Annotated in this window: 50 protein-coding genes and 3 pseudogenes (1 of these 53 running past the window's edge); 9 read left to right on the plus strand and 44 right to left on the minus strand. The window is 71.8% G+C overall.

Translation table 11 applies throughout. The annotated features are described in order from the left end of the window. Positions 1-136: 136 nt before the first annotated feature. Complete coding sequence (locus tag GEV10_06735) at positions 137-1,888, minus strand: proline--tRNA ligase (GenBank protein ID MQA78161.1); 1,752 nt, start codon at positions 1,886-1,888, stop codon at positions 137-139. Positions 1,889-1,995: 107 nt separating this feature from the next. After that, positions 1,996-3,174 carry an NAD-dependent epimerase/dehydratase family protein gene (locus tag GEV10_06740; protein MQA78162.1) on the minus strand — a complete coding sequence of 393 codons (1,179 nt, stop codon included), beginning with the start codon at positions 3,172-3,174 and terminating at the stop codon, positions 1,996-1,998. 155 nt (positions 3,175-3,329) lie between these two features. Between GEV10_06740 and GEV10_06745 the strand changes: the two genes are divergently transcribed. Both GEV10_06745 and GEV10_06750 read left to right on the plus strand, forming a co-directional pair. Continuing rightward, positions 3,330-4,070, plus strand: a complete 741-nt coding sequence (locus GEV10_06745; protein ID MQA78163.1) for a methyltransferase — start codon at positions 3,330-3,332, stop codon at positions 4,068-4,070. Continuing rightward, positions 4,018-4,590 (plus strand): GtrA family protein, encoded by a 573-nt coding sequence (locus GEV10_06750; protein ID MQA78164.1) that lies wholly within the window; start codon positions 4,018-4,020, stop codon positions 4,588-4,590. The genes GEV10_06745 and GEV10_06750 overlap by 53 nt, the downstream gene beginning before the upstream one ends. On the opposite strand, the gene GEV10_06755 is transcribed toward GEV10_06750, so the two are convergent. The 10 genes from GEV10_06755 to GEV10_06800 form a co-directional block, all read right to left on the minus strand. Next, a complete protein-coding gene (locus GEV10_06755) occupies positions 4,494-6,731 on the minus strand; it encodes a glycosyltransferase (GenBank protein ID MQA78165.1) in 2,238 nt (745 codons plus the stop codon). The genes GEV10_06750 and GEV10_06755 overlap by 97 nt on opposite strands. Before the next feature lie 32 nt (positions 6,732-6,763). Beyond that, positions 6,764-7,699, minus strand: a complete 936-nt coding sequence (locus GEV10_06760; GenBank protein MQA78166.1) for an NAD-dependent epimerase/dehydratase family protein — start codon at positions 7,697-7,699, stop codon at positions 6,764-6,766. 216 nt (positions 7,700-7,915) lie between these two features. Continuing rightward, positions 7,916-8,536, minus strand: a complete 621-nt coding sequence (locus GEV10_06765; GenBank protein ID MQA78167.1) for a response regulator — start codon at positions 8,534-8,536, stop codon at positions 7,916-7,918. A 109-nt stretch (positions 8,537-8,645) separates the two neighbouring features. Continuing rightward, positions 8,646-9,563: a sensor histidine kinase gene (locus tag GEV10_06770; protein MQA78168.1), complete on the minus strand. Its 918-nt coding sequence runs from the start codon at positions 9,561-9,563 to the stop codon at positions 8,646-8,648. Positions 9,564-9,808: 245 nt separating this feature from the next. Continuing rightward, entirely contained in the window at positions 9,809-10,534 is a 726-nt protein-coding gene (locus tag GEV10_06775) for an ABC transporter permease (GenBank protein MQA78169.1), read from the minus strand. Beyond that, positions 10,531-11,466, minus strand: coding sequence for an ATP-binding cassette domain-containing protein (locus GEV10_06780; GenBank protein MQA78170.1), 936 nt, complete (start codon positions 11,464-11,466; stop codon positions 10,531-10,533). The genes GEV10_06775 and GEV10_06780 overlap by 4 nt, the downstream gene beginning before the upstream one ends. 91 nt (positions 11,467-11,557) lie before the next feature. Continuing rightward, a complete protein-coding gene (locus GEV10_06785; GenBank protein MQA78171.1) occupies positions 11,558-12,397 on the minus strand; it encodes a GNAT family N-acetyltransferase in 840 nt (279 codons plus the stop codon). Positions 12,398-12,442: 45 nt separating this feature from the next. Next, entirely contained in the window at positions 12,443-13,597 is a 1,155-nt protein-coding gene (ispG, locus tag GEV10_06790) for a flavodoxin-dependent (E)-4-hydroxy-3-methylbut-2-enyl-diphosphate synthase (protein MQA78172.1), read from the minus strand. Positions 13,598-13,621: 24 nt separating this feature from the next. After that, on the minus strand, positions 13,622-14,842 hold the full coding sequence (locus GEV10_06795) for a PDZ domain-containing protein (protein ID MQA78173.1): 1,221 nt from the start codon (positions 14,840-14,842) through the stop codon (positions 13,622-13,624). Positions 14,843-14,844: 2 nt separating this feature from the next. Beyond that, the gene (locus GEV10_06800; GenBank protein ID MQA78174.1) at positions 14,845-16,173 is read right to left on the minus strand and encodes a 1-deoxy-D-xylulose-5-phosphate reductoisomerase; all 1,329 of its coding nucleotides are present in this window, start codon (positions 16,171-16,173) and stop codon (positions 14,845-14,847) included. Positions 16,174-16,315: 142 nt separating this feature from the next. Between GEV10_06800 and GEV10_06805 the strand changes: the two genes are divergently transcribed. After that, positions 16,316-17,098, plus strand: a complete 783-nt coding sequence (locus GEV10_06805) for a hypothetical protein (protein ID MQA78175.1) — start codon at positions 16,316-16,318, stop codon at positions 17,096-17,098. A gap of 137 nt (positions 17,099-17,235) precedes the next feature. On the opposite strand, the gene GEV10_06810 is transcribed toward GEV10_06805, so the two are convergent. The 9 genes from GEV10_06810 to hisD form a co-directional block, all read right to left on the minus strand. Beyond that, complete coding sequence (locus tag GEV10_06810; GenBank protein ID MQA78176.1) at positions 17,236-17,928, minus strand: hypothetical protein; 693 nt, start codon at positions 17,926-17,928, stop codon at positions 17,236-17,238. Between the two features lie 24 nt (positions 17,929-17,952). Then, the gene (gene hisF, locus GEV10_06815) at positions 17,953-18,729 is read right to left on the minus strand and encodes an imidazole glycerol phosphate synthase subunit HisF (GenBank protein ID MQA78177.1); all 777 of its coding nucleotides are present in this window, start codon (positions 18,727-18,729) and stop codon (positions 17,953-17,955) included. After that, entirely contained in the window at positions 18,726-19,391 is a 666-nt protein-coding gene (locus GEV10_06820; protein ID MQA78178.1) for an adenylate kinase, read from the minus strand. Before GEV10_06820 ends, hisF begins: the two co-directional genes overlap by 4 nt. A gap of 16 nt (positions 19,392-19,407) precedes the next feature. Further along, the gene (gene priA / locus GEV10_06825; protein ID MQA78179.1) at positions 19,408-20,127 is read right to left on the minus strand and encodes a bifunctional 1-(5-phosphoribosyl)-5-((5-phosphoribosylamino)methylideneamino)imidazole-4-carboxamide isomerase/phosphoribosylanthranilate isomerase PriA; all 720 of its coding nucleotides are present in this window, start codon (positions 20,125-20,127) and stop codon (positions 19,408-19,410) included. Between the two features lie 40 nt (positions 20,128-20,167). Further along, complete coding sequence (gene hisH / locus GEV10_06830) at positions 20,168-20,797, minus strand: imidazole glycerol phosphate synthase subunit HisH (GenBank protein ID MQA78180.1); 630 nt, start codon at positions 20,795-20,797, stop codon at positions 20,168-20,170. Further along, on the minus strand, positions 20,794-21,558 hold the full coding sequence (locus tag GEV10_06835) for a hypothetical protein (protein MQA78181.1): 765 nt from the start codon (positions 21,556-21,558) through the stop codon (positions 20,794-20,796). The genes hisH and GEV10_06835 overlap by 4 nt, the downstream gene beginning before the upstream one ends. Positions 21,559-21,726: 168 nt before the next feature. Next, positions 21,727-22,332 carry an imidazoleglycerol-phosphate dehydratase HisB gene (gene hisB, locus GEV10_06840; GenBank protein ID MQA78182.1) on the minus strand — a complete coding sequence of 202 codons (606 nt, stop codon included), beginning with the start codon at positions 22,330-22,332 and terminating at the stop codon, positions 21,727-21,729. Continuing rightward, positions 22,329-23,402: a histidinol-phosphate transaminase gene (locus GEV10_06845; protein MQA78183.1), complete on the minus strand. Its 1,074-nt coding sequence runs from the start codon at positions 23,400-23,402 to the stop codon at positions 22,329-22,331. Before GEV10_06845 ends, hisB begins: the two co-directional genes overlap by 4 nt. Positions 23,403-23,429: 27 nt before the next feature. Continuing rightward, positions 23,430-24,713, minus strand: a complete 1,284-nt coding sequence (hisD, locus tag GEV10_06850; protein ID MQA78184.1) for a histidinol dehydrogenase — start codon at positions 24,711-24,713, stop codon at positions 23,430-23,432. A gap of 38 nt (positions 24,714-24,751) precedes the next feature. Here hisD and ybaK point away from each other — a divergent pair, with 38 nt between their 5' ends. Further along, on the plus strand, positions 24,752-25,228 hold the full coding sequence (ybaK, locus tag GEV10_06855) for a Cys-tRNA(Pro) deacylase (GenBank protein ID MQA78185.1): 477 nt from the start codon (positions 24,752-24,754) through the stop codon (positions 25,226-25,228). Positions 25,229-25,298: 70 nt separating this feature from the next. Here the strand turns inward: ybaK and GEV10_06860 are convergent. From GEV10_06860 to GEV10_06880, 5 genes and pseudogenes are all read right to left on the minus strand, one after another. Continuing rightward, positions 25,299-25,928, minus strand: a pseudogene (locus GEV10_06860) (sulfotransferase family protein). A 137-nt stretch (positions 25,929-26,065) separates the two neighbouring features. Beyond that, a complete protein-coding gene (locus GEV10_06865) occupies positions 26,066-27,079 on the minus strand; it encodes a universal stress protein (protein MQA78186.1) in 1,014 nt (337 codons plus the stop codon). Further along, entirely contained in the window at positions 27,063-28,502 is a 1,440-nt protein-coding gene (locus GEV10_06870; protein MQA78187.1) for an amino acid permease, read from the minus strand. Before GEV10_06870 ends, GEV10_06865 begins: the two co-directional genes overlap by 17 nt. An 11-nt stretch (positions 28,503-28,513) precedes the next feature. Further along, positions 28,514-29,920 carry an amino acid permease gene (locus GEV10_06875; GenBank protein MQA78188.1) on the minus strand — a complete coding sequence of 469 codons (1,407 nt, stop codon included), beginning with the start codon at positions 29,918-29,920 and terminating at the stop codon, positions 28,514-28,516. A 69-nt stretch (positions 29,921-29,989) separates the two neighbouring features. Further along, a complete protein-coding gene (locus GEV10_06880; protein MQA78189.1) occupies positions 29,990-30,766 on the minus strand; it encodes an inositol monophosphatase family protein in 777 nt (258 codons plus the stop codon). 232 nt (positions 30,767-30,998) lie between these two features. On the opposite strand from GEV10_06880, the pseudogene GEV10_06885 reads away from it, so the two are divergent. Continuing rightward, a pseudogene (locus tag GEV10_06885) lies at positions 30,999-31,184 on the plus strand (hypothetical protein). A 255-nt stretch (positions 31,185-31,439) separates the two neighbouring features. Here GEV10_06885 and GEV10_06890 read toward each other — a convergent pair. After that, complete coding sequence (locus tag GEV10_06890; protein ID MQA78190.1) at positions 31,440-32,537, minus strand: amidohydrolase family protein; 1,098 nt, start codon at positions 32,535-32,537, stop codon at positions 31,440-31,442. A gap of 609 nt (positions 32,538-33,146) precedes the next feature. Then, complete coding sequence (locus GEV10_06895; protein MQA78191.1) at positions 33,147-33,371, minus strand: DUF397 domain-containing protein; 225 nt, start codon at positions 33,369-33,371, stop codon at positions 33,147-33,149. Between the two features lie 653 nt (positions 33,372-34,024). Here GEV10_06895 and GEV10_06900 point away from each other — a divergent pair. Continuing rightward, positions 34,025-35,446: a transcriptional regulator gene (locus GEV10_06900; protein MQA78192.1), complete on the plus strand. Its 1,422-nt coding sequence runs from the start codon at positions 34,025-34,027 to the stop codon at positions 35,444-35,446. A gap of 14 nt (positions 35,447-35,460) precedes the next feature. After that, the gene (locus tag GEV10_06905; GenBank protein MQA78193.1) at positions 35,461-36,426 is read left to right on the plus strand and encodes an FAD-dependent oxidoreductase; all 966 of its coding nucleotides are present in this window, start codon (positions 35,461-35,463) and stop codon (positions 36,424-36,426) included. 94 nt (positions 36,427-36,520) lie between these two features. Here GEV10_06905 and dnaE read toward each other — a convergent pair whose 3' ends face one another. Further along, positions 36,521-39,997, minus strand: coding sequence for a DNA polymerase III subunit alpha (gene dnaE / locus GEV10_06910; GenBank protein MQA78194.1), 3,477 nt, complete (start codon positions 39,995-39,997; stop codon positions 36,521-36,523). Positions 39,998-40,367: 370 nt separating this feature from the next. On the opposite strand from dnaE, the gene GEV10_06915 reads away from it, so the two are divergent. Next, positions 40,368-40,853 carry a hypothetical protein gene (locus tag GEV10_06915; GenBank protein ID MQA78195.1) on the plus strand — a complete coding sequence of 162 codons (486 nt, stop codon included), beginning with the start codon at positions 40,368-40,370 and terminating at the stop codon, positions 40,851-40,853. Positions 40,854-40,907: 54 nt separating this feature from the next. Here GEV10_06915 and GEV10_06920 read toward each other — a convergent pair whose 3' ends face one another. From GEV10_06920 to GEV10_06935, 4 genes are all read right to left on the minus strand, one after another. Then, positions 40,908-41,702: a 3-deoxy-D-arabinoheptulosonate-7-phosphate synthase gene (locus tag GEV10_06920; protein ID MQA78196.1), complete on the minus strand. Its 795-nt coding sequence runs from the start codon at positions 41,700-41,702 to the stop codon at positions 40,908-40,910. Positions 41,703-42,160: 458 nt separating this feature from the next. Then, positions 42,161-43,090, minus strand: coding sequence for an RluA family pseudouridine synthase (locus tag GEV10_06925; GenBank protein ID MQA78197.1), 930 nt, complete (start codon positions 43,088-43,090; stop codon positions 42,161-42,163). Continuing rightward, entirely contained in the window at positions 43,083-43,799 is a 717-nt protein-coding gene (locus tag GEV10_06930; GenBank protein MQA78198.1) for a signal peptidase II, read from the minus strand. The genes GEV10_06925 and GEV10_06930 overlap by 8 nt, the downstream gene beginning before the upstream one ends. Further along, positions 43,700-44,347 carry a DNA-binding protein gene (locus GEV10_06935; protein ID MQA78199.1) on the minus strand — a complete coding sequence of 216 codons (648 nt, stop codon included), beginning with the start codon at positions 44,345-44,347 and terminating at the stop codon, positions 43,700-43,702. The genes GEV10_06930 and GEV10_06935 overlap by 100 nt, the downstream gene beginning before the upstream one ends. Positions 44,348-44,946: 599 nt before the next feature. Between GEV10_06935 and GEV10_06940 the strand changes: the two genes are divergently transcribed. After that, positions 44,947-48,135, plus strand: coding sequence for an isoleucine--tRNA ligase (locus GEV10_06940; protein MQA78200.1), 3,189 nt, complete (start codon positions 44,947-44,949; stop codon positions 48,133-48,135). Positions 48,136-48,261: 126 nt separating this feature from the next. Here the strand turns inward: GEV10_06940 and GEV10_06945 are convergent, their stop codons facing one another. The 11 genes and pseudogenes from GEV10_06945 to ftsW all read right to left on the minus strand — a co-directional run. Next, a complete protein-coding gene (locus GEV10_06945; GenBank protein MQA78201.1) occupies positions 48,262-49,143 on the minus strand; it encodes a hypothetical protein in 882 nt (293 codons plus the stop codon). A 97-nt stretch (positions 49,144-49,240) separates the two neighbouring features. Further along, a complete protein-coding gene (locus GEV10_06950; GenBank protein ID MQA78202.1) occupies positions 49,241-50,155 on the minus strand; it encodes a DivIVA domain-containing protein in 915 nt (304 codons plus the stop codon). A 64-nt stretch (positions 50,156-50,219) separates the two neighbouring features. Further along, a complete protein-coding gene (locus tag GEV10_06955; protein ID MQA78203.1) occupies positions 50,220-50,462 on the minus strand; it encodes a YggT family protein in 243 nt (80 codons plus the stop codon). Between the two features lie 221 nt (positions 50,463-50,683). After that, the gene (locus tag GEV10_06960; protein ID MQA78204.1) at positions 50,684-51,187 is read right to left on the minus strand and encodes a DUF552 domain-containing protein; all 504 of its coding nucleotides are present in this window, start codon (positions 51,185-51,187) and stop codon (positions 50,684-50,686) included. Between the two features lie 93 nt (positions 51,188-51,280). After that, complete coding sequence (locus tag GEV10_06965; GenBank protein MQA78205.1) at positions 51,281-51,955, minus strand: YggS family pyridoxal phosphate-dependent enzyme; 675 nt, start codon at positions 51,953-51,955, stop codon at positions 51,281-51,283. A gap of 26 nt (positions 51,956-51,981) precedes the next feature. Beyond that, the gene (pgeF, locus tag GEV10_06970) at positions 51,982-52,740 is read right to left on the minus strand and encodes a peptidoglycan editing factor PgeF (protein MQA78206.1); all 759 of its coding nucleotides are present in this window, start codon (positions 52,738-52,740) and stop codon (positions 51,982-51,984) included. Between the two features lie 238 nt (positions 52,741-52,978). Next, positions 52,979-54,025, minus strand: a pseudogene (gene ftsZ, locus GEV10_06975) (cell division protein FtsZ). Positions 54,026-54,282: 257 nt separating this feature from the next. Then, the gene (locus tag GEV10_06980; protein MQA78207.1) at positions 54,283-55,032 is read right to left on the minus strand and encodes an FtsQ-type POTRA domain-containing protein; all 750 of its coding nucleotides are present in this window, start codon (positions 55,030-55,032) and stop codon (positions 54,283-54,285) included. A gap of 16 nt (positions 55,033-55,048) precedes the next feature. Beyond that, positions 55,049-56,470, minus strand: a complete 1,422-nt coding sequence (locus tag GEV10_06985; GenBank protein MQA78208.1) for a UDP-N-acetylmuramate--L-alanine ligase — start codon at positions 56,468-56,470, stop codon at positions 55,049-55,051. Between the two features lies 1 nt (position 56,471). Beyond that, positions 56,472-57,566 carry a UDP-N-acetylglucosamine--N-acetylmuramyl-(pentapeptide) pyrophosphoryl-undecaprenol N-acetylglucosamine transferase gene (locus GEV10_06990; GenBank protein MQA78209.1) on the minus strand — a complete coding sequence of 365 codons (1,095 nt, stop codon included), beginning with the start codon at positions 57,564-57,566 and terminating at the stop codon, positions 56,472-56,474. Positions 57,567-57,612: 46 nt separating this feature from the next. After that, a protein-coding gene (gene ftsW / locus GEV10_06995) for a putative lipid II flippase FtsW (GenBank protein MQA78210.1) crosses the window boundary here: on the minus strand, positions 57,613-57,671 show its 3' portion. 1,225 nt of this gene lie beyond the right edge of the window; only the last 59 of its 1,284 coding nucleotides appear in the window; its start codon lies beyond the right edge, outside the window; it ends in the stop codon at positions 57,613-57,615.

Raw genomic sequence — 57,671 nt, forward strand, 5'->3', positions numbered from 1 at the left:
ACCGACCACCCGGATCGGATCTATCGGATCGACATCGAACAAACCGTGACCATCAGCATCTCCAGGCACAACTCATGATCTCGCGAAACCCGCCACGATCAGCGGAACCCAACTGGCGTGTTACTGACCCACGCTCCTAGATCCCGACCGCCGCCCTGATCGCCGCCGTCGCGTCGTCGACGGCCACGTCGTCCCGCTCGCCCGACCGGCGGTCGCGCAGCTCGACCTTGCCTTCGGCGAGCCCGCGCCCGACGACGACGAGGGTCGGGACGCCGAGCAGCTCGGCGTCGTTGAACTTCACGCCCGCCGACACTCCCCTGCGGTCGTCGAACAGCACCCGCACGCCGTGCGACTCCAGCTCCGCGGCGATGCGCTCGGCCGCGTCGAACACCGCGTCGTCCTTGGCTGTCGCGACGAGATGGACGTCGGCCGGGCTCACCTCGCGGGGCCAGATGATGCCCTTCTCGTCGTGGGAGTTCTCGACGATCGCCGCGACGGCGCGGGAGACGCCGATGCCGTACGAGCCCATCGTCACGGTCACCCGCGTGCCGTTCTGGTCGAGCACCTTCAGGTCGAGCACCTCGGCGTAGCGCCGGCCGAGCTGGAAGATGTGGCCCATCTCGATCCCCCGCGCGGACGTCAGCTCCCCGCCGCACTGCGGGCACGGGTCACCGTCACGGATCTCGGCGGCCTCGATGGTGCCGTCGGCGTCGAAGTCACGCCCGGCGACGAGGTCGATGACGTGCCGACCGGTCTCGTCGGCGCCGGTCACCCAGCGCGTGCCGGTGACGACGCGAGGGTCGACGAGGTACCTGATGCCGCTGGCGTTCTTCTCCCCCAGCGCGCCCGGACCGATGTAGCCCTTGGCCAGGGTCGGATGAGCGGCGAAGTCGTCCTCGGTGAACGGTTCGAGCTCGGCGGGCTCGACCTGGGCCTGCAGCCGCTTCTCGTCCACGTCGCGGTCACCGGGGACGCCCACTGCGATCGGCTCCCGCACGCCGTCGGGGTGGCGCAGCACGACGAGCACGTTCTTGAGCGTGTCGCCCGCGTGCCACGGGCGGTCGGCACGGGGGAACCGGGCGTTCAGGTCGTCGACGAGCGTCGCGATGGTCGGGGTGTCCGGGGTGTCCTCGGCGTGCGCCGCCGGCACGTCGTCGTACGCGACGGGCGGCGGAGTCGCGATGCGGACGGCCTCGACGTTGGCGGCGTAGTCACAGGTGGTGCAATGGACGTAGGTGTCCTCGCCGTTCTCGGCGACGGCGAGGAACTCCTCGCTCGCCGAACCGCCCATCGCCCCGGACATCGCCGCGACGATCACGTACTCGAGGCCGAGCCGGTCGAAGATCCGCACGTACGCCTCGCGGTGCGCCTCGTACGAGGCGAGGAACGCGTCGTCGGAGATGTCGAACGAGTAGGAGTCCTTCATCACGAACTCGCGCACGCGCAGGATGCCCGCCCTGGGCCGCTGCTCATCGCGGTACTTGTTCTGGATCTGGTACAGCGCGAGCGGGAGGTCCTTGTACGACGAGTAGAGGTCCTTCACCAGCAGGGTGAACATCTCCTCGTGCGTCGGGCCGAGGAGGTAGTCGCCGCCCCTGCGGTCCTTGAGCCGGAAGATGCTGTCGCCGTACTCGGTCCAGCGGTTCGACGCCTCGTACGGCTCGCGCGGCAGTAGCGCGGGGAAGTGCACCTCCTGCGCGCCGATCGCGTCCATCTCCTCGCGCACGATGCGCTCGACGTTGCGCAGCACCTGCCAGCCGAGCGGCAGCCACGAGTAGAGGCCGGGGCCGGCGCGGCGGACGTAGCCACCACGCACGAGCAGCCGGTGACTCGGCACCTCGGCGTCGGCAGGATCCTCGCGCAGCGTGCGAAGAAACAGCGTCGACATCCTGAGCACGGTCAGCTCCTCGGGTTCGATGGTGGTGCCCGCGAGGATATCGACGTCGTTCGGCGGCCCGCACGCGGATATCCGGCCGCGGGCCCCGGGTGCTCGGCTCAGTCGCGGGACCGGTGCGGTGTCGGTGCACTGCTGGTCTCGCGCCAGCGGATCGAGGGACGCAGCGCGTCGAGGTCGACGCGCTGCTTGTGCTGCTCGATCACCCGGTAGAGCGAGGCGAGCAGGGTGTCGGACAGCAGGTGCGGCTGCAGGCCGAGGTCGACGAGCGCGGTGTGCTGGACGTTGTAGTAGTGGTTCTCCAGCTCGACGCGCGGGTTGTCGACGTAGTCGATCTCGACGGGGTGCGGGTAGGTGTTCTGCACCGTCTTCGCGATCTCCTCCAGGGAGAACGACTCGGTCATCTGGTTGAACACGCGGAACTCCCCCGCGTCCGCGGGGTGCTCGCAGGCGAGGCGGATGCACTCGACGGTGTCGCGGATCTCGATCAACCCGCGCGTCTGGGTGCCCGAGCCGTAGACGGTGAGCGGCCTGCCGAGCACTGCCTGGATCGCGAAGCGGTTGAGCACCGTGCCGAACACGGCGTCGTAGTCGAACCTCGTCGCGAGCCGCGGGTCGAGCCTGGTCTCCTCGGTCTCCTGGCCGTAGACGACGCCCTGGTTGAGGTCGGTCGCCCGCAGGCCCCAGATGCGACAGCCGAACTCGATGTTGTGGCTGTCGTGCACCTTCGACAGGTGGTAGAACGAGCCCGGCCGCTTCGGGAAGAGCATGCGGTCGCTGCGGCCGTTGTGGGTGACGTCGAGCCAGCCCTCCTCGATGTCGATGTTGGGCGTGCCGTACTCACCCATCGTGCCGAGCTTCACCAGGTGGATGTCGCGGTCGATCTCGCCGATCGCGAACATCAGGTTGAGCGTGCCGACGACGTTGTTGACCTGGGTGTAGACGGCGTGCTTGCGGTCGATCATCGAGTACGGCGCCGCGCGCTGCTCGGCGAAGTGCACGATCGCCTCGGGCCGGAAGTCGAGGACGGTCTGGTAGGTGAAGTCGGCGTCCTGCAGGTCGCCGCCGAAGACGGCGATCTCCTTGCCCGTGGCCTCGCGCCACACCTTGACCCGCTCGTGCATCGGTGCGATCGGCACCAGGCTCTCGACGCCGAGCTCATGGTCGTACTGGCGGCGGACGTAGTTGTCGACGACACCGACGTCGTGGCCCCGCCTGGAGAGATACAGCGCGGTCGGCCAGCCGAGATAGCCGTCGCCGCCGAGGACGAGAATGCGCATCGACAAGGACCTTTGCGTTCGACAACTGGGCACCCCGGGGCGAGCCGGCGCCGTTCGGCCGCTGCCGCCACCAGTCATTCGACCCTAGACCATCACCTGGCAAACTCATAACGACCTTGTCACGGACGGAAACGACTTCGAGGGCGGGAACAACGGTGTCGTCAGCGAACTCCCAGGGACCGAGATCCGCTGGCCATGGCGCGTTCCTCGCCGCCACCGGACGCGAGGTCGAGGACTCCGGAAACCAGGTCAGGTACAAGCGGTACCAGCACGAGCTGATCAGGCCCCACTGCGGCGAGTCGGTCCTGGAGGTCGGTGCCGGACTCGGCGAGTTCGCCACCGTGCTCACCGAGCCGCGGCGGTACGTCGTCACCGACCTCGACCCCGACGCGGTCCGGCTGCTGGCCGCGCGGTTCGCCGACCGTCCCGGGGTGGAGGCGAGGCAGATGGACGCCGAGGGCGCCGTCGACCTCGACGAGCCGGTCGACACGGTCCTCGCGATCAACGTGCTCGAGCACATCGAAGACGACGTCGACGCGCTGCGCACGCTCGCCGGCCATGTCCGGCCCGGGGGCACGGTGGTCATGTGGGTCCCCGGCTACCAGGCGCTCTACGGCGACTTCGACCGCGCCGTCGGCCACTTCCGCAGGTACACCCCACGCGGGTTGCGCGGGGTGTTCGAAGCGGCCGGGCTGCGTCCCGGCACCGTCCGGCCGGTCAACATGCTGGGCGGCATCGCCTGGTGGCTCGCGGTGCGCCGGGGCGGGGTCGGCAGGCCCAACCCCCGCCTGGTGCGGATCTACGACCGCGTGGTCGTACCGATCACCCGACTCGCGGAGAGGCATGTCACACCGCCGTTCGGACAGTCCGTGCTCGGCACGGCCTACGTGCCGTGAGCGCCGTCAGGAGTGCGGTACCGTGCAGAGCGAGATCATGCTGACATCACACGCCCCGCGGTTCCTGCGTTCGGGCACCGGACTGCGCCTGAGCAGGTACACGGTCTGCTCGATCATCGCGACCGTATGCTCCGAGGCCGTGTTCCTCTTCGTCTACGGCGTCGTCGGCGGCGGCAGCGTGCTCGCGTCCGTGCTCGGCTGGCTCGCCGGAGCGATCCCCAACTACACCCTCAACAGGTCGTGGACCTGGGGACTGCGGCACCGACCCGACCTGCGCCGAGAGGTGCTCCCGTACGTCGCGATCGTGCTGGCGACCGTCGGCGTCGCGAGCGTCACGACCCACGTCGCCGGCCTGCTCGTCCCGAAGATCACCGACACCCACTGGCTGCAGGTGGGGCTCGTGGGCGCGGTGTTCCTCGGCACCTACGGCGTGCTGTTCGCCGTGCGCTTCGTGCTCTTCGACCGGGTCTTCCGGCGCAGCCGCTCGCGCCGCCAGGTGCCGACGACCACGCGCAGGTAGCGGTACCCGTACACGAGGTTGCCGCCCTTCTTCGACTCCCCCTGGTTACGGCGCAGCATCGTCAGCGGCACCTCGCGGACGCGGTGACCGCGCGCGAGCACGCTGATCAACAGCTCCGCCGACTGGTACTGGGGCTGACGCAGCTTGACGCGGCGGGTGAGCTCGGCCCGCATCGCGCGGAACCCGAACGAGGTGTCGGTGACGCGGGTGCCGGTGAGCGCGCTGACCAGCCACGCGAACACCGTGGTGCCGACGCGGCGGGTCAGGTCGGAGTTCTCCGTACGGCCGAGCGCGCGCGAGCCGGTGACGAAGTCGGCCGTCCCGTCGAGCAGCGGCTCGAGGAGGGCGTCGAGGCCGGCGATGTCGTACTGGCCGTCGGCGTCGGTGGTCACGATGTACTGCGCGCCGCGCTCCCTGGCGAGCTGGTAGCCGAGCCGCAGCGCCGCGCCCTGCCCGCGGTTGCGCGGCGCGCGACACGCGTAGGCGTCGTGCTTGAGCGCGACGTCGTACGTCTCGTCGGCGCTGCCGTCGTCGACGACGAGGGTGTCGACGTCGAGGCCGCGGCACTCGCGCGGGATCTCGTCGACGACGGCACCGAGACCGCCGGCCTCGTTGTACGCCGCGATGACCACCACCACGGGGGCGAACCTGGCGTCGCCGTACCTGTCCGCGAACTCGCGCAACGCCTGCGCGTCCGTGGACTCGTCGGACGGCCCACTCGTCTCGGGCAGCAGGGTCGACTCCGTCAGCACCTTCGTCTCCTCCGTTCTCCTGAACATCGCCGTGATCGCCAGCGCACCGGCGACGGGGAACAGCAGGATCGCGGGCAGCTGGTAACGCCACGAGAACTCGACCGCGGCCGCCACCACCAGGGTGATGCAGGGGATGCCCGCGATCAGCGCGATGAGCGCGCGTGCACCGGAGCGTCGTGCCCGGCCGAGGCCGAGCGCGCCGGCGACGGCCGCGAGCAGGCAGGCGCCCACGATCGTCCCCCTGGTGAACCCGACCTTCTGGTAGTCGACGAGGAAGGCGGCGAGGTCGGGCTGCACCCGGCGCTCACCTCCGCCCCACCGCTCGATGTGCTTCGTGACGTCGTACGAGTGCTGGTACTCGCCCGGCGGGAACCGCCACCGGTCGACCGACGGCTCGCCCGGCAGTGTCTCCTTGCTCCACCAGAAACCGCGCAGGAAGTCGAACGCCACGGCCTGCACCAGGTCGAGCGGCTGGTGCCTGATGATGCGGCGGGTCCACTCGGCGACGGCGGCGTTGTTGGACACGCCGGGCGGCGGCTCCAACCGCGTCACGGGGCGCTGCTTGTTCCAGTGGTACCAGTCGGGGCCGTGCCGCCGGTCCTCCGGCGGCGTGTCCTCGCACAGCACGCGCTGGTAGTCGGGCATCGTCAGCCCGCGGCAGTCGGCGAACGGCGCCACGCGTGAGTACGTCGCCATCACGTCGGACCTGGTGATGCGGAACTGCCCCGGGTACCAGGCGTTGTAGTACGTGGCGTACGCGAGGAGCGGGACGGCGTACGCGACGAGCAGCACGGCCACGGTGGAGAGCCGGCGGCGCCGGTTGTCGCCGGTCAGCAGCAGGTAGCCCACCGCGACGACGACGCAGACGAGGCCGACGAGGCGCGACACCCCGGCTGCGCCGAGCACGCCACCGGCGAGGCCGGCGACCACGGGACCGGGGTTGCGGCGGGCGAGCAGCAGGATCGCGCCGAGCAGCAGCGCCTGGAACAGCGTGTCGGACATGATCAGCTGCTCGATCTGCAGCTGGTACGCGTCGAGCAGCACCGGCGCGGTCGCCAGCGCGGCGAGCCACGGCCAGGCGCCCCACCGGCGCAGCAGCGTGTACGCGCCGACGGCGATCAGCACGCCGAGCACATGGTTGGCGATCGGCGCGGCGACGAGTGTCCGCGCGACGCGCAGGACGGGACCGAGCAGGAGGAACGTGTAGCCGAGCGGGCTGGTGCCGCCGGGGTCGGGATCGTCGATGGCGCCGAGGTAGCGCACCGAGTCGACGAAGAACAGCGACGGCAGGTACGCCAGCGTCGCCACCACCCGCAGCGCGATGCCCGCGGCGAGGAGCGTGAGGAAGAGCCAGTGCCGCCCGACCCACCTACCGACCGCACGTGCCATCCGTCGTGCGTCGGGGCTGGGTCGGGTGTCCCTCATGTGGCGGCGGCCGCCCGGAAGTCGTCCCAGACGGTGGCGAGTCCCGCCTCGAGGTCGTACGCGGGGGCGTAGCCGCGCGCGACCGACCTGCCGATGTCGACGACCACGGCCGGCATCTCGCCCGGCTTGGCCGCGACGTGACGCACCGGGATCTCGGCGCCGGTCACCGCGCGGGCGGCGGCCACGAGCTCGTTGACCGTGACCGACCGGCCTGCGCCGACGACGGCGGTGCCCTCGAGGTCTCCGGCGAGCGCGAGGCGCACGCCCTGGACGGCGTCGTCGACGTGGACGAGATCGCGCCGCTGCTCGCCGTCGCCGTAGACCTCGACGCCGCCGCCGTCGAGCGCGGCGCGCATCAGGCGCGGCACGAAGCTGTCCTTCTCGCCCATGCCCGGGCCGTAGACGTTGGTGAACCGCAGCGCGCAGGTGCGCATGCCGTAGGCGCCGGCGTGGCCCGCGAGCAGCATCTCGCCCGCCGCCTTCGTGGCGCCGTACGGCGAGAGCGGATGCAGCGGGACGTCCTCGGTGATGGGTTCTGCGCCACGGTCGCCGACGACGGCGTTGGTCGACGCGAACACGAACGTGCCGACGTCGCGCTGCCTGGCCAGCTCAAGCAGCGCGCAGGTGAGGTCGACGTTCATCCGGATGCAGACGTCGGGTTCCTCGACCGAGCGCAGGACCGAGGTGAACGCGGCGAGGTGGACGACGGCGTCGATATCGTCGGCGAAGGCCTTCTCCCTGGTGCCGGGGTCGAGCAGGTCGCCGGGCACGTGGCGCACCGCGGCGTCGGCGGGCTCGCGCAGGTCGGCCACGACGACCTCGTCTCCGCGGCGGCGGAGCTCTTCCACGACCCGGCTTCCGATGAAGCCGGCGCCGCCGGTCACCAGCACGCGCCGAGGAGGAGGGGAGGCCGACGTACTGCTCGTGGGCATCTGGAGGGCTCCCGAGGAAGACTACGGTCGGCTGCCGGTCAGTCTAGTGCGTGCCCGCTCTCCGCCGACTTCACATGGCACTACCGGGCGTTGCGCCACCTCACATGGCACTACCTGGTCTAATGCCCCTTGTGCCCCGGTTCGTCGCCGGTAGTGCCATGTGAGGTACGGGACGAGCCGGTAGTGCCATGTGAGGTGGCGGGACGCGCCGGGATGTCAGAGCCAGCCGCGGGTCTCGGCCACCCGGGCGGCCTCGGCCCTGGTGCGCGTGCCGGTCTTGCCGATGGCGCTGGACAGGTAGTTGCGGACGGTGCCCTCGGAGAGGAACAGCAGCCGCGCGATGTCGGCGACGGTGCCGCCGTCGCGTGCGGCGACGAGCACGTCGTGCTCACGGCCGGTGAGCGGCGACTCGCCGGCGGCCAGCGACGCCGCGGCGAGGTCGGGGTCGACGACCCGCAGGCCCGCGTGGACGCGGCGGATGGCGTCGGCGAGGCGTTCGACCGGGGAGTCCTTCACCATGAAGCCGCTCGCGCCCGCCTCCATCGCGCGGCGCAGGTAGCCGGGACGCCCGAACGTCGTGACGACGAGGACGCGGCAGGCGGGGAGGGTCTCCCGCAGCGCGCCCGTGACCGCGATCCCGTCGAGCCCCGGCATCTCGACGTCGAGCAGCGCGACCTGCGGATCGGTCTCGCGCGCGAGCGCCACGACGTCGTCACCGCGTGCGGCCTGGGCGACGACGTCGATGTCGTCCTCCAGGGACAGCAGTGCCGCCATCGCGCCGCGGACGAGGTTCTGGTCGTCCGCGAGCAGCACTCTGATGACGTCGCTCACGTGTATCCCCCCGCGCCCGCCTCGTCGCTCCCCTCCGGCAGGCGCCGCGGGACGTCGCGAGTGGCGCGGCCGGCGTCGCGACCCCTACCTCCGGCTCGCTCCTCCGCTCCTGCGCTCACCCCGCCTCCGCCTCGATCCGTCGCTCGGGGACGACGACCCGCAGCCGGAAGCCGCCGGGCAGGTCGGCCGTGGCCGTCAGGGTGCCGCCGAGTGCGCCGACACGTTCGCGCAGGCCGGTCAGCCCCGTCCCCGGCTCGGCCGTGCCGCCGCGGCCGTCGTCGATCACCTCGACCGACGTCGACGTCACCTCGACCCGGCACGAGTGCGCCCGGCTGTGGCGTACGACGTTCGTCACGCCCTCGCGCACGACCCAGCCGAACAGCACGCGCAGCTCCCCCGGCACCTCGTCGACGGCGTGCGGCAGGTTCGCGGCGATCCCCGCCGCGGCGAGCACCGACCTGGCCGAAGCGAGCTCGCCGGCGAGGGTGACCTCGCGGTAGCCGGCGACTGTCCGCCGCACGTCCTCCAGCGTCTCGCGGGCGAGCCGCTCGATGTCGGAGACCTCGGGCGCGACGTTCTCCGGCCGTCGCTCGGCGAGCTTGCGCGCGAGCTCCGCCTTCACGATGATCGCGGTGAGGCTGTGGCCGACGATGTCGTGCAGGTCGCGCGAGAACCGCGCGCGTTCGGCGTCGACGGCGAGCGCGGCGAGGTCCTCGTGGGCGCGCCTGATCACCGCCTCCTGACCCTGCATGCGCCTGACCACGAACATCAGGCCCGCCACCGCGGCCATGATGATCCCGAGCTCGACGGAGACGGGTTCGCCGAGCAGCCACGGCAGGATCCAGCTGACCCACATGACCGCCAGGACGGAGAGCTGAGTGGTGGCGAGCGGTGGCCAGACGATGATCGCGCCGGCGACGGCGAAGATGACGTACGTGGCGGCCGAGGTGCCGACGAACGAGGTCATCACCAGCGCGATGGCGAGCAGGAGCACGGGGAGCAGCGCCAGTCCCCGCCGCCGGGCGCAGTGCATCCGCGCGAACCCGGCGTAGATGGTGGACCCGTAGGTGAAGACGAAGACGGCACTCAACGCCAGGCCGACGACACGCTCCCAGGTCGGGTGCGGGGCACCGAGCAGCTCGCTGAGCGGGTCGATGAGGTAGAGCAGCCAGACGCAGGAGAGCACCCAGCCGAACCGCCGGCCGGGATGCTTGGGCATCACGACCGACGGACGCGTCTCCTGCGGTTCCACGGTCATCGGCAGCACCGTACCCGCTGCTAGGCTCGCGCCGTGTCGGCGCGGAAGCGCCAGGCCGCGAACGCCGCGAACAGCACGCCCCAGAGCGCGAGCACGCCGACGCCCGTCCACCCGAACCCGGGTGCTCCCATCGCGGCGCGACCTGCCATGCCGAGCCAGTACGACGGGATGACGTGGGCGATCTGCGCCATCAGGTGCGGCATGACCTCGACGGGGATCCACAGGCCACCGAGGATCGACATCCCGAAGAACGTGATCATCGTCACCGGCTGCACCAGGTCGACGTTGCCGACGTACCCGATGCCCACGCCCAGCAGCACGAACGGGATGACCGCGAGCCAGGTCGCACCGACCGCGAGCAGCCAGTGCTCCCACGGCATCCGTACGCCGGACGCGAACCCGACGGCGTACACGACGACCAGTGACACGAGCGTCACCAGCCAGGCCACGATGCCCTTCGCGACGACGTACGCCGTGGACGGGAGCCCGGTGAGGCGCAGCTGCCGGTTCCAGCCGAGCTTGCGCTCCATCGCGATGTTCGCCGCAGAGAAGACCGAGGCTCCGATCGCTCCGTACGCCGCCATGCTCACCAGGATGTAGGCCGACGCACCGATGCCGCCGAGCCTGCCGCCGCCGGTCTGGCTGAACACGAGGAACAGCACCGCGGGCATCGCGATGGTGAAGATCGCGGTGCGCGGGTTGCGCAGCACGCGCATGATCTCGAGCCGGATGTACTGGGCGTTCACGCGTCGTCTCCACTCGTCAGAGTCAGGAATGCCTCGGTCAGGTCGGCGCCGGACACCTCGATGTGCCGTACGTCGCGGTGCTGCTCGAGCAGTGCGTACAGCGCGGCGTCGGAGTCCGAGCACCGCAGCTCGACGGACGTCCCGTGCCGGCTCACCGACTCGACTCCCGGCAGCGCGGCGAGCCGGTCGGCGTCGACGTCGGCCAGCGTCGCCCTGATGACGCGCATCGTGCCGATGGCCTTGAGCTCGGTCGCCGACCCGTCGGCGACGATGCGCCCACGGCGGATCATCACGATGCGGTCGGCCTGCTCGTCGGCCTCCTCCAGGTAGTGCGTGGCGAAGAGGACGGTCTTGCCGGCCCGCGCCTCTGCGCGCATCGACGTCCAGAACGCGACCCGCGACGCGACGTCCATGCCCGCGGTGGGCTCGTCGAGGACGACGAGCTCCGGGTCGGGAACGATCGCCATCGCGAACCGCACCCGCTGCATCTGCCCGCCGGAGAGCTTGCCCGCCTTCCGCTTGGCCAGGTCGGCGATGCCGGCCCGTTCGAGCGTCTCCCCGACCGGCAACGGCGATTTGTGCAGCGACGCGACGAGAGCGACGACCTCCTTGACGGTGACGTCGGGGAGGAGCTGCCCGAGCTGGAGCATCGCCCCGACGTGTCCCCCACCGACCGCCGCCTGCGGCGCCAGGCCGAAGATCTCGGCGGTCCCGGCGTCGGGTCTGGAGAGGCCGAGCATCATGTCGATCGTGGTGGACTTGCCCGCACCGTTGGGTCCGAGCAGCGCCACCACCTCTCCCGGCGCGATGGTGAGGTCCACGCCGTCGACGGCGACCGCGCTGCCGTACGCCTTGCGCAGTCCCGTCAGTGCGACGGCGACGCCGCCGGCCGCGTGCGGCGGGGCGTCGATCGTGAGCGTGTCGTTGGTCATGGCCACCACGATGCCGCCGTGACGGCGACGTGGGCAGTGATGCGCGTACGGCCCCGGCCGTGACATCTGTCAGGGGCGCGCGGAGCGCGGGTCAGAAGAGGACGGACATGAAGCGGCCGTTCTCGACGAAGCCGGCCCTGCGGTAGGCGGCGCGCGCCGGCGCGTTGTAGTCGTTGACGTACAGGCTCACCGCGGGCGCGATCGAGCGCATCGCCTCGGTGACGACGGCGGCGATGCCGGCGGCCGCGATGCCCCGGCCGCGGTGCGACGGGGGCACCCAGACGCCCTGCACCTGGCAGGCGCGCCTGGTGACCGCCGCGATCTCCGCCTTGAAGATCACCGTGCCGCCCTCGATCCGCGCGAAGCCCCTGCCCTGCCGAACGAGCTCGGCGACGCGTGACCGGTAGAGCGTTCCGCCGTCGCCCGCGACCGGGGAGAGGCCGACCTCCTCGGTGAACATCGCCACACAGGCGGGCAGCACGATCTCGACCTCGTCCTCGCGCACGCGCCGGACTGCCGGGTCGCCGGCGTGCGGCGGTGGCCGGGTGGCGACCATGTGCGGCTGGGAGCGTACGGCACGCGCCGTGCCCCACGACGGTTCGAGCAGCCGCCAGAGCGGGTCGACGGCGTCGGCGGGACCGACGATCGACGAGCAGCGACGCCCCTGCCGCCTGGCGCGGTCGGCGAACGCGTGGACGGCCGCCTCCGTCGCCTGGACGGGCACGAGGTTGGCCCCGGCGTAGCAGATCGAGACGAGCTCACCGCGTTCGGCGTAGCCCCAGAGCTCGGCGCCGAGACGCCAGGGGTCGAGGCCGCAGAGGGCGACCCGGGAACCCACGAAGACGTCGGTGACCGGATCGCGGTCGAGGAGGTCGGTGACGGCCGGGAGGTCGCGGTCGTCGAGGACGCGGAGCGGGGAGGTCCGGAGCACGCACCCCACCCCTTCCGCAGAGTCTCCCGTAAGACCTTCGCGCTCCTAGGAGACCGTCACCTCTGGTGGGCCCGAGCTTACGCCGTCGGCGTCCATCTGCTCGGCGATCCGCATGGCCTCCTCGATGAGGGTCTCGACGATCTCGGCCTCCGGCACGGTCCTGACGACCTCGCCCTTGACGAAGATCTGGCCCTTGCCGTTGCCCGACGCGACGCCGAGGTCGGCCTCCCGCGCCTCGCCAGGCCCGTTGACGACACAGCCCATCACGGCGACGCGGAGCGGCACCTCCATGCCCTCGAGGCCGGCGGTCACCTCGTCGGCGAGCGTGTAGACGTCGACCTGCGCGCGTCCGCAGGACGGGCACGACACGATCTCGAGCTTGCGCGGCCGGAGCCCGAGCGACTCGAGGATCGCGGAGCCGACCTTGACCTCCTCGACCGGAGGGGCGGACAGCGACACCCTGATCGTGTCGCCGATGCCCTCGGCGAGCAGCGCGCCGAACGCGGTCGCCGACTTGACCGTGCCCTGGAACGCCGGCCCGGCCTCGGTGACGCCGAGGTGGAGCGGGTAGTCGCAGCGGCTCGACAGCAGCCGGTACGCCTGCACCATCACGACCGGGTCGTGGTGCTTCACGGAGATCTTGATGTCGTGGAAGTCGTGCTCCTCGAAGAGCGACGCCTCCCACAACGCCGACTCGACGAGCGCCTCCGGCGTGGCCCTGCCGTACTTCTGCATCAGCCGCGGGTCGAGCGACCCCGCGTTGACGCCGATCCTGATCGGGGTGCCGTGGTCCTTCGCCCCGGCGGCGATCTCGGCGACCTTGTCGTCGAACTTCCTGATGTTGCCCGGGTTGACGCGTACCGCCGCGCAGCCCGCCTCGATCGCGGCGAAGACGTAGCGCGGCTGGAAGTGGATGTCGGCGATGACCGGGATCTGGCTGTGCCGCACGATCTCGGGCAGCGCATCGCTGTCGTCCTGGCTCGGCACGGCCACGCGGACGATGTCGCAGCCCGACGCGGTCAGCTCGGCGATCGACTGCAGCGTCTTGTCGACCTCGGTGGTCTTGGTGACGGTCATCGACTGCACCGAGATCGGGGCGCCGCCGCCCACGGGCACCGCACCGACCATGACCTGGCGGGTCTTGCGGCGCCCCGCCAGTGTGGCCGGCGGCAGCTCCGGCATACCGAGGTTGGTGGTCATCTCTCCAGTATCTCGATCATCGGCTCAGAACGGGCTCGCCAGCGGGTTGACGATGTCGGCCGCGATGAGCAGCACGCCGAGGCCGACGAGCAGGATGAACACCACGTAGGTGGCCGGTAGCAGCTTGGTCATGTCGACCGGGCCCGGGTCGGGACGGCCGCGCTTGCGGGCGATGAACGCCTTGATCCGCTCCCAGAACAGGACGGCGATGTGACCGCCGTCCATCGGCAGCAGCGGCAGCAGGTTGAAGACGCCGATGAAGACGTTGATGCCCTGCAGCATGTCGATCATCGCGGACGCCTTGGCGCGGGTGGGCTCATCGGAGCCGAACAGCGACCCGGCCATGCGACCCGCGCCGACCACGCTGCCCACCTGTCCGCCCTGGGTCTCGCCGCGCTCCGGGGAGAACAGCTGCGGGATCGCGCCGGGGATCTTCACGAGCGTCTGGAAGATCAGGCCGATCTCGCGTACGAACACCTGCCCCGTCATGACGACGGCCTCGCCCGGGCTCCACGTCTGGTAGCCCTCGACGCGCTCGCCCGCCGTGACGCCGAGGAACCCGACGCGGCGACCGGTCTCGGAATCGGTGATCGTGGCCAGCGTGACCGGGATGTCGATGGTCTTGCCGCCGCGTTCGACGGTGACCGTGACCCGGTCGCCGCCGCGTGCCTTCAGCTGGTCGGTCAGCTGCTTCCACGAGGTCACCTGCCGGCCCTCGAAAGCCGTGACGCGGTCGCCCGGCTTGATCCCCCCGAGCGCCGCGGGCGACTTGGCGGCGCCCTCCTCGCAGCCGCCGGCGGTGGACGTGGGCACGCAGGTGGAGACCCGGGCCATCTCGAGCGTCTGGCCCTTGATCGGCACGCCGACGCCCATCATCAGCACCATCAGCAGCACGATGCCGATGACGAAGTGGGTCAGCGAGCCGGCGACGAGGACCAGGAACCGCTGCATCGGCTTCGCCCGCCAGAACGCCCGCGGCTGGTCGACGGGGTCGAGCTCCTCGAGCGGGGTCATGCCGAGGATGCGGACGTACGCACCGGCGGGGATGACCTTGAAGCCGTACTCGGTCTCGCCACGCTTGAACGACCAGATGCGGGGACCGAAGCCGATGAAGAACTCGGTCGCCTTCATGCCGAACCGGCGGGCGAAGAAGAAGTGGCCCCACTCGTGGCAGGCGATGGAGATGACGAGGGCGACCACGAAGATGGCGATGCCCACCCCGCCCAGCACAAGGAAGTTGGACATCTCTACCGGCTACCCCTGTCTCCTCGGACTGCGCTGCTGTCTGATCGGCTGTCTGATCGAATGCCCGCGATCGTACGGGCCTGTTCTCGCGCCCAGCCGTCGGCGGCGAGTACCGCCTCGACGGTGAGCTCGCCGGCCCCGCCCTGGTCCGAGCGAGCCCGCTCGGACTCGTCGTGGGCGGCCACGACCCGCTGTACCGTATCGACGATACCGAGGAACGGCAGCCGGTGGTCGAGGAAGGCCCGCACGCATTCCTCGTTGGCCGCGTTGTAAACGGCGGGGTAGGTGCCGCCGAGCTCCCCCACCTCCCGCGCGAGCCGGATGGCGGGGAACGCCTCGTCGTCGAGCGGCAGGAACTCCCAGGTGTGGGCCGTGGTCCAGTCGACGGGCCGTGCCGCGTCCGCCACCCGGTGGGGCCAACCGAGCGCCAGGGCGATCGGGAGCCGCATGTCCGGCGGCGAGCACTGCGCCAGCGTGGAGCCGTCGACGAACTCGACCATCGAGTGGACCATCGACTGCGGGTGGACGACCACCTCGATGCGGTCGAACGGGATGTCGAAGAGCAGGTGGGCCTCGACGACCTCCAACGCCTTGTTGACGAGCGTCGCGCTGTTGACCGTGATCACCGGCCCCATCTGCCAGGTGGGGTGGGCCAGCGCCTGCTCGGGGGTCACGTCGGTCAGCTCCTCGCGGCGGCGGCCGCGGAACGGTCCGCCGCTGGCGGTCACGACGAGCTTGCGCACCTCGTGGCCGTCGCCACCGCGCAGGCACTGGGCGAGGGCGGAGTGCTCGGAGTCGACGGGCACGATCTGCCCGGGCGCGGCGAGATCGCGGACGAGCGACCCGCCGACGATCAGCGACTCCTTGTTCGCCAACGCGAGGATGCGTCCGGCCCGCAACGCTGCGAGCGTCGGACGGAGGCCGGCGGCGCCGTCGACCGCGTTGAGCACGACGTCGCACGGCCACTCGGCGAGCTCGGCGACGGCCTGGGGTCCCGCGAGGATCTTCGGCAGCCGGTACTCGCCGCGCGAGTACCCGCGGCGCTGCGCCTCCGAGTACAGGGCGAGCTGGACGTCCTGGACGGCCGTCGGCCGCGCGACGGCCACGATGGCGACCCCGAGGTCGAGCGCCTGCCGGACGAGCAGCTCGGGGTTGCCGCCGCCCGCGGCGATGCCGACGACGCGGAACTTGTCCCGGTTGTCCGCTACGACCTCGAGCGCCTGGGTGCCGACCGAACCGGTGGAGCCGAGGACGACGACGTCGCGACGGGGCGCAGAGGGAGGCACGCGCCCATTGTTCCGCACCGCGTGTCGAGCCGGGCCGGGGCCCATATCAGCAGCGTGCGACGCCGCCGACACCGACTGTCCCCCGCTTCCGGGCCATGCCACACAGGGCTACCCTGCTCTTCAGGGGGACGGCGTTATGGGGCGCGCTGCCGTGCACATCTTCCTACCGTCGTCGGGAGTCAGTCCGTTGTCGCGCACCGCTTGGCGGCACGAGGCCATACGCGCCTGCGCTACACGCGACCCCGTCCAGGTCGAGAAGGTCCTGCGGACCTACACCGAGCTGTCCACCGGCACCGCACCCGACGCGCTCAAGATGTTCCTCGTCCGCTGGCTGAAGCCGCCCGACTGGCCGCTCCTGCGTGGGCTCGCCGACAGCGAGGACGCCTCGGCGCGGCAGGTGGCGGCGCTGCTCGTCCCGTCCGCCTGGCTGGTCAGGGCCGCCGCCGCGGAGGCCAGGCTGCGCAAGCTCGCACGCGACGAGTCCCCCGCGGTCCGCGACTGGGTGGCGCTCGCCATCGCCGACCTGGTGACCTCGTACGCCGACGGCGCCGACGTCGTCAGGCGCTGGGCCCAGCACTCGCTCATCGAAGCGCGGCGGGCGGCCGCCGTCGGCACCGGCTGGGCGGCCGCGTCCGCCGACACCGCCACCGCGCGGCGCCTGCTCGACGCGCTGACCCCGATGATGTCCGACGGCACCGAGGAGGTCCGCTACGTCCTCGCGCCGGTGGCCATCGGCGACGGCATGCTGCGCTACCACCCGGACCTCACCCTGGCCTGGCTCGCCGCACTCGCCACGGCGCCGGAGCCGCAGACCAGGTGGGGCGTCGCCCGGGCACTCGGCTGCCGGGCGGCACGCGTGCACCAGGAAGCGGCGTGGCGGGTGCTCGCCCCGCTGGTGGAGGACGACGAGCAGGAGGTCCGCCAGGCCGCCAGGCTGGCCGCCGCGTCCCTCAGCCCCTCGATGTTCTGACCCGGGCTCGGTCGGGACCGCGTCGGGAGTTGATCACGTTAACCCAGCGAACAGGGACTTCACCTCGTGCAGGGACGAGGTGAAGTCGACGTTGATCACGTTAACGTGATCAACGTCGACACCTCAGCGCGAGCGCCTCAGCGGGCGGGTGGGCCGACCTTGCAGTGGCGGCGGACGGCGTCGAGGTTGAGCAGGGCGGCGGCGGCGATGGCGGCGAACAGGCCGACGAAGTGGACGACCACGCCCGAGCCGATGTAGTAGGCCTCGAGCACGCCGAACGCGCCGACGGAGGCGAGCGCGGCGCCCCACGGACCGCGGCGGCGGGTGAGCAGGAGCAGGCCGAACGTCACCCACGCGACTCCGCACGCCGCCTGCGCGATCGCGAGGAACAGCGGGTCGCCGCCGAGCACCAGGACACCGATGTTGCCCCCGTCGAGGTAGCCGAGCACCGCGGTGATCGCGTTGGTCGCGCCCGCGCCGACGAGCAGGGCGACCGCGGCGAGCACGAACAGGAGGCTGCCGGGCGGCTGTGCCGGCCGGTTCGCGGTGGCCGCGGGCGGAGCCATGGGCGGAGCCATGGGCGGAGCCATGGGCGGAGCCATGGGCGGAGCCATGGGCTGCTGCTGCGGTGGGAGCGCCGGTGCCGTGGTCGGGTACGCGCCGGGTGCGGGCGGGGGGCCGCCCTGGAACGGTGGCCCCGGCGGGTAGCCCTGCCCGTAGCCGGGGACGTAGCCCTGACCGCCGGGGTACGGCGCCTGGGGTCGCCCCGGCGACGGCGGGCCCTGCGGCGGCATCGGCCGCTGCGGCTGCCCTGGTCCTTGTCCGTACACGCGCCCTCCTCCCGGCGGACCAGCCTACGCGGCCGGAGCCGTGCGGACGGGGTGGCCCGCCGCGGCGAGCGTCGCCTTGACCTCGCCGATCCGGAACCGCCCGAAGTGGAACACGGTCGCGGCGAGCACCGCGTCGGCGCCGGCGGCCACGGCCGGCGGGAAGTCGGCGAGCCCGCCCGCCCCGCCACTGGCGACGACGGGCACCGACACCACAGACCTGATCGCGCGGATGAGCTCGAGGTCGTAGCCGTCGCCGGTGCCGTCGGCGTCCATCGAGTTCAGCGTCACCTCGCCGGCGCCGAGCTCGGCCGCACGCGCCGCCCACTCGACCGCGTCGATGCCGGTGCCGCGGCGGCCGCCGTGGGTGGTCACCTCGAAGCCGGACGGTGTGCCGGGTGCGCGGCGTACGTCCATCGACAGCACGACACACTGCGACCCGAAGCGCTCGGCGGCCTCGCGCAGCAGCTCGGGCCGCGCGACCGCACCGGTGTTGACCGTCACCTTGTCGGCGCCCGCACGGAGCAGCCGGTCGACGTCGGCGACCTCACGCACGCCGCCGCCGACGGTCAGCGGGATGAACACCTGCTCGGCCGTGCGGCGCACCACGTCGTACGTGGTCGAACGGTCCTGGGCACTCGCGGTGATGTCGAAGAAGACGAGCTCGTCGGCCCCCTCGGCGTCGTAGACCCGGGCGAGCTCGACCGGGTCACCGGCGTCGCGCAGGTCGGTGAACCGCACGCCCTTGACGACCCGCCCGGCGTCGACATCGAGGCAGGGGATGACTCTCACGGCAACCGTCACGGGCGCTCGAGCTCCTCCGGTACGGACACGGGCAGGCCGAGGCGTTCGCGGATCGTGCGCTGGACGGCGCCCCGCTCGGCACGCGCGTCGACGGTCACGACGAACTCCTTGCGCTGGAAGAGCTCGAGCACGGGGTTGGTCTTGCCGTGGTAGTCGCGCAGCCGCGCCGCGAGTGCCTCCTCGGTGTCGTCCTCGCGGGTCACGAGCTCGCGGCCGCAGACGTCGCACCGGTCGTCGACCTCCGGGTGGTGCGCGATGAGGTTGTAGTCCATGCCGCAGCCGGCGCACAGCCGCCGCGCGAGCACGCGGCGGCGCACCTCGTCGTCGGGCAGGTCGAGGTGGATGACACCGTCGATGTCGTAGCTCTCCAGGAAGAACTCCGCCTGCCGCGCGTTGCGCGGGAACCCGTCGACGATGAAGCCGTAGTTCCAGTCGTGCTGGTCGAGCCGTTCCCGCACGACGGACTCGACCATGTCGTCGTCGACGAGCTCCCCGGCCGCCATGATGCGACGCACCTGCGCGCCGAGCTTGGTGTGGCTCTGCACGTGCCAGCGGAAGATGTCACCCACACTCATGTGCACGAGGTCGAAGTCCCTGGCGAGCAGCGCGCTCTGCGTGCCCTTGCCGCTGCCCTGGACACCCATGATCACGTACTTGCGCATGGTCCCGCCTCCCTCGTCATGCCACGGCCGCCAACGCCTCGGGCAGGGTGAACGCGCCCGCATACAGCGCCTTGCCGACGATCACGCCCTCGACGCCGTCGGCGGCGAGCGTCGACAGGGCGCGCAGGTCGTCGAGCGTCGCGACGCCGCCGCTCGCCACCACCGGCTTGCCCGTGGCGGCGCAGACCTCGCGGAGCAGGTCGACGTTGGGCCCGCGCAGCGTGCCGTCCTTCGTCACGTCGGTGACGACGTATCGCGCACACCCGTCGCGCTCGAGGCGCTCGAGCACCTCGAAGAGGTCGCCGCCCTCCCGCGTCCAGCCGCGGGCGGCGAGGGTGCGGCCGCGGACGTCGAGCCCGACGGCGATCCTCGGCCCGTACTCGGCGATCGCGGCGGCGCACCACTGCGGCTGCTCGAGCGCCGCCGTGCCGAGGTTCACCCGCGTGCACCCGGTCGCCAGGGCGGCCACGAGGCTCTCGTCGTCGCGGATGCCGCCGGACAGCTCCACCTGGACGTCGAGGCCGGCGACGACCTTCGCGAGCAGGTCGCGGTTGGAGCCGCGCCCGAACGCCGCGTCGAGGTCGACGAGGTGGATCCACTCCGCACCCTGTTCCTGCCACGCCTGGGCGGCGAGGTGCGGGTCGCCGTACGACGTCTCGGTGCCGGCCTCCCCCTGCACCAGGCGCACGGCCTGGCCGTCCGCGACGTCGACGGCGGGCAGCAGCTCGATGGGCACGTGGGTCCTCTCGGTCGGGTCTGGTGTCCTGGCGGGACGGTCAGCTCAGGGTGGCGACCCAGTTGCGCAGCAGCCGCGCACCCGAGTCGCCGGACTTCTCCGGGTGGAACTGCACTGCCGACAGCGGGCCGTTCTCCACCGCCGCGACGAACCGCTCGCCGTGCTCGGCCCACGTGACCAGAGGGGTCCGGTATCGGTCGCCCGGCAGGTCGAGCTGCCGCGCAGCGTAGGAGTGCACGAAGTAGAAGCGCTCGCCGGCGCCGATGCCGTCGAACAGCCGCGAGCCCTCGGGAGCGGTGACGGTGTTCCAGCCCATATGCGGGAGCACCTTGGCGTCGAGGCGCTCGACGACGCCCGGCCACTCCCCGCAGCCCTCCGTCTCGACGCCGTGCTCGACACCGCGCTCGAAGAGGACCTGCATGCCGACGCAGATGCCGAGCACGGGCCTGCCAGCCGCGAGCCGGCGCCCGACGAGCTGGTCGCCGCGCACCTCGCGTATCCCTCGCATGCACGCCGCGAACGCCCCGACGCCAGGCACGACCAGGCCGTCGGCGTCCATCGCCCTCGCGAAGTCGGCCGTCACCTCGACGTCGGCGCCCGTACGTGCCAGCGCCCGCTCCGCCGACCGCAGGTTGCCCGACCCGTAGTCGAGCACGACAACGGTGCTCATTCTCTCCCGCCCCTCGTGCTCGTGATGCCCACCTTCGACCGGCCGACGCCGAGCCAGGCCGCGAGCACGGCAACACCGGTCGCGATGACCGCGAACACGGCGGTGCCCCACGACCCCTCGCGGAACGCCTGCACCCACACGAACAGCGCGAAGCACGCGAGACCGAGCGCGACGATCCGCAGCGTACGGCTGTTGTCGCGGCGCTTGACCGGGACGGGCTCCAGCACCAGGTAGTCGGCGTCCGCGCCCTCGTGCGCCTCGGACGTCGCCGTCCCGACGAGGTACGGGGGCAGCGCGAGCAGTCCCGCCAGCCGGCGGTGCCGCACGACCTCGTCGACCTCGGCGTCGCGCACCAGCACCTCGGCGAGCTCGTCGCCGAGGTCGAGACGCCCGCACGCCTTCGCGAGCACCTCCGCGTCGCCGCCCTCGCTCAGCAGGTCCTCGCCGGTCCACTCGCCGGGCCGCGAGACGTAGTAGCCGGTCGCCTTGCCGTGGTCGAACAGGTCGTAGCCGAGCACCCGGCCCTCGAAGACGCTCACGAGCACGACCGTGGAGTCGACCCGGTCGGACAGGCGCAGCGCGACGGACGACGGCGGCTTGCGGTCGGCGCCGACGAGCCCGTACCCGTCGCCGTCGAGGAACACCCCGCACCACTCGCCCGCCTGCGGTCCCACCACGCCGGGGATGCCGGCGACCTCGAGCACGCCCACCGTCTCGTCGACCGGCGCGCGTACCGCGAGGTTCACGTACGTGGTCGCCACTAGTGTCTCGCGTCAGAGGTTGTTAGCCGCTGCCGGCGTCCAGGTGGGTGCATCGCAAGGCGGAGGTGAGCCCTCGTACTGGGCGTACTTGGGCTCTGCCGACAACGCAGCGAGGTGCCCGCCTGGGCGTCGGCAGGGGCGCACGTATCTCTCACGCGGGACACTAGCTCACGATCCCAGCACGCCCTTGGTGCTCGGCACGCCGACCACCCGCGGGTCGCGGCTGACCGCGTCACGCAGGGCCCGCGCCACCGACTTGAACTGCGCCTCGTGCACGTGGTGCGCGTTGCGTCCGGAGAGCACGCGGACGTGCAGGCAGATCTGCGCGTTGGCGACGATCGACTCCCAGACGTGCTGGGTCAGCGTGACGTCGTACGTGCCGATCATCGCGGCGCGGGTCTCGAGCTCCTCGTGCACGAGGTACGGCCGGCCGGACAGGTCGACCGCGGTCTGGCACAGCGCCTCGTCGAGCGGCACGAGCGCGTCGCCGAACCTGCGGATGCCCGACCGGTCGCCGAGCGCCTCGCGCAGAGCCAGGCCGAACGCGATCGCGGTGTCCTCGACCGTGTGGTGCGCGTCGATCTCGATGTCGCCCTTGGTGCGCGCCGTGAGGTCGAACCCGCCGTGCCTGCCGAGCTGGCTCAGCATGTGGTCGTAGAACGGCACGCCCGTGTCGACCTCGACGACGCCCGCGCCGTCGAGGTCGAGCTCGACGTGCACGTCGGACTCCTTCGTCGTGCGGTCGACGACCGCTCGACGCCCGTTGTCGCTCACCTGTCGACCTCCTTGAGTGCACTGAGAAATGCGTCGACCTCATCCGGCAGACCGGCCGTGACCCGCAACCAGCCGGCGAGGCCGACGTCGCGGACGAGCACGCCGCGGTCGAGGAGCTGCTGCCACGCGCGCCGCTGGTCGGAGAACCGGCCGGCGAGCACGAAGTTCGCGTCGGAGTCGACGACCTCGAAGCCGAGATCGCGCAACCGCTCGACCATCCGGTCGCGCTCCGCCCGCACCGCGTCGACCGTGCCCAGCAGGTCGCCGGCGTACCTGAGCGCGGCGCGCGCGACCGCCTGCGTCACCGCGGACAGGTGGTACGGCAGCCGCACCAGGTGCAGCGCGTCGACGACCGCGGCGTCGGCCGCGAGGTAGCCGACGCGGGCACCGGCGAGCGCGAACGCCTTCGACATCGTGCGCGTCACGATCAGCCGCGGGTGGTCGGGCAGCAGGGTCAGCGCGCTCGCGGTGCCGGCGCGCGCGAACTCCGCGTACGCCTCGTCGACCACGACCATGCCGGGGGCGACGTCGAGGATGCGCGCCACCGTGTCGAGTGGCAGCGCGGTGCCCGTGGGGTTGTTCGGTGAGGTGAGGAAGACGACGTCGGGACGCTCCGCCGCCACCACCTCGACCGCGCGGTCGGCGTCGATGCCGAAGTCGTCGTCGCGCCACGCGTTGTGCCAGGCGGTGCCCGTGGCGAGCGAGATCAGCCGGTGCATGGTGTACGACGGCTCGAAGCCCAGCGCCGCACGCCCGGGGCCGCCGAAGGCCAGCAGGATCTGCTGGATCACCTCGTTGGAGCCGTTCGCAGCCCAGACCCGCTCGGCCGTCAGGTCGTGACCGAGGTAGGCCGCCAGGTCCTCGCGCAGCCGCGTCGCCTCGCGGTCGGGGTAGCGGTTGAGCGACGCGGCGGCCGCCGCCACGTCGCGCGCCACCTCCGCGACAAGAGCGGCGGGCGGCGGGTGCGGGTTCTCATTGGTGTTCAGGCATACCGGCACGTCGAGCTGCGGGGCCCCGTACGGCGAGAGCCCGCGCAGGTCGTCGCGGAGCGGAAGGTCTTCGAGCTTCATGGCTGGGATTCCTCGGCGGAGTCGGGGTCACTGACGTTCGCGTACCGCGGCCACATGCGCGTGGAGATGCTCGGCCGAGCCGAGCGCGTCGATGTGGTCGGCGACGCCGGCGAGTGCCTCACGCGTGTACTCCACGACGTGGACGCCCTTGAGGAACGACTGGACGGACAGCCCGCCGGTGTGCCGTGCGGTGCCACCGGTCGGCAGGACGTGGTTGGACCCGGCGAGGTAGTCGCCAAGCGGCACCGGCGAGTACTCCCCCACGAATATCGCGCCGGCGTTGCGGACCCGCGCCGCGACGTCACGCGCGTTCGCGGTGAGCACCTCGACGTGCTCCGCCGCCCAGGCGTCGACGACCTCGAGCGCCTGGTCGAGGTCGCGGACGAGCACGAGCGCGGACTGGTTCGCGAGCGACGGCTCGACGAGCGCGCGGTTGGGCGTGTGCGGCACGCGGGCGGCGAGCTCGGCCGCGACGGCGTCGAGCAGCTCGACGGAGTCGGTGACGAGCATGACGGCCGAGTTGTCGGAGTGCTCGGCCTGCGCCATCAGGTCGACCGCGACGTACGCCGGGGTCGCCGACGCGTCGGCGAGCACGCACACCTCGCTCGGGCCGGCCTCGGCGTCGATGCCGACGACACCGCGCAGCAGTCGCTTGGCCGCGGCGACGTAGACGTTGCCAGGCCCGGCGACGAGGTCGACGGGCGCGCACTCGGCCGTGCCGTACGCGAACATGGCCACCGCCTGCGCCCCGCCGACGGCGTAGACCTCGTCGACGCCGAGCAGCGCGCACGCGGCGAGGATCGTGGGGTGCGGCAGTCCGGTCTGCCTGTCGGGCGGTGAGGCGACGGCAGCTGCGTCGACGCCCGCGACCTGGGCCGGCACGACGTTCATCACGACGCTCGACGGCAGCGGCACGAGCCCGGCGGGGGCGTACAGCCCGACCCGGTGGATCGGAACCCAGCGCTCGGTCACGGTGCCGCCCGGCACGACCTGGGTGGCGACGTCGGCGCGGCGCTGTGCCTCGTGGACGATCCGCGCCCGCCTGATCGCCTCGTCGAGGGCGGCACGCACCCTGTCGTCGAGGTCGACCAGCGCCTTCTCCAGCGCCTCGGCCGGCACCCGCGTGGTGGTCAGCTCGACGCCGTCGAACCGCCGGGTCGCGTCGACGACGGCCGCGAGCCCGCGCTGCTCGACGTCCGCGCACACGGGACGGACGGCGTCGAGGGCCGCTTCGACGTCGAGCGCGGCGCGCGGCAGCAGCCCGCGCACCTCGTCGGCGGCGCGCTCGCGGAGGTCGAGACGTCGGATCACCCGGCCGATTCTATGCTGCCCGGTCTAGGCTGACGCCGATGGCAGGCTCAGGGACGCCCGCGACGATCGCCGCCACGCGGGCGCGGATCGCGTTCACGCTGCACGCGTACGAGCACGACGAGAGCGCCGCGTCGTACGGCCTGGAGGCCGCGGCGGCACTCGGGGTGGAGCCCGAGCGCGTGTACAAGACGCTGGTCGCCGAGGTCGACGGCGCGCTCACGGTCGGCGTGGTACCCGTCGACGCCTCGCTCGACCTCAAGGCCCTCGCCCAGGCGGCGGGTGGGAAGAGGGCGACGCTCGCCGACCCGCGGAAGGCCGAGCGCGCGACGGGCTACGTCGTCGGCGGCATCAGTCCGCTCGGCCAGAAGCGCAGGCTGCCGGTGTTCGTCGACGCGTCGGCGTCGTCGTACACCACCGTGTACGTCTCCGCGGGGCGGCGGGGTCTCGACATCGAGCTCGCCCCCGCCGACCTGCTGGCGCTCAGCGGCGGCCGGACCGCCGCCCTCGCCCGCTGACCCGCCGACCGAGCAGCATGGCGCCGACGGTGAGCGCCAGGGCACCCGCACCCACGGCGACGAGGCCGCGCTTGACGCCGCGGACCCGCTCGTTCATCGACTCCCTGTCGTTGACGTGCGGGAACGGCACGTCGGGGACGGGGACGCCGAGGAACGCGCACAGCGGCTCCCAGCCCTCGCGTACCTCGAAGACGAGCAGCCGGTCGCTCGGCACCTCGGCCCGTACCTCGTCGTTGTGCCGCCGGTAGACGCCGAGCGCGTACTCCTTGTCGGCGAACCGGCCGAAGAACGTGCCGTGCCAGATCACGTCGCCCGTCAACGCGTGCATGCCCCGTGCGGGCGGGTAGAGCAGGCCGGCGAACGCCGCGAAGGCGCCCGACATCCCGTAGATCGTCTCGCGCACGCTCTCGTACCAGCGGTCGGGATCGCGGACGCTGAGGATCACCTTGGCGTCGGGGTACGCGCGGACCAGCTCGCGCCAGAACCGCGCGCCCGGCCAGTCGACGGTGGACCGGTAGCCCGCGAAGAGCTCGTCCCAGTCGACCGGGAGCCCCGCGGCGGCCTGCCGCCACACCTGCTTGTGCCGCGGCGTGGCCATCACCTCGGTCATGTGGTAGCACGGCCCGACACCCAGCTGCTCCAACGCCTCCTTGAGCGAGAGCGTGCCGGTGCGGCCGAACCCGGCTCCGACGACCTTCACCTGACGCGCCCGCTTCCTCGCTCACCTCCGGCAGGTGCCGCGACGACGCCCTTCCCCGTCCCACAGGCGTCGCGACCCCTACCTGCGGCTCGTTCGTCAGCTCCTGCGCTCTCCACCACGTGCCTCCCGGTGTCGACTCACCCCGCGTCGGTCGGGCGCGGCAGGATCATCGTAGGCACGGGCGAACGGCGGACGATCTTGTTGGCCCGCGAGCCGAGGAACACCCGCGTGACCATGCCCACAGCGCTCGACCCGAGGGCCAGCACGTCGCCCTCGGTCCAGCCGAGCGTCTCGACCGCGTCGCCCCAGGTGCGGCCACTGACGACGGACGGCTCGACGCCGGCCGGTACGTCCGGCAGCGACGCGAGCGCCTCGCGCTGCGCGGCGACGACCTGCTCGTGCCACTGCGTCAGGACGGTCGCCTCGGCGCGCAGGCCGACCCCTGCCGTGGGTGTCTCGTGCCTGCCGACGAGGAAGCTGGCCACCCGCATCGGGACGCCGAGCCGGCCGGCCAGCGCCGCGGTCGCCGCGAGCACGTCGCGTGCCTCCGGCGTGCCGGCGAACGCACACGTCAACCGCGTGGCGCGGTCGAACGAGCCGGCCGTGAAGCCGCGGGGCGCGAGGAGGAGCGGCACCGGCGAGCTGTGCAGCAGCCGGTCGCTGGTGCTGCCGAGCACGACGCGGCCGAACGGACCGCCGGACGACGAGCCCACGACGAGCGTCGAGGCCCCGTGCTCGGCGACGGCGTCGAGCAGGCCCGCGGGCACCGAGCGCGCGCGTCTGGTGACGAACGTCGCCTCGACGGAGTCGCCGAGCATCTCGCGTGCGTCGGCGAGCGCCCGGTCGGCCTGGGTGCGACGCCACTGGTCGTACTCGGCGTCGACCCGCGCGGAGCTGGGGTAGTTCCAGGGCTCGGGGATCACCGTGCACACGACGAGCGGTTCCCCCGCCGCGGCCGCGAACAGCCGCGCGGCGTCGAGCCCTGCGCGACCGGACTCGACTGGCGGCAGGCTGACGAGGACCGTCATGAGGTGGCCTCCAAAGCGAGCATCGCAGCGAGAACGCCGACGGCGGGTCGCGCGATCACCGCACGTGAGCGAGGAGCGGAGCGGAGGAGGCTGCCGGGAAGCACCGTCATGGGGTGGCCTCATCCGTGGGCTGGGCGAGCCGGGAGTGGCGGCGGGCGTAGGTGACGTAGTAGACCATCGCGACGGCCAACCAGATCGCGAAGGCGACGAGCGTGATCCGGTCCAGGCCGGAGATGAGGTAGAGGCAGGCGGCCACCGCGAGCACGGGCGTGACGGGGTAGCCGGGTACGCGGAAACCGCGTGGCAGGTGCGGGGAGGTGCGGCGCAGGATCATCACGCCGACCGCCACCACGGTGAACGCCGCGAGCGTGCCGACGCTGGTGAGGTCGGCGAGGTAGTCGAGCGGCACCAGCCCCGCGAGGATCGCGACCACGATCGCGACGATGATCGTGTTCTGGATCGGCGTCAGCGTCCGCGCGTCGACCCGGCTGAAGACCGGCGGGAGCATGCCGTCGCGGCCCATCGCGAACAGGATGCGGGTCTGCCCGTACAGCGAGACGAGCGTGATGCCGAAGATGGAGACGACCGCGCCCGCCGCCAGGATGACCGCCGGCCAGCCCGCGCCGGTGACGTCGCGCAGGATCGCCGCGAGGCCGGCCTCCTGTCCCTCGAACCGCTCCCACGGCTGCGCGCCGACCGCTGATACGGCGACGAGGATGTAGACGGCGGTGACGATGACGAGGGCGAGGACGATCGCCATCGGCAGCGTCCGCCGCGGGTCGCGCACCTCCTCGCCGGCCGTCGACACAGCGTCGAGGCCGATGAACGAGAAGAAGATCGAGCCGGCGGCGACACCGACGCCGGCCACGCCGAACGGCGCGAAGTTCGACAGGTTGCCGGACCGGAACCCGGTGAACGCGATCGCCACGAACATCAGCAGCACCGCGACCTTGATGATGACCATCACGGTGTTGACCCGGGCGGACTCGCTCGTCCCCCGGATCAGCAGCAGCGCGCACATGGCGACGAGGAAGACGGCCGGCAGGTTGATGACGCCGCCCGCCGAGGGCGCGAAGGACAGGGCGGTGGGGATGGTGACGCCGACGGTGTCGCCGAGCAGCGAGTTGAGGTACTCCGACCAGCCGACGGCGACGGCCGCGCACGCGACGCCGTACTCCAGCAGCAGGCAGGCTCCCACACCGAACGCGACGATCTCGCCGAGCGTCGCGTAGGCGTACGAGTACGACGATCCCGACACGGGGATGATCGAGGCGAGCTCGGCGTAGCACAGTGCCGTGAGCCCGGCGGTGACGCCCGCGAGCACGAACGACAGGATCACCGCGGGTCCGGCCTCGGGCACGGCCTGGCCGAGGACGAAGAAGATGCCGGTGCCGACGGTCGAGCCGACACCGAACATGGTGAGCTGGAACAGGCCGATCGACCGTCGCAACGTGCCCTTGCTCGCGTCGTCGGCGCCGGTCTCCCTCGCCATCGCGTCGATCGGCTTGCGCCGGAGCACGCTCCGCGAGACCGTCGGTGTCGCCATGGCCAGCCTCCTCAGGTCCTGCGCGTGTGGAGGAGGAGACGCTCCTCCGCGTCGTGACCGCCGGCGACCGAGGGCGTCCGGAGGACGAACACGAGACCGAGCAACCACCACAGCCCGACGATCACCCATTCGTAGGGCCAGATCAGCGCGGCCGGCATGCCCGGGAGGTACAGCACACCGAGACCGAGCGCCAGCACGGCGGCGACGACGCCGACCGGCACGCCGCCACGCACCCGGAAGGGACGTTCCATCGCCGGCTCGCGCACCCGGAGGATGACGAACGAGACCGCGACCATGAAGAACGCGACGACGATGTTGATGCCGCCGGCGTCGACGAGCCAGACGAGCGTCTGCTCACCGAACAGCGGCGCGGCACCGGACAGCACGCCGATGAACAGCAGGGCGTTGCTCGGCGTGCGGAATCGCGGGTGCAGCCGGCCGAACCAGCGCGGCAACATGCCCGAGTGCGCCATCGCGTAGACCAGGCGGCTGGCCCCGATGAGGAAGGCGTTCCAGCTCGTCAGGATGCCGGCGATGCCGCCGAGGACGAGCAGCTGACCCATCAGCCGGCTGTCCCACAGGGCGGCCATCCCGTCGGCGGACGCGAGGTCGGTCTTCACCAGGTCGCTCACCGGCATCGACGTGCCAACGGTCAGCATGATCATGGCGTACCAGACGACGGCCAGCGCGACCGAGACCAGCAGCAGCTGGCCGATCCTCCGCGCCGGCACGTTGATCTCCTCGGCCGACTGCGGGATCACATCGAACCCCACGTAGAAGAACGGCGTCGCGACGAGCACCCCGATGACGCCGAGCGCCCCGCCGGTGAACAGCGGCTCGAGGTGCCCGGGGTCGCCGCCCACGAACGAGCCGGTGAGGAGCGTCAGGCCGCATGCCCCGAGGAAGAGCACGGCGACCATCTGGAACACCGCGGCGGGGCGGACGCCGATGTAGTTGATGACCGTCATGAGGACGGCGCCGCCGATGCCGACGGCCACCCACGTGACGTGCACGTCGCTGCCGGCAACGCTCCACATCCGCCCGGCCAGCATGTCGGGGAACAGGTACAGGAGGGTCTGCGGCAGGGCGACCGCCTCGAACGCCGCGACCGTCACGTACCCGAGTACCAGCGCCCACGAGGTGACGAACGCCGGGCGCGAGCCCATGGCGCGCAGCGCGTAGTTGTGCTCCCCGCCGGCCGTCGGCATCGCCGCGACCAGCTCGGCGTAGGTGAGGCCGACGAACGCGATGACGATGCCGCCGATGACGAACGCCAGCGCCGCGCCGACACTCCCCGCGCCGCCGACGAAATCGCCGGTCCTGACGATCCAGCCGAAGCCGATCATCGCGCCGAACGCGACGGCGATGACGTCTCCGCGGCGAAGGACGCGGGTGAAGCTCGCGGTGTCCTGGCTCATCGGTCCGCCTCGCGCTGGACGATCGTGACGGGCCTGTTCTTAGCACGACCGGCCGCGCGAGCACCAGGGTCAGACCTTGGCGGCGCGCTCCACGAACGGGTCGAGCACGGCGGGACTGCCCGCCGCGATCAGCGGCACGCCGCTCGCGGTGTCGATCCACCCCGCGACGCCGCCCGCCGCCCGCACGACCGCGACACCCGCTGCGACATCCCAGTCGTTGACGCCGTAGCCGAGGTAGACGTCGAGCTGACCGAGCGCCACGGCCATCAGGTCGCACGCCGACGAGCCGGTGCGCCGGAAGTCGCGCACCTGCGGCATCAGGTCGGTGAGGACCTCCATGATGCGGACCCGCAGGTCGTCGTCGCCGGCCAGGCCGACGGAGAAGATGACCGACGACAGGTCGGTGGTGCCCGTGACGCCGGGCACGGTGTCGCGCGCGACCGAGACGCCCTCGCCGCCGGCGATCCAGTCCCCGGTGGTCGGGCGGACGAGCGCGCCCGCGACGAAGTCGCCGTCGCGCTCCGCGCCGACCGAGACGGCGTAGTCGTCGCGCCGGTGGACGAAGTTCATCGTGCCGTCGAGCGGGTCGACGACCCAGGTGACACCGGAGGTGCCGGCGCGTCGCCCCGACTCCTCCGACAGTACGGCGTCGGCGGGACGCGCGGACAGCAGCGTCCGCAGGATCGCGGCGTCGGCCGCGTGGTCGGCGGCGGTGACGAAGTCGTGCGCGTTGGCCTTGGTGCTGATGTCGAGGTCGCCCGCGCGGACGACCGTACGGATCGCGTCGGCGCCCAGCTGGGCGGCCACCAGGGCGACATGGGCAAGGGAACCGCCGGATGCGCTCATCGGCGCCAGCCTACCCAGGAGGTTCAGCCGCCCTGCTCTCCCTGCGGCCCGGTGTACGGGTACGCCGAGGTATGGTCGCCCGCCTCGCGGATCGGCGGCAGCTCCCTGGGTGGCGGCGGCGCGGTCGACCTCGACCTGGTGAACCTGCGCTGCACCTCCTCGGTCAGCACGCCGAGGAACACGGTGAGCGTCGCGGCGAGCGGCCACAGCGTGAGGACGCCCTTGGCGCGTACGTCGAGCGGTGCCAGCAGGTGCTGCCCGTCGCGGACGGCGGCGACCGCGGCGTCGTACTCCGCGGCGCCGAACCAGTGCCCGACCTGCCAGGCGACCACCGAGGCGACGGTGGCCCCGATCGCGAGACCGACGACCGCGCCGAGGATGCGGCGGTGGAACACCGCGTGGCAGGCGCTGCCGCTGAGGATGCCCGCCACGAGCGCGATGACCGCGAACCACCCGTCGGCGGCGATCGGCGCGCCGGGGACGGGCTCGGTGTAGAGGCCGACGCCCTGGTCGAACTGGTACTCGGTGCGCGGCGCGATGACGTGCCACAGCAGCCCGGCGAGCGCACCGAGCAGCGCCAGCACGCCCACCACGATCAGGGCGGCCACCAGGTGCGAGACCACGAGACGTGCCGTACCCGCCGACCTGGTCTCGCTCCGCTGGACCGTCACCGTCACGGCCGCACCACCTCGCGTCCCGACACCACGGCGAGCGGCGACGTCCACGACTTCGGCTCGCTCAGCGGATCGGCGGGCAGGACGACCATGTGCGCCCGCCGGCCGACGACGACCGCCGGCTCGCACCGGCCGCGCAGGCCGTGCACGCCGGCCGAGCCCTCGGTCGCCGCCCGCATCGCGCCCTCGTCGCCCAGGCCCGCCTCCGCGAGGAGCGCGAGCTCCTCGACGTCGACGCCTGTCGAGGTGCCGGTGTTACCGAGGTCGGTGCCGTAGACCAGCGGCACGCCGGCGCCGACGAGGGCCCTGGCGTTGGCCCGTACCGCGTTCGCCTGCGGCCCGCCCTGCCCGACGAGCGTATGCAGGGTGGAGACCACGGGCACCTCCTCGAGCGCGAGCCTGGCCACCAGGTGCGTCGGCAGGTGCTCGACCGGCAGGTGCGCGAGCTCGTCGGCACCGGCGTCGAGCGCGCGGGAGACCATCTCGACCGTCAGGGCGTGGCAGGTGACCGCGAGACCGGCGTCGTGCGCCGCGTCGACGACCGCGCGGACGACCTCGGCCGGCGGCACCGGCAGGCCGTCGGCGGGCTCGAGCGCCACCTTCACCACGTCGACGCCGGCGTCGACCAGCGTGCCGACGGCGCGCCGCGCCTCACCCGGCGAGCCGAGGAAGCGGGCGAACCCGCGGGCGCCCCAGGACCGCGACGGGTAGCCGCCGGGAGCGGTGAGGAGGGGGCCGGATACCGCGACGACGGGAACGGCGTCGGGTGCCCGCCGATCGCGGGCATCGTCGACCGGGGAGCCAAGGTCACGGACCGCCACGACGCCGCCCGCGGCCATCGCGGCGGCCGAGCCGAAGGCCAGGTGGACGTGCGCGTCGACCACGCCGGGACCCACCCAGCCACCCGCGACCACGGGCACGCCGTCGGGCAGGTCGACGAGGTGCGCGGGGCCGTACGCCGCGACGATCCCCTCGGCGTCGACGACGACCACGGCGTCGTCGATCGCCGGCTCACCTCCGCCGGGCCACAGCCGTCCCCGCAGGACGTACCCGCGCGGGCGGGCGGTGACGCCGGCGGTCGGCTCCTCACGTGTCATCGGGCGACAGCCTACGGGCACCGCGGGTCCCCGACGGCGAGAGCGCCCGATGGGGACCGAGCGTCCGGGCCTCCACCCGATCAGAACATCGGCGACGGCCGCGACGACAGGGAGCGGTGTTGACCGTAGTGGAGCAGACGGGATTACCGTCACCTTCCAAGGAGTGAGGACCCGATGACCACCCGGATCTCGAACCCCGACACCGGCAAGCGCGTCACGGTCAGCACACCCGCCGAGGTCGACCAACCTGTCACCGAGCTGTCCGACCCCGAAGGCCTCCAATCCCGATATGTCTGCCGCCGTCGAAGGTTCGTCACATGCCCCTGCTCGCTGGCGTGCACGCGGGATACAGCTACTTGCCTATGCCGGCGAGCGAGAATCAGTTGTCAGCTGTTGCTCGTCGCAAGGGCCCAGAACACGACGGCCACAGTGAAGAACAGCGCCAGGAATACAAGCTTTGTCCCTTCCCGCATCGTCCCCTCAGTTCGTCTCGTGTCCGCACGCATGGGCGTGTGTCGGCCGGGCGGGGTGGCACGGCGAATATGGCCACCCCGCCCTGTCTGTCCGGCAGTAGGGGCGCGACCGCCGGACCGACCACCGTGGGGTCGGTCAGCTGAACTCGCCGGCCGCTGAGCCCCGCACGAACGCGCGGAACTCCGCGTTGTCGAAGCACAACGCGCCGAGCTGCGGGTTCTTGGAGTCGCGGAGGGCCACTCCGCCGTCGAGCAACGAGACCTCGACGCAGTTGTCCGGCTGGCTGAAGCTCGACTTGCGCCACGACGCGTTCGTCAGGTCCTGGCTGTAGAGATCGTCCTTGGCTACTGGCTGGGTCATGCTGGTTCCTTCCGATTCTCGAGGTAACCCGCCGGGCCGTTGCCTGGCGGGTGGGCCAGCCGTGCACCTTGCCATCGGGCGTCGGTCCACGGCCGGCTCGGTCTCACGACGACCCGGTCTCTCATCGATCGACAGACCGGCATGGGCTCGTCGAGGTACTAGACGTTGTTCCACACGAAGAGGCCGTACTTGTCGGCCAGGCACATCGGGCACGGCAACCGGTTCAGGTGTAGGCGACACCGTTCGCGTTCTACCGCCTGGTCGCCGTCCTCCGTCGCGCCGTCCCCCTGCGCCACCTCTGGTTGCGTCATCTCGCCAGCAGTTGAGGTGGCCGTGCTCTTGGGTTTGTCGCCGCCTGCACCAGCACTGTTCATCCGCCTTGCCCCTCCCTGATCGCCTCGCCGGAGTTGGTGAGCGAGACGGTCGCCGGCTCGGGGCCAAGGCGACCGCCCGGCCACGTTGACGCGTCAGCCGCCCCGTCTCTGCACAGTCCGTCGTGTGTGGCGTTGCCGGCCAGTGCACCGCGTTTCGAGCAACGGCCGGGAGGGGAACAACGCGTCAAGACCGTCAACTTGTCAGCGGCATCTGCTGCCTACTTCGTCCTGACCTGGTAGAACGGTGCTCGACTGCAGTTGACGGGGGTGAGGCGCAAGGTGACGTCGGGGCAACCGAATGGTGTGCTTGCCGCGCTGCTGACCGAGCTGGACTGGTCACCGCGCGCGCTCGCGCGGCGCATCAACCGCCACTACGGCGCGGGTACTGTCGCCGAGACTGCTCCCTATCACTGGCGTGACGCGGGTCGTGTTCCCCGCACACCGGTACCCAGTTACGTCGCTGGTGTGTTGGCACGCGAGCTTGGCCGCCCGGTAACGGTTGCGGAGCTATGGCAGGGTAACGCCAGCGAGTCGGCGGTCAGCACGACCGCTGACCAGGCGATGCATCAGCCGTGGTCACGTGCCGGGGCCCTCGCCGTCCTCGATGACTGGCTGGTCTCCGGACTCGTGGATCGGCGACAGTTCCTTGCCGTCACTGGCGCAACGTTGACGGCGATGATCTCGGGCTATACGCCGGACGGCATTGGTCGTCTCGTCGCGGCGCTCAACGGCGGCCGGGTCGTGGATCCTTTGCTTGAGCAGATCGAGCAGGGCATCCCGCTACTTCAGCGCCTCGACGACGCCACGGGCGGCGGTACACACCTCACCTACATCGGCACACAGTTCCGGGCCGTGACCCTGGTGCTTCGTCGGGGAGGGCACTCGGCGAAGGTGGAAGCCCGGTTGTTCGTGGCACTGGCGGAGCTTGGTCAGCTTGCGGGTTGGATGGCTTTCGACGCCGGGGGACATGGACTCGCTCAGCGGTACTTCTTTACGGCACTGCGCGCGGCCAACGAAGCCGGGTACCGGTCGATGGCCGCGCATGTCCTTGCTGACCTTGCCTTCCAGGCAGCCACGTGTGAACGGCCGACGGACGCCGTCACGCTGGGCGAGACTGCGCTGCGCGCATCAACCAATGCACCGGCGACCGTGCGTGCCTCGGTACTCAGCCGCGCCGCGTACGGCTACGCCATCGCGGACCGAACCACCGAGTTTGAGCGTGCCTATCGCGATGGTCTCGAAGTTCTGGACCGGCGGGGCGAGGACGAACCAGCCTGGATGTACTTCCTCACGGCCAACCATCTGGATGCCCAGGCGGGGTACGCACTCGTCCACGCCGGTATTCTCGCCCTCGACCACGGCGACTCTGCGCGTGCTGGTTCGCTGCTGCGGCAGGGCCACCGTCTTCTCCGGACAGGTGTGCACGACACGCCCCTGACCGACGAGACACAACAACGACGTGCGATGTTCGAAGGCGCATGGCTGGCTGTCGCGGCAGCCGGGCGAGGTGACCTGGAACAGGCATGCATCGAGGGCCGCCACGCCCTCGCGCGAACCACAAGCGTCGAGTCGAGTCGCAGCATGGACGTACTCCGCGCGCTCCACGTCCGGCTCCGCCACCGTCACCAGAACGAACACGTTGCAGACTTCCTCCCCGTCCTCGACGCCGCCACCTCCGGCTCGGCCTTCCCACGTAGCTAACTGCACGAGGCGACATGACGACACGCCCTCCGGTCGATGCACTCGTCATCGGTGCGGGAGTCATTGGGTTGGCGACCGCCATCACCTTCGCCGAGGCCGGGCACCGCGTCCTCGTGAGAACCGCGGAACCGTTGGAACAGACGACCTCTGCCGTGGCTGGCGCACTCTGGGGGCCGTGGATGGCAGAACCCGCCGACAGAGCCATGACCTGGGCCGCGCACACTTTGACCTTCCTCACCGATCTAGCGGGCCGACCCGGAACCGGGGTACGCGTCGCTACCGGTACCGACGTGTCGAACGTCGAGCACGAGCCACCCGAATGGTTCTCCCTTCTCCGAGGATTGCGGCCGTGCCATGGAGACGAGCTGCCTCCCGGGTATGCGCACGGCAACCGCTACACCGCACCGCTGGTCGATATGCCCGTCCACCTTCGGTATTTGGCCAATCGATTACACGCGGCCGGAGGCGAGATCGCTGTCGAGTCGGTAGACACGATCGAGGACGCTGCTGACTTGGCGCTGCTCATCATCAACTGCGCGGGGCTCGGCGCACGCAACCTCGCCTCGGACACGCAGCTCTATCCGGTCCGTGGTCAACACGTCGTCGTCACCAACCCCGGGATTACCGACTTCCTAGAGGTCGACACCGCCGACTCCCCCGACCTTGTCGCGATCTACCCGCACGGAGATCACGTCGTCCTCGGCGGCACCGCAGAACCACATCGCTGGGACCGCACTCCGGACCCAGTAACTGCGGCCGCCATCCTGAAGCGCTGCACGGCACTCGACCCACGCCTCCGCGACGCCGAGATCATCGAACACCGCGTCGGGCTCCGGCCAACGCGACCGCAGGTACGCCTCGAACTCGGGCAGGGGCCGAGCGGCAGCATCGTTGTACACAACTACGGACATGGTGGAGCGGGTGTAAGCCTCTCCTGGGGATGCGCTGCCAAAGCATTCACCCTGGTGTCTCAGCTCTAGCGGAGTGATATCTCGATCCACAGCAACCGATGAGCAGATCGACCGAATCGCACGTAGGGCAGCACGAACCCGCAGCTGCGCCGCCGGCAGACACCTAACCGAACGCGACGGCGCCCGCGCCGAGAAGCTGCTTGAGGTCGCCCATCAGGGCCGACGACGGCGTGACGCGGAACCTGTCGTCGAGCCTCACCACGCGCGCGCCGTTGCCGCCGGACAGGTGGAGCCGCACCTCGGTGACACCCGGGTGCGTGCCGAGCACGTCCTTGAGCTTGTCGACGACGGGCGGCGTGCACCTGGCGACCGGGAGGGAGAGGACCACCGGGCCGACCTGGCGCTCGCCGAGGTCGGGGACGGTGACGTCCTGCGCGCGCAGCCGCGGCGCGTCCTCGCGCTTGTCGAGACGGCCCTTGACCACGATGACGGCGTCCTCGGAGAGCAGGGTGCCGTACTGCTGGTAGGTCTGCGGGAAGAACAGCACCTCGAGCGTGCCTTCGAGGTCCTCGAGCTGCGCGACCGCCCACGGGGCGCCCTGCTTGGTGATCCGGCGCGTGAGTCCCGTGACCAGGCCGGCGCAGGTGAGCATCACGCCGTTCTGGTGCTCGCCGTCGACGAGGGACGCGAGCGAGCAGTCGGCGATCGACGCGAGCACGTGCTCGAGGCCGAGCAGCGGGTGGTCGGAGACGTAGAGGCCGAGCATCTCGCGCTCGTACGCGAGCAGCGCGGCCTTGTCCCACTCCTCCGGCACGATGGTGATGTCGAGGCTGAAGTCGACGGCCTCGTCGTCGCCCCCGCCGAAGCCGAACAGGGAGTCCTGCCCGATCGCCTCGTTGCGCTTGACCTCGACGACGGCGTCGATCGCGCGCTCGTGCATCTCCAGCAGCCCGCGCCTGGTATGCCCGAGCGAGTCGAAGCCGCCCGCCTTGATCAGCGACTCGATGACCCTCTTGTTGCAGACCTGGACAGGCACCTTGCGCAGGAAGTCCTGGAAGCTCTCGAACGCGCCCTGTGCCTGCCGCGCCTTGACGATCTCGGCGACGACGTTGCGGCCGACGTTGCGGATCGCGGCGAGGCCGAACCTGATGTCGGTGCCCCGGGGGGTGAAGTCGGCGTCGGACTCGTTGACGTCGGGCGGCAGCACCTTGACGCCCATGCGGCGGCACTCGTGCAGGTAGATGGCCGCCTTGTCCTTGTCGTCCTTGACGCTGGTGAGCAGCGCGGACATGTACTCGGACGGGTAGTTGGCCTTGAGGTGCGCGGTCCAGTAGGAGACGAGGCCGTACGCGGCCGAGTGCGCCTTGTTGAAGGCGTAGTCGGAGAACGGGACGAGGATGTCCCACAGCGTGGTGATCGCGTGGTCGCTGTAGCCCTTGTCGCGCATGCCCTGCGCGAACGGCTCGAACTCCTTGTCGAGGATCTCCTTCTTCTTCTTGCCCATCGCGCGGCGGAGCAGGTCAGCGGCACCGAGCGAGTAGCCGGCGACCTTCTGCGCGATCGCGATGACCTGCTCCTGGTAGACGATCAGGCCGAACGTCTCGTCGAGGATCTCGGCGAGCGGCTCCTCCAGCTCCTTGTGGATCGGGATGATCGGCTTGCGCGCGTTCTTGCGGTCGGCGTACTCGTTGTGCGAGTTCGCGCCCATCGGGCCGGGCCGGTAGAGGGCGCCGACGGCGGAGATGTCCTCGAAGCTCGTCGGCCGCATCGAGCGCAGCAAGGACCGCATCGGCCCGCCGTCGAGCTGGAACACCCCGAGCGTGTCGCCGCGGGACAGCAGCTCGAACGTCGCCTCGTCGACGAGCGGCAGCTCCTCCAGGAGGAGGGTCTCGCCACGGTTGGTCTCGACGTGCTTGAGGCAGTCGTCGAGCACGGTGAGGTTGCGCAGCCCGAGGAAGTCCATCTTCAGCAGGCCGAGGTTCTCGCACGCGCCCATGTCGAACTGGGTGATGATCGCGCCGTCCTGCTCGCGACGCTGGATCGGGATGACGTCGATCAGCGGCTCGCCGGACAGGATCACGCCGGCGGCATGGACGCCCCACTGCCGCTTCAGGCCCTCGAGGCCGCGGGCGGTGTCGACGACGCGGCGTACCTCGGCCTCGGCCTCGTAGAGCTGCCGGAACTCCTGAGCCTCGGCGTGGCGTGGGTGCTTCTCGTCGAAGATGCCCGAGAGCGGGATGTCCTTGCCCATCACCGTCGGCGGCATCGCCTTGGTGACCCGGTCACCCATCGAGAACGGGTAGCCGAGGACGCGCGAGGAGTCCTTGATCGCCTGCTTGGCCTTGATGGTGCCGTAGGTGATGATCTGCGAGACGCGGTCCTCGCCGTACTTCTCCGTGGCGTACCTGATCATGTCGCCGCGCCGACGCTCGTCGAAGTCGAGGTCGATGTCGGGCATCGAGACGCGGTCGGGGTTGAGGAAGCGTTCGAACAGCAGCCCGTGTGCCATCGGGTCGAGCGCGGTGATGCCCAGGGCCCAGGAGATCACCGCGCCGGCCGCGGACCCGCGCCCCGGGCCGACCCGGATGTCGTTCTCCTTGGCGTGCCTGATCAGGTCGGCGACGACGAGGAAGTAGCCGGGGTAGCCCATCTGGATGATGACGCCGAGCTCGTACTCGGCCTGTGCCTCGTACTTGTCGGGGATGCCGTCGGGGAAGAGCCCGGCCAGACCGCGCCAGACCTCCTTGCGCAGCCAGGACGCCTCGGTCTCGCCCTCGGGCACCGGCGAGCGCGGCTGCAGGTCGCGGTGCGCGAACGCGGAGTCGTAGCCACCGCAGCGCTCGGCGATCAGCAGCGTGTTGTCGCACGCCTCGGGGATCTCCCGCCACAGCCGGCGCATCTCCTCGGGCGACTTGAGATAGAAGTCGTCGGCGTCGAGCTTGAACCGCTTCGGGTCGGCGAGGGTCTTGCCCGACTGCACGCACAGCAGCGCCTCGTGCGCCTTGGCGTCCTCCTTATGCGTGTAGTGCAGGTCGTTGGTCGCGACGAACGGCATGCCGAGGTCGCGGGCGAGCCTGATGAGGTCCTTCTGGACGCGCTGCTCGATGCCGAGGCCGTGGTCCATCAGCTCACAGAAGAACGAGTCGGTCCCGAAGATCTCGCGGAACTCGCCGGCGGAGCGCTTCGCGCCCTCGTAGTTGCCCTGCCGCAGGAGGGTCTGGATCTCGCCGCTCGGGCAGCCGGTCGTCGCGATGAGCCCCTTGCCGTACCGGCCGAGCAGCTCCTTGTCCATGCGGGGCTTGTAGTAGAAGCCCTCCAGGCTCGCGAGCGAGGACAGCTTGAACAGGTTGTGCAGGCCGTCGAGGGTCTCCGCGAGCATGGTCAGGTGCGTGTACGCACCGCCGCCGGAGACGTCGTCCTCGCCGCCCTCGGCCCAGCGGACCCTGGTGCGCTCGAACCGGCTGCCGGGCGCGAGGTAGGCCTCGGTGCCGACGATCGGCTTGACCCCGGCATTGGTGGCCTGGTGGAAGAAGTCGTAGGCACCGAACAGGTTGCCGTGGTCGGTCATCGCCAGCGCCGGCATGCCCATACGGGCGGTCTCGGCGAACAGGTCGGGAAGCCGCGCCGCGCCGTCGAGCATGGAGTACTCGGTGTGCACGTGCAGGTGGACGAAGGACTCATCGGCTGTGGCCGACCCGCTCAAGCCCGGAACCTCCTCGGTCACGTCACGCCGACACCAACGCGGCGAGGCTCCCGGGGAAGGAGGCCGTGCGGACGTCCACCGGTCACCGCGGCCGGGCCGCGCCTCGGGACTCGAGGCGCGGAACGCTCCGCGAAGGGCGCCGGTCGACGCCGCAGGAGCGGGTCGTACTCGCCGTGGTCGAGCTTAGTCCGCGCCGCCGACAGCACCGCGGAAGACCCGCCGCTCCCCCCGACGTCGGTACGCGGACGAGGAGACTCCCGGCGTGCCGGACGCGCGGACCGGGGCGGGACGGCCACCATGGGGTCCCATGTCCGCACCTCCCGCCGCCCTCGCCGTCACACACCGACACCCGTGGGTCCTCGTCGCCGGCATCGCCCTGCCCGTCGCGGTGGCCGTGCTGGCCTGGTGGGCCGGCTCGGCGTTGAACTTCCTCGACCAGGGGACCGACTACGCGACGGCGCCCCCGTCGCCGCTGTCCCCCGGCCTCCTGCTTCCCGGCGTGCTGGCCCTGGCGGCGCTCGCGGCGGCGGTCGTCGTCTGGGTGCGCGCCGCGGCGTCGCGCCGGCTGCGGCCCGCGTGGTGGGTCGTCCAGGCGCTGGCCTCCGGGGCCGGCCTGGTCACGGGGTTCTGCCTCGCCGTGATCTTCGTCGACACCGTCGACGCGAACATCGGGGCCGGGCTCGCGGTCCTGTTCGGCGGCCCGCTGGTGGTCGTCCTGCTGGCGGGTGCGGCCGCCGTCTCCCTGGTCCTGGCCCGCGCCCGCGGTCGCCGCGCCTGGGCAGGCGAGGCGTAGCGGCCCGCTGACCGGTTGGCCCGTGACGGGCGCCGACTCGTCACGGTGAACCGGTCAGCGGGAGTTCGTGGTGGTGCAGGGGTTGCTGTCGGAACGCTGCTCGTCGTCGGCGGCGTCGAGGCCGGCGAGGATCACCGCCTCCACGACGAGGGCGAGCCGTTCGGCGCCGAGGCGTGGGGCCCGGCGCGCCATGGCCTCCACGATCGCACGCTCCCTCGCGGGGTCCCTGCCGGCGCGCCCGCCGACGGGCTTGATCTGCTGGATGGTCGCCGCGATGCGGGCACGCTGCTCGAGCAGGGTGGCGAGGGCGGCGTCGGCCCGGTCGATGGCGTCGCGCCCGTCGGCGAGGTTCTGCGGCACCTCGTCGCGCAGCAGCGGAGCGAGCACGGTCGCCTGCTCCGTGACCCTCGCGGTGACGGCCGCGTCGGCACCCTCACCGAGCAGCAGGCCGTCGGCACCGGCGGCGACGGCCGCGGGGACGAGGTCGGGGTCGCTACTGACGTCGACGACCACGGGCATCTCCGTCCGCGTACGCGTGTCGCGGACGAGCCTGAGGTCGACGACGAGGTGGTCGACGGTGTTGCTCCGGCTGCCGCCCTCGCACAACATGACGTCGGCGTTGCCCTCGGCCGTGCAGTACTCCGCCGAGGCGAGCCACTCCGCCGGGGTGGCGTACGTGCCCCGCTGGAGCAGCACCGGCAGCCGCAGCCGGCCCACCGCGCGGAGCAGCTGGAAGTCCTGCATCCAGTCGCCCCCCACCAGCACGCCGTCGGCGTGCGCGGCGATCGCCGGGAGGTCGGCGGCGGAGAACGGCTCGACGACCAGCGGACCGGACACGGTGGTGCGCATCCGGCGCAGCTCCTCCACGGCGGGACGGCTGCCGTGGTGGCGTCGCAGGCTGGTGACGGTGATGGCGGCTCCGCTGCCCGCTCCGGCGAGCACGGGCACGGCGCCGGCTCCGATCCGGGCGCTGCCGATCCGCACCTCGCGGGTCTGTGCCTGTCGGGTCTCTGCCTGCCGCTGGGGCTCTGCCTGCTGGCTCACGGGGGTCCCTCTCCTCACGGTCGGGGCCGGTTCCCATGCCAGACGTCCACCCGAAAACCGGCTCTGTTCATGACGAGAGCCAGAGACGTCGTCGCCTCTGGCTCGGCCGATTCGGGTGCGCGCTGGTCAGGGTGTGCTCACGCTGCCGCGCCGGCCCGAACCGGCTCGGTAAACGTGCGATACATCGTGACCATGCGCCGAGCGTACCGTGGCGTCCTGCATTCGAGGAAACCGGTGTCCCACGGAACGAGACGCAGGACGCGTCAGGACTCCTCCGCGACGACGTCGAGAGCGTGCCGGAGGTCGTCGGGATACCCGGTCTCGTACGCGACCGGCCGCCCGGTGCCCGGGTGCTCGAATCCCAGTCGTACGGCGTGCAGCCACTGCCGGGTGAGTCCGAGCCGTTCGGCGAGCACGGGGTCGGCGCCGTACATGTGGTCACCGACGCACGGGTGCTTGACGGCGGCCATGTGCACCCGGATCTGGTGGGTGCGCCCGGTCTCGAGCCTGACCTCGAGCAGGGTGGCGTAGCGGAACGCCTCGACCGTGTCGTAGTGCGTCACGCTCGGCTTGCCCGACGCCACGACCGCCCATTTGTACTCCTCCCGCGGATGCCGGTCGAGCGGGGCGTCGATCGTGCCGCGCAGCGGGTCGGGGTGCCCCTGTACGAGGGCGTGGTAGGTCTTGTCGACGGTGCGCTCCCGGAACGCGCGCTTGAGCGCCGCGTACGCGCGCTCCGACCTGGCGACGACCATGACCCCGCTCGTGCCGGCGTCGAGGCGGTGCACGATGCCCTGCCGCTCGGCCGCGCCGGCGAGGCTGAGGTGGTAGCCGGCCGCGGCGAGGCCGGCGACGACGGTGGGGCCGGTCCACCCGGGTGCCGCGTGGACCGCCACGCCGATCGGCTTGTCGAGCACGAGGATGTCGTCGTCGTCGTGCAGGACGCGCATGCCGGGGACCGGCTCGGGCACGACGCGTCGCGGTGCGGGGGGCGCGGGCAGGTCGACGTCGAGCCACTGGCCGCCCGTCACCCGGGTCGACTTGCTGGCCTCCTCGCCGTCGAGCAGCACCTGGCCCTCGCCGACGAGGCTCGCGGCGACCGTACGGGAGAGACCGAACATCCGCGCCAGTGCCGCGTCGAGCCGCTCGCCGGTCAACCCCTCGGGCACCGGCAGGGTGCGGCGGTCACTCACGGCCGCCGTCACCCCCGTCGGCGGCGGGTGTGGGCACCAGCTCCTTGTCGTTCGTCGCGCGGGTGCCGTCGACACCGATCCCGCGGAGCGCGACGACGACGGCGAGCACGCCGCCGCAGACGACGGCCGAGTCGGCGATGTTGAAGATGGGCCAGTACGGCAGCTGGATCCAGTCGACGACGTGACCGGTGAGCGGGCCCGGGGCCCGCAGCAACCGGTCGGTGAGGTTGCCGAGGGCGCCACCGAGGATCAGGCCGAACGCGATCGCCCAGCCGCGGCTGCGGAGCCGCGTGGCCGTCCGCACGATGAAGGCCACGACGGCGATCACGATCAGCGAGAGCACAATGGTGAGGCTGCCCGCGAGGCCGAATGCCGCGCCCGGGTTCCTGATCACGTTGAGCGTGAGTAGGCCGCCGAGCAGCTCGATGTCGCGGCGGCCCTCGAGCTCGGCGACGACGGTCACCTTGGTCGCGATGTCGAGGCCGAGCGCCACCGCGGCGATGACGGCGAGCAACACGAAACGGCGAGGGCGAGCAGGTGCGGTCCCGTTCTCCTCGGAGCGGGTCTCCTCGTCAGTCAGCTCGACCTCCACGCTCGGGGACCACCGGGTTACCGGCGTTCCTCCCGTTGCTTGCACACGACGCACAGGGTCGCTCGCGGGAACACCCGCAGCCGTTCCTTGCCGATCGGCCCGCCACAACTCTCGCATACCCCGTAGCTGCCCGCGTCGATGCGTTCGATCGCGCGCTCGTTCTGGGCGATGAGGTCGCGGGCGTTGTTGACCAGGGAGATCTCGTGCTCGCGCTCGGACGCCTTGCTCCCCTGGTCGGCCTGGTCCTCGCCCCCGCCGTCGGTGCCGTCGCGCAACCGGTTGGCGAGGTCGGACTCCGCCTTCGTGACCTCCTCGAGCAACGACTCCAGCTCGGCGGTCAGCTTGCCCCTGATCGCGGCCAGCTCGTCGGCGGAGAACCCGGAGACACGGTCGGGACGCGGCTTCGCGGGCGCCTTCTTGACCGGCGCCTTCTTCGCCGCCGGAGCGGCCTTCTTCGCAGGCGCCTTCCTGACCGGTGCCCTCTTCGCCGCCGGAACCGCCTTCTTGGCCGCCGCCTTCTTCGCCGGTGCCCTCTTCGCCGCCGCCTTCTTGGCCACAGCCTTCTTCGCTGGCGCCTTCTTCTTCGTCGCCGGCGCCGCCTTCTTGGCCGCCACCTTCTTCGCGGGCGCCTTCCCGGCTGGTGCCTTCGGCGTCCCCGCGGCGATCTTGCGTGCCGCGGGCCTGGCCGATGTCCGCTTGGCAGACGTCGCCGTGGCGCCGCCCCCCGACGTCACGCCGGTCCTGCGACCGGCGCCTGCGGGCCGCTTCGCCGCCGGTGAGCTGTTTCTGGCCACTGCGGTCTCCTCTGCCATGAGGCCGGACGACACCAATGATCATGCGCTGGCCGCATGGTAGGTGCCGGACCCACCTGCGGCAACGTACCGCGCCGCGGTGGCGACCGACGGCGCGCGCGAGCCGACGCCAGCGAGTACACTCGGGTCTCGCGTCGATGGGGACACGGTTCACCGCACGCAGCCGGCCAGCGACTCGGGGATGGTGCGAGCCCGAGGGCGTGCGCGGTGCGATCATCACCCCGGAGCGGTCGGAAGAACGAGACATCAGGCCCGTAACGGCACAGATCCGGCGGGTCGGTCTTCAGTAGAGCCGGCAGGCAACGAAGGGGGCACGCGGCCGGCACCACGGTGTCGCGCCTCGGCCAAGGAGGGTGGTACCGCGGGGGCCCGCGCCGGACCGGGCCGCTCGTCCCTCCGTCGGAGCACGCGGGACCGGACCCGCACCGACGGAGCCCGCAGGAGGCCACGCCATGGGGACCCACCCCTTCCGCCCGCTCGCCGCCCAGGTCGACCTGCCGTCCGTCGACCACGACGTGCTCGACCGGTGGGAGAAGCGGCGGATCTTCGAGCGCTCCCTCGAGGCCACCGCCGACGGCCCGCTGTGGGTCTTCTACGAGGGCCCACCCACCGCGAACGGCCTCCCCGGCGCCCACCACATCGAGCCGCGGGTCTTCAAGGACGTCTACCCGCGGTTCAAGACGATGCAGGGCTACCACGTGCCCCGCAAGGCCGGCTGGGACTGCCACGGGCTGCCCGTCGAGATCGCCGTCGAGCAGGAGCTCGGCTTCTCCGGCAAGCCCGACATCGAGCGGTACGGCATCGCCGAGTTCAACGAGCGCTGCCGGCAGTCGGTCCTGCGCCACGTCGACGCGTTCGAGCAGCTCACCCGCCGCATGGCGTTCTGGACCGACATGTCCAACGCGTACCGGACCATGGACTCCTCGTACGTGCAGAGCGTCTGGTGGTCGCTCAAGCAGGTGTTCGACAAGGGCCTGCTGTTCCGCGACTACCGCATCACGCCCTACTGCCCCCGCTGCGGCACCGGCCTGTCCGACCACGAGCTCGGCCAGCCCGGCGTCTACACCGACGTCTCCGACCCGTCGGTGTACGTCCGGCTGCCGCTCACCTCGGGCCCGCTCGCCGGCCGGGCCGACCTCCTGGTCTGGACCACGACGCCGTGGACCCTGGTGTCCAACACCGCGGTCGCCGTCCACCCCGACGTCACGTACGTCGTCGCGCGGCACGCGGGCGACGAGCGCGGCCTGGTGGTCGCCGAGCCGCTGGTCGAGAGCGCGCTCGGCGAGGGCTGGACCGTCGAACAGCGCATCAGCGGCCGCGAGCTCGAGCGCTGGACGTACGAGCCGCCGTTCGCGCTCGTCGACGTGCCCGGCGCCCACTACGTCGTCCTCGCCGACTACGTCACCACCGAGGACGGCACCGGCCTGGTCCACCAGTCGCCCGCGTTCGGCGCCGACGACATGGCGGTCGCCAAGGCGTACGACCTGCCGGTGGTCAACCCGATCGAGCGCGACGGCCGCTTCGCCGCCGACGTCCCGCTGGTCGGTGGCAAGGGCTTCAAGGAGGCCGACCCGTCGCTCGTCGACGATCTGCGTGCGCGCGGCAGGCTCTTCCGCGCGCTCACCTACACCCACAGCTACCCGCACTGCTGGCGGTGCCACACCGCGCTGCTCTACTACGCGCTGCCCGCCTGGTACGTCCGCACGACCGCGATCAAGGACGCGCTGCTCCGTGAGAACGACCGCACCGACTGGCACCCGGAGACCATCAGGACCGGCCGGTACGGCGACTGGCTGCAGAACAACGTCGACTGGGCGCTGTCGCGCGACCGCTACTGGGGCACGCCGCTGCCCATCTGGACCTGCGCGAACGAGCATCTCACCTGCGTCGGGTCGCTGACCGAGCTGGGCGAGCGCGCCGGTCGCGACCTCACGGATCTCGACCCGCACCGCCCGTACATCGACGAGGTGACGTTCGCCTGCCCGCAGTGCGGCGAGACCGCGACGCGGGTGCCGCAGGTCATCGACGCCTGGTACGACTCCGGCTCCATGCCGTTCGCGCAGTGGGGCTACCCGCACGCCGAGGGCAGTGCCGCCGAGATCGAGCGCCGCTACCCCGCGGACTTCATCTGCGAGGCGATCGACCAGACCCGCGGCTGGTTCTACAGCCTGATGGCGATCGGCACGCTCGTCTTCGACGAGTCGGCGTACCGCACCGTGCTCGTGCTCGGCCACATCATCGACGCCGAGGGCCGCAAGATGAGCAAGCACCTCGGCAACGTCCTCGAGCCGATGCCGCTCATGGAACGCCACGGCGCCGACGGCGTGCGGTGGCTGCTGCTGTGCGTCGGCAACCCCTGGTCGACCCGCAGGATCGGGCACGAGCTGATCGACGAGGTGGTCCGCCGGGTCCTGCTGACCTACTGGAACACCGCGTCGTTCCTGGTGCTGTACGCGAACGCCGCCGCCGACGGCCCCGACGGCCGGCCGTGGACCCCCGCGCTGTCCGCCGAGGCACCGCCCGTCGCCGAGCGTCCGCTGATCGACCAGTGGGCGTTGTCGGAGCTGTACGCGACGGTCGGCGAGGTGACCGACGCGATGGAGGCGTTCGACTCGGTCCGCGCCGGCCGCCGGATCGGCGAGTTCGTCGACGACCTGTCGAACTGGTACGTCCGCCGCTCCCGCCGCCGCTTCTGGCAGGGCTTCGGCACGGCGGAGGGCGCGGCGGCGTTCGCCACGCTCCACGAGTGCGTCGAGACGCTGACCAGGCTGCTCGCGCCGTTCACCCCGTTCGTGGCCGACGAGGTGTGGGAGTCGCTGCGCGGCGACTCCCCCGAGGTACCCGACTCCGTGCACCTGGCGAGCTGGCCGAACCGGCGCGACGACCTCGTCGACACCGAGCTGTCCGGGCACATGGCACTCGTCCGCCGGCTCGTCGAGCTGGGCCGGGCGACGCGTGCGACGTCGGGCGTCCGCACCCGGCAGCCGCTCGGGCGGGCGCTGGTGGGAGCGACCGGCTGGACCCGGCTGCCCGACCAGCTGCGCGACGAGGTCGCGGCCGAGCTCAACGTCGCGCACCTCGCCGACCTCGCGGACGAGGGCGCGGAGCTGGTGGAGCTCGCCGTCAAGCCGAACTTCCGCACGCTCGGCCGCCGGTTCGCGAAGGAGACCCCTGCCGTCGCCGCGGCGATCACCGCGGCCGACGCGGGAGCCCTCGTGGCGGCCGTCCGCGGCGGGCACGCGACGGTCGAGATGGGCGGCCGCGAGGTCGAGCTGGCCGCCGACGACGTCCTCGTCACCGAGACGCCGCGGGAGGGCTGGGCGGTGGCCACCGAACACGGGGTCACGGTCGCGCTCGACCTCGAGCTCACGCCCGCGCTGGTCCGGGCGGGCCTGGTCAGGGAGACGATCCGGGTGGTGCAGGAGGCGCGGAAGGCCGCCGGCTTCGAGGTGTCCGACCGCGTCGAGCTGGCCTGGCGGGCCGACGGCGACGACCTCGCCCTGGCGCTGCGCGAGGCCCGCGACACGGTCGCCCGCGAGGTGCTCGCCACCGCGGTCACCGAGTCCGCGAGCGATGCCGACGCCCACCGCTCCCGCGACGACGCCCTCGGCCTGACGGTGTGGCTCCGCAAGGTGGACTGACCCACCGCACCGTCACCTGGCACCTCCGGTCGCGCCCCCGATCCGCTGGGGACCCCAACGGGGGCAGGCACCACGACCGGGGACCCCAACCGGCGCGGGCGCCACGACCGGCGACCCCGACCGGGGTCAGGGCGTGGGGGCGCCGCAGACCGTGCAGGGGGTGAGTCCCTCGTCGCGCGCCTGCGCCACCGTCAGGTCGCGGACCTCGGTCTCGTCCTCCCTGGCGTCCTGGACGACCTGGCAGGTCTCGAGGTGGTACCGGCGCTGACCGGCGACCGTCGCGACCGTCGCGTCGTCGGCCGCCGTCTCCTCGGGCTCGGGCTCGGCCTCGTCCGGCTTGGCCTCGTCGGTCTTGGGCCCGTCGTCCGGCTCGGCCTCGTCAGGCTCGGCGTCGTCGGTCTTGGCCTCGTCGTCCGGCTTGGCCTCGTCGTCCGGCTCGGCGGCGTCCGGCTCGGCGGCGGAGTCGTCGGCCTCGGTGTCCTCGGCTATGGCCTGGTCCGCCCGCGCCGCGAGGACGGAGTCGGGCCGACAGGCGGTGCAGGCGACGTAGCCCTGGGCACGGGCCTCGGCGAGCTCGAGCTCGTCGGTCTCACGGCCACCGACCTGCCGGCAGGTCGGCAGGTGGTAGCGCAGCCGCCCGGGCACCACGACCACGGTGGCGTCGTCGGGCGCTGCGACCGCCGTGGCGGAGCCGCCCTTGACTGCGGCCCCCTGCCGGCGCGTCTTCCGACCGGACGCCTGCTGACCGGTCGGCTTCACCGCCGCGGCGGGCCGCTTCCGCGCGCCCTTCGCACCCTTACCCGCGGCACCGCTCTTCGCGGTCCGCTTGGACGTGCCACCCCGAGCGCGGAGCTGGTCACGGCCGCGGAACACACCGACCACCCAACACACCGCCGAGACCAGGCTCACCCCGATCGAGGCGTACACGAGGACGAAGTTCGACAGCACGAGGCCCACGACCAGCAGACCGATCGCGCCCAGCACGAGGAGCCCGCTGATCGCGATCATCGGTGTCCCCCTGGCCTGGCCGTGGCGCTACCCGTCCGCACAGCCGGGCAGGACAGGGCGAACCCCGTGGCCGTCGACTCGTCCGTCGGTGTCCGGCCTACTCGCCCATCCGCGGCGGAGCGTGCGAAGCCGTCTTCTCCAGCTTCTCCAGCTCGCCGGTCAGGTACGACTTCAGCCTGCTCCGGTACTCGCGCTCGAAGGTCCTGAGCACCTCGATGCGCTGCTCGAGCTTCTCCCGCTCGGTGATGAGCGAACCCATCGCCGACCGGTGCTTCTCCTGCGAGTCGCGGTCGAGGTCCTCGGCACGACGGCGCGCGTCGGAGACCAGCTTGTCCGCCTCGGTGCGGGCCTTGCGCAGCACCTCGTCGGCCTTCTGCTGGGCGGTGGCGACGTGCTCGTCGTGGACCTGCTGGGCCAATGCGAGCAGGCGTGCGGCGGAGTCCGGCACCTGGCCGCCCCCGGCCGCGGCCATCAGACCACTGGCGAGGTTCCCGCCGGCGGCCGCGTGCGTGCCGGGCGCTGCCGGGTACACGTCGTTCTTCGGCGCCTCGACCTGGTGCGGCACGGCCTCGCCGATCGGCCCCGGGTAGGCGGCGGTGTCCGGCGGTGGCGGAACGTTCCCGTGCGGGTTGCCAGCGCTCTGAGCCTGGTAGTCCGGTCCCCCCGGCGGCATCGGTGGGGTCTGTTCAGGAGCATGACCAGGCTGGCCGTTCTGCGAAGCGTGCTCGGCACCTGGACCGGCACCGTTGCCCCCCTGGCTGTGGTGTCCCCCCTGACGCTGACCCTGAAATGCTGCCGCTCCCTGCTGTTGGGCGAGCGAACCCGAGAGGTAGGACTGGTCGCCCGTGACCTCGGCAAGGCGACGGCGAAGCTCGTCGTTCTCGGTGATGAGCCGATCGAGTTCCGCCTCGACCTCGTCGAGGAAAGAGTCCACCTCTTCCTCGTCGTATCCTGGGCGGAGGCGCGTGGTATTGAACTGCTTGTTACGCACGTCCGCGGGTGTCAGCGGCATGTCCTCTCCTGCGGGTGGTCGGAGATGTGTGTCCAGGTGACGGTACTCGATAGCGGAGCCCACGTCACACGAGACCCATGAGTACCTGGATCAGGATCATCACCACGATGAACAGAATGATGAAACTCACGTCGAGGCTGAACCCGCCCAGGCGAAGCGGCGGGATGATCTTTCTGAGCGCCCGCAACGGCGGATCCGTCACCGTGTAGACGCCCTCGCACACGACCAGCCAGAACCCGTGCGGCACCCACGAGCGGGCGAACATCTGCACGTAGTCGAGGACCAGCCGGCCGATCAGGACGTACATGAACAGCCGGAGGACGTAGACGGCGGTCACCAGGGCGAAGGTCACAGGTTGATTCTCCCCGGGTCATACGCAATGTCGTCAAATCCACCGCACTCCGCTACCACTCACTCCGTTGTGTCGCGGCCGCGGGACGGGAGATCCGGCGTGTCGTGTCGCCTTGCGGCCCGCGTGACCGAGGTGTCCGGCCGGGACTGTCCGCCACCGGTCACCGCGGGCGGCGGTCAGCTCTGGTTGTAGAAGCCGCCCTCGGCGATCCTGGCCTTGTCCTCCGCGGTCACCGAGATGTCGGGCGGCGACAGCAGGAAGACCCGGCTCGTCACCCGGTCGATGCTGCCGCGCTGCCCGAAGGTGAGACCCGCGGAGAAGTCGACCAGGCGCTTGGCGTCGGCGTCGCCCATCTCGGTGAGGTTCATGATCACCGGGATGCCGCTGCGGAACTGCTCACCGATCGTCCGCGCGTCGTTGTACGTGCGCGGGTGCACGGTGGTGATCCGGCTGAGGTCGGCGCGGATCGGCTCGACCACCGCGGGCGTGGACGGTCGCCGCTCGCCGTCGTCGTCGACGACGGGCGCCAGCGAGGGGCGTTCGCCGCGTCGCGAGCCGCGATCGCGGTCCGCCGACCGGTCACGCCGGGAGTCGTACTCGTCCTCGTAGTCGAAGCCGTCGTCGTCGTAGTCCTCGACCAGACCGAGGTAGCTCATCGTCCTGCGCATGAAACCCGGCATGCTCGCTGGTCCTCCACTCCCGTTACATGGCCGCTGCCTGCTGGCCGGTGACTGGGCATGGGCCTTCGCGTGACCAGTCCCCCTGTGATGACACTACCGAGGAAACGGCCGCTTCCCGAGCAACGCCGTGCCGATACGTACGTGTGTCGCGCCGGCGGCGATGCCCGCCTCGAGGTCACCGCTCATGCCGGCCGACAGCATCGACGCCTCCGGATGCTCGGCGCGCACCGCTCCCGCGACCTCGGCGAGGGTGGCGAACGCCGGCTCCGGCGCGCGGTCGAGCGGCGCGATGCCCATGACGCCCGCGACCGTGACGCCGTCGGTGGCGGCGATCCGCGCGGCGAGGCGCGGCACCTCGGCCGGCGGCACTCCCCCGCGCTCGACCCGCTCGTCGAGCCGCACCTCGACGAGGCAGCCGACCGGCCGACCGGCCCGGACGGCCTCCCTGCCGAGGGTGTCGACGAGGCGGTCCCTGTCGACCGAGTGGACGTAGTGGGCGTAACCGACGACGGAGCGGCACTTGTTGGTCTGCAACTGGCCGACGAAGTGCCAGGTCAGTGAGAGGTCGGCGCAGGCGGCGGCCTTGGGCGCGGCGTCCTGGTCGCGGTTCTCCCCGATCTCGGTGACGCCGAGACCCGCGAGCAGGCGGACGTCGGAGGCGGGGAACGTCTTGGTGACGGCGACGAGCGTGATCTCGCCGGGGTCGCGACCGGCGGCCGCGCATGCCGCCGCGATGCGCGCACGCACGTCCGCGAGGTTCGCCGCCAGCTCGGACGTCCGCCGGTCGTCGGTCGTCACGGCGCGCCCGCGTCCGTGTCGTGCACCCAGACGTAGCCGGCGAACCGTCCGGTCTCACCGTCGCGGCGGTAGGAGTAGTGAGCCGGCGACTCGATCGTGCAGGTGGGCACGCGGGTGACGTCGCCGACGCCGGCGGCGCGCAACTGGGCGACGACTCCGCCGGGGACGTCGACCGCGGGGGTGCCGTGGCGCGTCGTCGCCCAGGCCTCGCGGACGCCGGACGCCTCGACCACCTCGGCGCGCATCTCCTCCGGCACCTCGTAGCACGCGCCGCACACCGCGGGGCCGACGAGGGCGCGGATGCGCGCGGGATCCGCGCCGAGCGCGCGCATGCCGTCGACCGTCCGCGGGACGACACCCGCCGCGAGGCCCGGCCGGCCTGCGTGGGCCGCACCCACCACCCGCCGCTCCGGATCGGCGAGGAGCACGGGCGTGCAGTCGGCGACGCGGACGGCGAGCGCGATGCCGGCGCGGTCGGTGACCACGCCGTCGACCCTGGGTGGATCCCCGGGCCACGGCCCGTCGACGACCGCGACGTCGGCGCCGTGCACCTGGTGCATCCACACGACCCGCGCCGGGTCGATGCCCGCCTCGGCGGCGACCCGCGCGCGGTTCGCGGCGACGTGGGCGGCGTCGTCCCCGCTCGTGCCGCCGCCGAGGTTCAGCTCGGCGTACGGACCCTCGCTGCGCCCTCCCCTGCGGTCGGTGAACAGCGCGGACACGCCCGGCCCCAGCTCGTACCGATCGAGGCTCACGGGCGACGCTCTACTTGAGGAAGTCGGGCACGTCGAGCTCGTCGTCGTCCTCGACGGCGGGTGGGCGTACGGGTTCGCGCACCGGCTCGTGCGACACGCCGTTGCCGTTGCCGCGCACGCCGGAGGCGACCTCTTCCCTGGACTCGCGGGTCGACGGAGTGAACGTGACGCCGCCCGCCGGTGCGCCGACGTGGCCGGCGCGGCTCTGGCCGCCCGCCGAGTGGCCGTTCTGCCCGGTCGACGGCCGGCCCGCTGAGGCGGGCTCCTGGCCCTGCGGGCCGTTGCCGGCGGGCGTCTCGAGGCGACCCGGACGCGGCGCCGCCTCCTTCGGCTTCATCTCACCGCCGTCGAAGCCGGCGGCGATGACCGTGACGCGCACCTCGTCGCCGAGCGCGTCGTCGATGACGGCGCCGAAGATGATGTTGGCGTCGGCGTGTGCCGCCTGGGAGACGAGGTTGGCCGCCTCGTGGATCTCGAAGAGACCGAGGTCGGAGCCGCCGGAGATCGACAGCAGCACCCCGTGCGCGCCATCGATCGACGCCTCGAGCAGCGGGCTGGAGATGGCCATCTCGGAGGCCGCCACCGAACGGTCGTCGCCGCGCGCGGAGCCGATGCCCATGAGCGCCGAGCCCGCGCCGGACATGACCGACTTGACGTCGGCGAAGTCGAGGTTGATGAGACCGGGGGTGGTGATCAGGTCGGTGATGCCCTGCACACCGGAGAGCAGCACCTGGTCGGCCGCCTTGAAGGCGTCGAGCACGCTCACCGCGCGGTCGGAGATCGAGAGCAGCCGGTCGTTCGGGATGACGATGAGGGTGTCGACCTCCTCGCGCAGCCGCGCGATGCCCTCCTCCGCCTGCCCGGCCCTGCGCTTGCCCTCGAACCCGAACGGGCGGGTGACGACGCCGATGGTGAGAGCGCCGAGCGACCGGGCGACGCTGGCGACGACGGGCGCGCCGCCGGTGCCGGTGCCGCCGCCCTCGCCCGCGGTCACGAACACCATGTCGGCGCCCTTGATGACCTCTTCGATCTCCTCGCGGTGGTCCTCGGCCGCCTGCCGACCCACGTCGGGGTTGGCGCCGGCGCCGAGACCCCTGGTCATCTCGCGGCCGACGTCGAGCTTGACGTCGGCATCGCTCATCAGCAGGGCCTGGGCGTCGGTGTTGATCGCGACGAACTCGACCCCCTTGAGGCCGACCTCGATCATGCGGTTGACGGCGTTGACGCCGCCGCCACCGATACCGACGACCTTGATGACCGCCAGGTAGTTGTGCGGTGCTGTCACGTCGAGGTCCCTCTCGCTATCCCTGCGACCCTAACCCTGAACTAGAGAGTTAGAGTTATGTCAACCTGTCACCCTGCTCCGCACAGTAGGAACGCCCAGAAGCGAAAGCAACGACGTACGTCGGCGTGTCGTCAGCCGGCCGTCCGCAGCGACCTCGTCGCACCACTTCACCTCACGAACGTGGGCTTCACCTCGTCCCGGCACGAGGTGAAGCCGCCGTTGATCACGTTAACGTGATCAACGGGAGAAGGCCGGGGTCAGCGGCGGCGGACGGTGGCGGTGGCCGGGGTGCTGACGTCGTAGACCCTGCCCTTCGGCTCCGCCTTGCGCAGGGCGGCGAGCACGCGGGCCTTCTCGGTCGACTGCGACGGGTTGCCCCACACCACGACGACGGACCTGGGCAGGTGCAGCCGGACGGAGTCCTCGCTCGTGGCCGAGACCCGGCGGACGTCGTCGCGCAGGGAGTCGGGCAGGCGTTCGACGACGGCCAGCGCCGACGTGGTCGCCGAGTCGCCCGGACGGGGCGTGGCGACGCCGAGGACGGGCAGCGACGGGCGCTTCGCCTGGGTCGCGACCACCACGGCGGCGTGGTCGATCAGCCACCACGAGCCGTTGCGCTCGACGGCGACGACGGGCACCCGTTCGCGGATCTCGATGCGCAGGGTGGTCGGCCAGCTGCGGCCGACCGACACCTCCTCGACCTGGGCGAGCCGCGCGACGCGCGCCTCGACGGCGTCGACGTCGATCCTGGCGAGCGGGGTGCCCATCGGCACCGCCGCGGCCTTCCGCACCTGCGCGGCGTCGAGCCGGTGGACGCCGGTCACCTCGACGGTGCGCGCCGCGAACACGCCCGACCCGTACAGCAGGTAGAGCCACCCGCCGATCGCGGCGAGCGCGAGCAGCACGCCGAACACCTTGACGCCGCGACCGCGCCGCCCCGGCGCGCCGCCGGACGCGGAACCGGAACGGCCGGTGGCCGCCCGGTCCGTGCTCCGCGTGGTGCTCATCGGTCTACGCGCCCGCTCACACCGCTGCGCTGCCCTGCAGCTGCTCGAGCACCTCGGGTCCGATCATCGTGACGTCGCCTGCGCCGATGGTGAGGACGAGGTCGCCTGGCCGGGCGAGCCCGGCCACCAGCGCGGGGACCGCGGACCAGGACGGCTCGAACCGGACGCGACCGCTCGGCAGGCTGACGGCGTCGGCGACCAGCGCGCCGGTCACGCCGGGCTCGGGGTCCTCGCGCGCGGCGTACACCTCCATCACGACGACCTCGTCGGCGAGCGAGAGCGCCTCGCCGAACCGGTCGGCGAAGAGCCTGGTGCGGCTGTACAGGTGCGGCTGGAAGCACGCCACGATCCGGCCGTCGCCGGCGACGTCGCGCGCCGCGACGAGGTCGGCGGTGATCTCGGTGGGGTGGTGGGCGTAGCTGTCGAAGACGCGCACTCCCCCGGCCGTGCCCTTGGGCTCGAACCGCCGGCGGGTGCCGCTGAACCGGCCGAGACCCTCGCGCAGGTCGGAGAACGAGAAGCCGAGCCCGAGGCCGACGGTCAGGGCCGCGCAGGTGTTGAGGACGTTGTGCAGACCGGGGATCACGATGTCGACGGTGCCGAGCCTGCGCCCTCCGTGCACCACCTCGAACGTGGTGCCGAGCCCGTGGCTCTCGACGTCGACCGCGCGCAGGTCGGCGTCGGCGCCGGTGCCGTAGGTGCGCACGTCGATGCCGCGCTCCCGTGCCGTCGCGGCGAGCGTCGCGGCCCCCGGGTCGTCGGTACACGCGACGAGGAAGCCGTCGGGGTCGATGCGGTCGAGGAACCTGACGAACGCCTCGGCGTACGCCTCCTCGGTGCCGTAGTTGTCGAGGTGGTCGGCCTCGACGTTGGTCACGATCGCGGCGTACGGGGACAGCATGAGGAACGAGCCGTCGCTCTCGTCGACCTCGGCGACGAAGATGTCGCCGCTGCCGTCGTGTGCGTTGGCGCCCGACTCGTTGAGCTCGCCCCCGATCGCGAACGACGGGTCGGCGGCGCAGTGCTGCAGGGCCACGGTCAGCAGCGACGTGGTCGTCGTCTTGCCGTGGGTGCCGGCGACGGCGACCCCGCGCTGCCCGGCCATGACGCTCGCCAGCGCGGCCGCGCGCGGCAGCACCCGCAGGCCCGCCTCGTGTGCGGCGACCGGCTCGGGATGGTCGCGCCTGATCGCGGTCGACACGACGAGGCTGTCGGCATCCGACACGTGCGCGGCGTCGTGACCGACGTGGACGGTCGCACCGATCGCCTGCAGTGCCGACAGGGCGCGCGACTCCTTCGCGTCGCAGCCCGACACCTCGACGCCGCGCGACAGCAGGATGCGGGCGATGCCCGACATCCCGGCGCCGCCGATGCCCATGAAGTGGACCCGCCCGAGCTCGTCGGCGGACACCAGGTCGACCGGCTCGATCAGCGCCATGTCACTGCCCTTCTCCCCTCTCGCGCACCGCGCGCAGCACCATCTCGCGCAGCGCCTCGCCCGCGTCGCGCCGGCCGGCGCCGACCGCCGAGCGCGCCATCGCCGACAGCCGGTCGCCGTCGGCCAGCAGCGGCAGCACCGTCTCGCGGATCCAGGTGGCGTCGAGGTCGCCGTCGTCGACGAGGACTCCGCCACCGGCCTCGACGATCGGTGCGGCGTTGCGCCGCTGCTCGCCGTTGCCGATGGGCAGCGGGACGTACGCCGCCGGCAGGCCTACCGCCGACAGCTCGGCGCACGTCATCATGCCCGCGCGGCACAACGCGAGATCGGCCGCGGCGTAGGCGAGGTCCATGCGGTCGACGAAGTTCACGGTGACGTACGGCGGCGAGCCCTCGGGGAGGTCGATCTCGAGGGTGTTCTTCGGCCCGGTGACATGGAGCACCTGGACGCCCGCCGCGGCGAGGTCGGGGGCCGCGGACCGGACGGCCGCGTTGACCGACCTCGCCCCCTGCGAGCCGCCGAACACCAGCAGGGTCGGCAGGTCGGGCGCGAGCCCGAACAGCTCGCGCGCCTCGGCCCGGCTCGCCGCCCGGTCGAGCCGCAAGATCGTGTCGCGCAGCGGCACACCGGTGACCTGGGCGTGCGGGAGCTTGGTGCCCGGCACGGTAATCGCGACGTACGGCGTGAAGCCCGCCCCCACCCGGTTGGCCAGGCCGGGCAGCGGGTTGGCCTCGTGCACGACGATCGGCACCTTGCGCCGGCGTGCGGCGAGGTAGGCGGGCAGCGCGACGTAGCCGCCGAAGCCGACGAGGACGTCGGCCTGCTTCGCGTCGAGGACGCGCGCGGCGGCACTCACGGCCTTCGCGACCCGCACGGGCAGCGAGACGAGCTGAGGGCTCGGCCGGCGGGGCAGCGGCACCGGCGGGATGAGCTCGAGGTCGTAGCCGCGCTTGGGAACGAGCATCGTCTCGAGCCCGCGTTCGGTGCCGAGTGCGGTGATGCCGACCCCCGGGTCGGCGGCTCGCAGCACGTCGGCCAGGTTGAGCGCCGGCTCGATGTGCCCGGCCGTGCCGCCCCCGGCGATCACTACGTGCATGTCCTGTCTGCCTCCGTGCCTCAACCCCGGTGCCACCGACGAGCCGCTACTTCTTTTTCCGCGCCGCCCGCCCGTAGCCGAGCCAGCCGAACGCCCGCGCGAGTG

Source organism: Streptosporangiales bacterium (assembly GCA_009379955.1).
Classification (GTDB): Bacteria; Actinomycetota; Actinomycetes; order Streptosporangiales; family WHST01; genus WHST01.

Excerpts from the sequence above, each read along its gene's own strand:
- GEV10_06735 (MQA78161.1), bottom strand. The coding sequence starts at position 1,888 with ATGTCGACGCTGTTTCTTCGCACGCTGCGCGAGGATCCTGCCGACGCC.
- GEV10_06740 (MQA78162.1), bottom strand. The coding sequence starts at position 3,174 with ATGCGCATTCTCGTCCTCGGCGGCGACGGCTATCTCGGCTGGCCGACC.
- GEV10_06750 (MQA78164.1), top strand. The coding sequence starts at position 4,018 with ATGTCACACCGCCGTTCGGACAGTCCGTGCTCGGCACGGCCTACGTGC.
- GEV10_06755 (MQA78165.1), bottom strand. The coding sequence starts at position 6,731 with ATGGCACGTGCGGTCGGTAGGTGGGTCGGGCGGCACTGGCTCTTCCTC.
- GEV10_06760 (MQA78166.1), bottom strand. The coding sequence starts at position 7,699 with ATGCCCACGAGCAGTACGTCGGCCTCCCCTCCTCCTCGGCGCGTGCTG.
- GEV10_06770 (MQA78168.1), bottom strand. The coding sequence starts at position 9,563 with ATGCACTGCGCCCGGCGGCGGGGACTGGCGCTGCTCCCCGTGCTCCTG.
- GEV10_06780 (MQA78170.1), bottom strand. The coding sequence starts at position 11,466 with ATGACCAACGACACGCTCACGATCGACGCCCCGCCGCACGCGGCCGGC.
- ispG (MQA78172.1), bottom strand. The coding sequence starts at position 13,597 with ATGACCACCAACCTCGGTATGCCGGAGCTGCCGCCGGCCACACTGGCG.
- GEV10_06795 (MQA78173.1), bottom strand. The coding sequence starts at position 14,842 with ATGTCCAACTTCCTTGTGCTGGGCGGGGTGGGCATCGCCATCTTCGTG.
- GEV10_06800 (MQA78174.1), bottom strand. The coding sequence starts at position 16,173 with ATGGGCCCCGGCCCGGCTCGACACGCGGTGCGGAACAATGGGCGCGTG.
- GEV10_06820 (MQA78178.1), bottom strand. The coding sequence starts at position 19,391 with ATGCGCAAGTACGTGATCATGGGTGTCCAGGGCAGCGGCAAGGGCACG.
- hisH (MQA78180.1), bottom strand. The coding sequence starts at position 20,797 with ATGAGCACCGTTGTCGTGCTCGACTACGGGTCGGGCAACCTGCGGTCG.
- GEV10_06845 (MQA78183.1), bottom strand. The coding sequence starts at position 23,402 with ATGAAGCTCGAAGACCTTCCGCTCCGCGACGACCTGCGCGGGCTCTCG.
- ybaK (MQA78185.1), top strand. The coding sequence starts at position 24,752 with ATGGCAGGCTCAGGGACGCCCGCGACGATCGCCGCCACGCGGGCGCGG.
- GEV10_06865 (MQA78186.1), bottom strand. The coding sequence starts at position 27,079 with ATGAGGCCACCCCATGACGGTGCTTCCCGGCAGCCTCCTCCGCTCCGC.
- GEV10_06870 (MQA78187.1), bottom strand. The coding sequence starts at position 28,502 with ATGGCGACACCGACGGTCTCGCGGAGCGTGCTCCGGCGCAAGCCGATC.
- GEV10_06875 (MQA78188.1), bottom strand. The coding sequence starts at position 29,920 with ATGAGCCAGGACACCGCGAGCTTCACCCGCGTCCTTCGCCGCGGAGAC.
- GEV10_06880 (MQA78189.1), bottom strand. The coding sequence starts at position 30,766 with ATGAGCGCATCCGGCGGTTCCCTTGCCCATGTCGCCCTGGTGGCCGCC.
- GEV10_06890 (MQA78190.1), bottom strand. The coding sequence starts at position 32,537 with ATGACACGTGAGGAGCCGACCGCCGGCGTCACCGCCCGCCCGCGCGGG.
- GEV10_06895 (MQA78191.1), bottom strand. The coding sequence starts at position 33,371 with ATGACCCAGCCAGTAGCCAAGGACGATCTCTACAGCCAGGACCTGACG.
- GEV10_06905 (MQA78193.1), top strand. The coding sequence starts at position 35,461 with ATGACGACACGCCCTCCGGTCGATGCACTCGTCATCGGTGCGGGAGTC.
- dnaE (MQA78194.1), bottom strand. The coding sequence starts at position 39,997 with ATGCTCGACGGCGCGGCGCGGCTTCCCGACCTGTTCGCCGAGACCGCC.
- GEV10_06915 (MQA78195.1), top strand. The coding sequence starts at position 40,368 with ATGTCCGCACCTCCCGCCGCCCTCGCCGTCACACACCGACACCCGTGG.
- GEV10_06920 (MQA78196.1), bottom strand. The coding sequence starts at position 41,702 with ATGCGCACCACCGTGTCCGGTCCGCTGGTCGTCGAGCCGTTCTCCGCC.
- GEV10_06930 (MQA78198.1), bottom strand. The coding sequence starts at position 43,799 with ATGCGAGAGTTGTGGCGGGCCGATCGGCAAGGAACGGCTGCGGGTGTT.
- GEV10_06940 (MQA78200.1), top strand. The coding sequence starts at position 44,947 with ATGGGGACCCACCCCTTCCGCCCGCTCGCCGCCCAGGTCGACCTGCCG.
- GEV10_06945 (MQA78201.1), bottom strand. The coding sequence starts at position 49,143 with ATGATCGCGATCAGCGGGCTCCTCGTGCTGGGCGCGATCGGTCTGCTG.
- GEV10_06950 (MQA78202.1), bottom strand. The coding sequence starts at position 50,155 with ATGCCGCTGACACCCGCGGACGTGCGTAACAAGCAGTTCAATACCACG.
- GEV10_06955 (MQA78203.1), bottom strand. The coding sequence starts at position 50,462 with ATGTACGTCCTGATCGGCCGGCTGGTCCTCGACTACGTGCAGATGTTC.
- GEV10_06960 (MQA78204.1), bottom strand. The coding sequence starts at position 51,187 with ATGCCGGGTTTCATGCGCAGGACGATGAGCTACCTCGGTCTGGTCGAG.
- GEV10_06980 (MQA78207.1), bottom strand. The coding sequence starts at position 55,032 with ATGAGCACCACGCGGAGCACGGACCGGGCGGCCACCGGCCGTTCCGGT.
- GEV10_06985 (MQA78208.1), bottom strand. The coding sequence starts at position 56,470 with ATGGCGCTGATCGAGCCGGTCGACCTGGTGTCCGCCGACGAGCTCGGG.
- GEV10_06990 (MQA78209.1), bottom strand. The coding sequence starts at position 57,566 with ATGCACGTAGTGATCGCCGGGGGCGGCACGGCCGGGCACATCGAGCCG.